Source organism: Xanthomonas sp. WHRI 1810A (assembly GCF_040202885.1).
Classification (GTDB): domain Bacteria; phylum Pseudomonadota; class Gammaproteobacteria; order Pseudomonadales; family Pseudomonadaceae; genus Aquipseudomonas.
In genome coordinates this window covers 17,954-60,170 of record NZ_JBEGED010000016.1, presented here as the reverse complement: position 1 = coordinate 60,170, position 42,217 = coordinate 17,954, and the positions used below count along the sequence as shown (strand labels likewise).

Below are 42,217 nucleotides of genomic sequence, written 5' to 3'. Positions count from 1 at the left end.
GGACCGCTTCGCGCCCCATCGCGGACAAGTCCGCTCCCACGCCTTCGGCAGAAGCAGAACGCGTTGCGCGTTTGATTTTGATTCTGGCCGGAGGCCGTGGGAGCTGGCCGGGCGGCGTTCCGTTTGCCTGCGATCTGGCGCGCAGCGGCAGTAAAACCTGTAACCCCAGTACACCTGTCACAACCAAGGCGTCTGGTTTCGGGACCGCTTCGCGCCCCATCGCTGGCAAGCCGAGCTCCCACGGCCTGCGGCCAGAATCAAAAGCGCATTCGGCAGAACCGGGTGTTTTGGCGGGCAGGCCCTTGATTCTGGCCGGAGGCCGTGGGAGCTGGCTTGCCTGCGATCTGGCGCGCAGCGGCAGTAAAACCTGTGAACGCGGTACACCTGGCGCAACCGCGTCGCATGGTTTCAGGACCGCTTCGCGCCCCATCGCGGACAAGTCCGCTCCCACGCCTTCGGCAGAAGCAGAACGCGTTGCGCGTTTGATTTTGATTCTGGCCGGAGGCCGTGGGAGCTGGCCGGGCGGCGTTCCGTTTGCCTGCGATCTGGCGCGTAGCGGCAGTAAAACCTGTAACCCCAGTACACCTGTCACAACCAAGGCGTCTGGTTTCGGGACCGCTTCGCGCCGCATCGCTGGCAAGCCGAGCTCCCACGGCCTGCGGCCAGAATCAAAAGCGCCTTCGGCAGAAGCGGTGGCTCTTGGGCTTTTGATGCCGGAAGCGGTGAACAGCATCATTGCCCCTCCTGCTTGTCGGCTTTGGCCTGTTGTTCGGATTGGCGGCGGCGCAGTTCTTCGCGGTCGTAGCCGTCGATGTAGACCTGGGCGGCTCGGCCTACGGGGGCGGCCATGGTCGGGCCGGTGGCGCGGCCCTGCATCAGGTCCGAGCGCTGCTCGACCATCTGCAACAGCGTGAGGTTGTTGGCGCAGCCGGGGGGCAGCAGCGGCACGTAATCTGCTTCGTCGGTACCGAATTGATCCTCCGGCGACGGCTTCAGGCATTCCACCGGGACCAGCTCGACCCGGCCATCGGCGCGGGTCAGGCCCTGGTAGTCCGGGGAATAGGACGCAGGCTCGAGGTGGGTCTTACAGCCGGTCAGCAGGACCAGCAACACGCCGCTCAGCAGCCGCGGCTCAGGCAGCAAACGGTTCAGGCGCAGCGATGACAATGCACGATTCATGGTGGCTCCCCCGTCAGTTCATGTAGAAGCCGAACAGGCCGCCGTTGCGCGGCCCCGCCGACGCCGTCGTGGCGCCCGCAGGCCGGGCGTCCAGCGGCGTGGCCAGGGTTCGCGCGCGCACGGGTTGCACCAGGTACGGCGTGATCAGAATCACCAGTTCGGTTTCGTTGCGCTGAAAGCGTTTGGAGCGGAACAGATTGCCGAGGATCGGCATGTCACCCAGCATCGGGACTTTCTCCACGTCCTGGCTGCTCTCGCGCTGGAACAGGCCGGCGATGGCGAAGGTCTGCCCGCTGCCGACTTCCACCCGCGTGTCGGCGCGTCGCACCCGGAACGACGGCACTTGGTAACCACCCACGCTGACGGTGCTGGAACCCATCAGGCTGCTGACTTCCGGACGCACTTGCAGGGCAATCCGGTCGTTGGGCAACACCGTGGGGCTGAACAGCAGCGAGACGCCGTACTGCTTGTATTCGATGCCCACCAGGTCGCTGTTGACCGGCACCGGCACGGCCACTTCGCCACCGGCCAGGAAGCTCGCGGTCTGGCCGGTCATGGCGGTGATGTTCGGCTCGGCGAGAATTTCAAGAATGCCGTTGCTTTGCAGCGCTTCGAGCATCGCGTCGATGTTGACGTTGCCCGACGCCAGGCCGGCGCTGACCACGTTGGACGCACCGCTGGCCGCCTCCGCCGCCAGGGACCCGCCGGTCAGCAGGCCGAATGAAAAGGTGCCGTTGTTGAACAGCGCGTTCCAGTTGACGCCGTAGCGCAGCAGCTCGGAGCGGGACACCTCCGCAAAGCGCACGCGAATGTTGACCTGGGCCGAGCCCTCGTAGGCCGCGCCATTGATGGCGGTCTTGAAGTCCTGGCCTTCGGTGCTGAGCAACGCGTTGAGGTCGGTGGCTTCACCCACGCTTTTGACCGTTCCCTTGGCCAGCACCCGATTGCCGGCGCCGCTGATCTGCGCGGTGCTGTCCGGGTTGAGGGCCTTCAACGGGCGGCTGATGGCGTGCGTGCCGCTGCTCACTGACAGGTTCAGCGCCGCAATCTGCTCGCCTTCGGCACCCAGGGCGATCAGGCTGGTTTGCCCCGGCGCCTTGCCAAAAATGTAAATCACGCCGGGCGACACCACCTGCAGATCGGCGATGCCGGGCTCGGCGACCAGCACCGAATCCACCGGCGCCTTGAAGTTCAGAATGCGCCCTTCACCCGACGCCAGATCGACGGTGGCGGTACTGCCTTTGGCGATGTTCTGGGCACACGCCAGCGCGGGCAACATCAAGGCTGCCATTGCAGCGACACAAAGCCCGACAACAGACTGCGGACGGAACAGCGGAAAACACGTCATGAGGCGCTCGCCATGGAAGTGAGGGGGACGCCGCTGGCGGTGCGGCGGTTGGTGATTTCGTTGAGGCTGACGGTGCCGACCGCCTGCAGGTTGTACTCGCCGGCCAGCTCGCGGAACGACAGCACCGCCAGCTCCAGCTCGCCGCGCATCACCAGGCGACGCAAGCCACGCCGCAGTTCCGGGTGCACCAGCAACACGGTGTGGTCTTCGTCCCGCAGGCGTTCACAGGCGTGGCGCAATTGCGTCAGCAACGCGCGACTGGTGTGCTCCGGCAACGCATCGCGGCTGTTTTCCTGCCGCCGCATGCCGGCGCGCAGTTGTTCTTCCAGCCCAGGCGTCAGCACGAAGGCGCTGATGACCCGGTTGCGGTCGGCGAACTGATGGCTGATCTGGCGGGCCAGGGACGCGCGCAGCTGCTCGGCCAGACGCGGCGCATCGGTCTCCCGCGCGCCCCACTCGACCATCGCTTCGAGCAACGCCCGTTGATTGCGGATCGACACGCCCTCGGCGATCAGCAGGCGCAGCGCCTCGGCAATCCGTTGCAGGGGCACGATGCGCAGCACTTCCTTGACCAGCTCGCCGTAGGTGCCTTCCATGCGTTCCAGAATCGTCCGGGTTTCCTGGATGCCGAGAAAATCCGCAGCGTAGCGGCGCAAGGTGCGGTCGACCACGGCGCGCAGCACTTCGTCGGGCAGCAGGAAACCGATGCCGGCATCTTGCAGGCTGTCCTGGTGATGGCGCTCGATCCACTGCGCCGGCCGACGGCTCAGCGGTGAGTCGGCTTCCAGCGCGGGGATGTCCAGCAACTGCGCGTGCACCGGGTCGTCCTTGAGCAGCAGACAGTCGGCGGGCAATTCACCTTCGCTGACCGGCACGCCTTCCAGTTCGATGACAAAGCGGTTGGCCGGCATGGCGGCATCGACATAGATATCCGGCACCGGCACCTCGATGCCCAGGTCGCCGCGGATTTCGTGGCACAGCGCTTCGATGCGCTGGCGCAGCGGGTGCTCCGGCGCCGCCTGACCCAAGGCCGAACCCAGGCTGAGCAACAGGCGGCTGTCCAAGGGTTTGGCGAGGGCGGGATGGGACTCGGCCGGGGGCGCGTCCTCCTCGACCGTTTCAGTGATCACTTCAGCGGGCAGCGCCTCGACCACCTGACTGCGGCGATACATGACCAGCGCCGACACGCCGAACACCGCCGACAACCCGATGAACACCAGCGCCGGAAAGCCCGGCAGCAACGCCACGCCCAGCAGGATCAGCGCGGTCAGGCCCAGGGCCATGTGGCTGGCGCCCAGTTGCTGCAGAATTTCGGTGCCCAGGTTGGCCTCGGTGTTGTCACTGTTGACCCGGGTGACCACCGTGCCCGCGGCCACCGAAATCAACAGCGCCGGGATCTGCGCGATCAGGCCGTCGCCCACGGTCAGCAGCGAGTAGGTGTGCACCGCATCGCCGAACGACATGCCGCGTTCCAGCATGCCGATCAGCATCCCGCCCAACAGGTTGACCGAGAGGATGACCAGCCCGGCAATGGCGTCGCCTTTGACGAACTTCATCGCCCCGTCCATGGCCCCGAACATCTGGCTTTCGCGTTCAAGGCGCGAGCGGCGTCGGCGGGCTTCGGGCTGATCGATGTCGCCGTTGCGCAGGTCGTTGTCGATGCTCATCTGTTTGCCGGGCATGGCGTCCAGGGTGAAACGCGCCGCCACTTCGGCCACCCGCTCGGCGCCCTTGGTGATCACCACGAACTGCGCCACGGTGATGATCAAAAACACCACCAGCCCCACCACTACCTGGCCGGCGATGACGAAATCACCGAAGGCCTTGACGATGTGCCCGGCGTTGCCGTCCAGCAGAATCAAGCGCGTGGTGGTGATCGACAGGGACAGGCGAAACAGCGTGCTGAGCAGAATCAGCGGCGGCAGCGCGGAGAATTCCACCGAGTGCGAGATGTAGAACGCGACGATCAGGATCAGGATGCTCAGGGAGATGTTCAGCCCGATCAAGGCGTCCACCAGCCAGGTGGGCAGCGGGATGATCATCATCACGATGGCCATCAGCATGAACGCGACAATGATCACGTCACTGCGTTTGGCAGCCACCCGCGCCAGGGCGTTGAGGCGGTTCATGATCAGCGTCATAACGCGGCTCTCCGGGCGGTCAGGTAATGTTTGAAGCACTGGCGTGCTTCGTCCTTGCGAGCCGCGCCCCACAGCGCGCGACTGCGCAGCAGCCACAGGCCCGGCGACTGGCCTTCGGCGTCCACCAGGCGGTCGATGGCACTCAGGGCTCGGTCCGGCTGGCCGCTGTCGGTGAAGGCCATCGCCAGGTTGCGCAGCAGCACCGGATCCCGAGGTGACAGGTGCATCGCAATCAGCAGCATCACCAGCCCGCGCTGGGACTGGCCGCCACGGCGATACAATTCGCCCATGCCTTTGAGCAGCTCGACTGAGTCCCTGTCTTCACGGGTGCAGGCTTCGCGGCTGTGGACTTCACGGGGCATCAGGCCTGCACCTCGGCGCGTTGTTGCTCCAGGGTGCGGCGCATGTCGATTTCCTCGTTGATCAGTTCATGGGCCAGGGCCTTGATCTCAGGCTCTGCGTCCAGGTCCGGCAGCACGTTGTTCAGCACGTATTCGAGGATTTCCAGCGAGCGGGTGCTGCCGAACAGCTCCGGACTGATGCCGTTGGCGGTGGACGCGTGCTCGACATCACCGCGCCACGAACGCCGGGCCAGCACTTCGCGCTTGCTCAGGACCGCTTCGAAACGCGCACCCTGACGCAGGGTGGCGGGCTGGACGGCGTCGACCGCCGGGGTTTTTTCAGCGGTGGCCGGTAATACCGGGCGCGGGTCGATTCTCATAGGGTGAAGGTGAACCTGTCTTCACCCCGGGCGAGGATCACCTGGTCGTTCTCGATGCGTTCCAGCGTCCAGTCATCGGCCAGCGCCGCGCCGGGGTACAGGCGCTTGCCGCTATCGTTGACGACGTAAGGGTTGGGGCCGAACCAGACCGCCTGAAAGCGCACACGGGGTTTGGCGACTTCGGCGCGGGCCACGACGTTGGGGTGCATCACCACCTGCTGGCCGAAACGGCCGTCGTAGGCCTGCTGCACGCCGACCCAGCGGCTTTTGTTCGCCGGGTCGTAGCTGCCCTGCACACCGAGCTGGCCGTCGTGTTCGTTGACGGTGATCTGGTTGAGATTCGCAGCCGCCAGCTGCTGTTCAAGCCATACCCGGGCCTGGGCGGCGCTGGTGGTGTCGGCCTGTCGGGGCGTCGGTGATTCGGTCAGCGCCTCGGCAGCCGGTGTTGTCGGGGGGAAGTCCGGCTGGCCACGAAAGGCGAAGGCGCCCACGCACAAGAACATCAGCAGCAATGCGACGATCCACTGCGGCTTGTGGCGCCAGACCTGCACGGTACGCTCGGCGCGGGCCTGGGGATCGGCGGTGACGGTCAGGGTCAGGCGCGCCTCGCCCATCCGGATGTCCAGCGGGAAACGGGCACGGTGGCCGCTGCCGACAGGGACCTTGATCTCCCGGGCATGGCGGCCGATGACGATCACCTGGCCGCCGAGGGCTTCGACCGCCACCTGTCCGCCGGCAAAACGCAGGGTCAGGTGGCGTTCGGCAATGCCGGCGTCGCTGAGCAACAAGTCAGCGTGAGCGGCACTGCCGATGATGTAGGTGGCTTTGTCCAGGGCAAGGCTGACGCCCTGATGCAGGCCATGTGTGATGGTGAGCTGTGGAATGACCTGGGCGGGCGCCGAGGCACCGGAAACCGGGGTCAGGGATATCAGGGCTGTCATATCGATTCACCCGTGTGATGTGCGCAGGCAAGGGCGAGGTAGACGCCGAATACTGTTGTTTTGGGTGCAGCGTGAAGGTGCAGCGAGGTGACAGGTATGCGGGCAGCCTTGCAGCTGCCCGCATGGCAACGTCAGTTCTGCGGACGTTGTTTGGTTGCGTCGAGCTCAGCCTTCTTGGCTGTGGTCAGCTCGGTAATCTTTGCCGACTTCTCGATCGCCATGTTGAACGTGGCTTCCATTTTTGCGATCGCTGCATCTGCGCCGCCGCCGGAGCTTGCTGGAGGGACTTCACTCATTTTGGATCTCCTTGCTTAGAGGGGGATGTCGTCAGCCGCAAAGCGGCGCATTCATGTTTCGTGCATTACAGTAACGCTGGTTTATTACAAACTAACTTCAGCGCTGCGCCACACCAATTAATAGTACGCAGATGATTTTCCTGGCGGCTGTGAAAACTTGTGAAACGTGGGATGACAACTAGCCGATAGCGTCATTTACAGTCGCGATATCATTTAGCCTGCACCCGAAAACATTGGACGAACCAGAGAAAATGCGCTGTACATCAACTAGGGATGGCTCTCAATCTTCGCCGTATTATGCGCGCCATAATTTTAACGCCAGAAAACCGCCCTCGCCCGATGAGTCGGGAAACCGCTAGAAGCCCCGTGATTGAAGGCTGGACGCTGTGAAATGTTGTGAAAGCGGTGATTTCACCCGCCCACTGGGCCGGACACTCTGATACTGTTTCTGCGCTGCCTGTAGTTCAGCGGTGTTAAAACGCTGGTATTACAGCCAATAACTAAAAATAAAAAGCGAGTCGATATAAAGGTTAAAGATGACGTCCGCCAGCCACTCGCCTGGCCAAACTAAGGTGTGCACCACGTCACACTTTCAGTACGCAGCACCACCGTCGTGCTCGATGATAAAAACCCATGAACAGGCTGTATTCAGTGGCCTTGGCCGTTTCGAGTCTTGAGCATTATCACGATCGCACTTGCACGACACATTGCTTTCTTCTCCGCTTCTGGCGGGGTCATTACTTGATCATAGTTGGGCCGCTTCCGGCGCTGTTGGCGGGACGGCTCAAACAGGAGTTCAGTCTTATGTCGACCCGCCCCCTGAGCAGCGCACCCGATCTGAAACCACTGGCACGGGGGGCCGTGGCGCCGAAGACCCTGTTCAACACGGTGCTCAAAAGCAGCGTGAAGAATGCCGAGCAGTACCGCCCCGCTACCCCGGATAAAAAGGCCCCGGCGCTCAAGGACTACGAGAGCATCGAGGAGCCGGGCACCGTCGCGGCGGACACCGTACGCTACACCACTCAGGCCGGCGAGCAGGTGCTGGTGAGCAAGTCGTCCAACCCCAAGCTGTTCAAACAGGTGGTGGATGACCGACCTGTCCTGCTAGCGATCAAACAGAGTGTCACCGAAGGCTATGAACTGGCCGCCAGTGACGCGGCATTGCCAGCGGCCTTGAGCGACTACGCGTTCATCGGTCCACCGGACGAGAAAGGTCCGGGGCTGATTCGCTACGTCACCCAGGACGGCAAGAACATGATCCTTGCCGAGCAGGACAACCCGGAACTGTTCAAGCAGATTTCCGCCGATTTCAAGGCGCTGACCGGGATCAATGCCAGTCAGGCCGACGGCTACCAATGGGTCGGCGCCGATCAGCCTCCGCCGACATTCGGCGAGTACCAGATCATCGGTCCTGCCGACGAAATGGGCCCCGGCGTGGTGCGTTACATCACTCAGGACGGCGTCAAACACGTGGTGTCCCAGCGTGACAATCCGCAGCTGTTCGACGCGGTCAACGATGCCTATGCAGGGCTGGTCGGTCTGCACGCCAGCGAAGCCGAAGGCTATCGCCGCGCGTCGGACAACGAGATCTGGCCCCCTGCCACCGGGACCACCGTCGGTGCGAAAGACGAGGTCGGCCCGGACCTGATCCGCTACAACACCGCCGCAGAAAAGGTCATTGTCGCCCGCGACGACAACCCCAGGCTGTTCGAGTACCTGACGTCACTGCGCGAGGTCATCGACGACCCGGCCAAGTCCGCCGACATCAACACCGCCGTGTCCAACGGCGCGACCCTGGCCGATCAGAACACGCCTATCCCCGAACTCAACGACTACAAAAACTTCGCCTGGAACGTCGGCCAGGAAGGCGAAACCCTGACCTATGAGAAACAGGACGGCAGCAAGGTGGTGGTCTCCCGGAACCTGACCCCGGAGCTGTTCAAAAGCGCCAGCACCGCCAACGAGACCTGGAGCCAGATCCACACCAGCGAAGCCGAGGGCTACAAACTCGCCGGCCCCAATGACTTCCTCAAGAACACCGACATCACCTTCGGCTCACCCGATGAGCTGGGCGACGGCCTGATTCGCTACGAGACCAGCGAAGGCAAGAAGATCGTGTCCAAAGACATCAGCCCGCAACTCTATGACGATGTGGTCGCCAAGTGGGAGGCCTGGACCAAGGCCGAGGTCGACACCACCCGCAGCGGGTCGAACCTGCCGCCCCAGGATGAGCTGGATGTGCTGAACCTCAACACCGGGGTGAAGGCTGATCCGGACGACGACACCTCCCCGGAACTGACGGTCAGCGAACTGGCGACCAAAGAGCTGCTGGACACCTACCGCGAGGGGGTCAAGGACGGTTCGATCCCCAAGGATGACAACCGCGCCAAACTGGTCCGCGCCCTGGAAGCCCAGGCGGCGTACCAGAACGGTCGCGGCCTGACCGGCTACGAGGAAGAACCCGGCTTCTTCGGCGGCACCTGGCGCGTGTTCGATGACAAACAGACCGAGCTGTCGTCCGCCGACATGCACGACATCATCGACGGCGGCGCCCTGCAGGAGCAGATCAGCACGCTGTTTGCCGATCCCACGGTGACGGCCGACTACAAGGGCAAGATGGACGACGCCATCAATCGGGTGCCGAACAAGGACGCGATCAAGCAGAAGCTGCTGGACCTGACCAGCAACCCGGATTACGTCACCTACCTCAAGGACCTGCAGAAACAAGGCAAGGCCCACGAGGCGCAGCAGGACCTGAGTGACACCCTGACAGCGCTGTCGCTGTTCGACCCGGATGCCGCCACCAAGGCTGCGCAGAATATCCAGGCCGATGGCCTGACCAGCGACCTCAATGACCTGATCAGCGACCCGAGCAAGATTTCCGAAGAAAACACCGAGCTGGCCACCAAGGACATGTTCGGCCTGCTTAAAAGCGTGCTCAAGGGCGAGTTGCTCGACCTGCCGCGCCGCACCCAGGAAACCATCGAGAAGTTTCTCGAAGAAGGTATGCAGGGCAAGGAGAAGTCTTCCGCCGTCTCCAAGGCCATGGCGGAACTGGGCGAGGCCTACAAAACCAACGGCAGCATTTCCGAGGCCGACATCAAGACCGCCCTGTCCAAGTCGTACGTGCCCATCGCCGAGCGCGGCAAGCTGGGCGAGGTCTTCAGCGCCTTGAACAGCAAGGGCATCCTGGGTTCCATGGGTGCCGGCGTCTCGTTGTTCTCCGGCATTTACCAGTTGGCCGGCAACGGCGGCAAGCTGGCCGAGACGCCGCTGCAACGCCTGGCCATCGCCAAGGATTTCCTGAGTTTTGCGGGCGCTGGCAGTCACTTCATTAAGCTGGGGGATGCGGTCGCCGACCTGGTGGGCAAAGGCGGCATGGTGGACTTCCTCGGCCTGGACAAGACCCTGCCGCAGATCTGGGGCAAGGACGGCGTGCAGTCACCGCTGGTGGAGGTGCGCGACCCGAAACTGTCCGAGGCGATGAAGACCAAGATCAGCAGCGCTTTGGATATCACCCCCGACATTTCCACGATTCTGGGCGATGGCCAAGGCACGTTCGCCGACGCCGAGAAAGTCCAGGGCGGCATCACTCAGCGGCTGGACGATGCGGTCCCCGGCGCCGGCGCTGCCAAGCTCGGGGCCGGCAAGTCGGCCAAGATCGCAGGCTCGGTCATCAAGGTGCTGGGCCCGGCCACCGACGTGGTGGGGGGCTTTGCCGACATCGTGCTTGGCGCGTTTACCATCAAGAGCGGCATCGAGACCGGCGACCCGCTGGCCAAGGCCGCCGGGGGCCTGCAAATCGCAGCGGGTGCGTTTGGCGCCTCGGCTGGCGTGCTGGGCGGTGCGGCGCTGATCGGCGCGGGTTCGGCGGCGGCCCTCACCGGGCCGTTCTTTCTGGTGGGCGTGGTGCTGGCGGTCATCGGCGGGATCATCGGTTACTTCGTCGACCACAACAAAAAACAGAAAGCCAGCGAGAAGGAAAACGACTGGTACCGCGACCTGGCCGCCGATGGCCTGCTGCAGAACGACTGGGCGGACAAGGTCGAATACCTGCACTACTCGATTCACGAATACGGCGAGCGCGAAGCCCCGCCGGACGACAGCCTGTTCCGCTTTCAAAGCGCCGAATGGCAGCACTTCGACCAGACCCCGCAGGATGACGGCTCATCGAGCAATCGGCTCGATGACGACCTGCACGTGGAGTACGGCGAAGACAAACGCTAGCAACGCGAGCTGGACTGCGGGCTGCGCGCGCCTTCGGGGCGCCGGCACGCCTTTTTCAATGATGCGGTCAAGTGTTTCCAGGGTGTGACCGCTGTGGCACTCATCCATACAGGAGCTTGAATATGTCTCTCGTCGTCGCCGATCTGGCGAAAACAGTCGTTGATAAAGTCACTGCCGAGGCCCAGTGGGACGGCTCGGTTCAGCGCGCCAAGGCCAAGGAAGCCGGCATCGAGTGGGAGCTACCCCAGGACGATCAACGCTCGACTCAGCAGATCATCGACGACAGCCCGCTGCTCAAGAACCTGGGCAATCAGAGTGACGTGAAAGAAAAGCTCAAGGACCGCGTCGGCGATTTCGACACCGACCGCGATGCGGCCTACCGCGCCACCCAAGTCCTGGAGCACATCGAGCAGTTGGACGAAGGCGGCAACCGCGTGGCCGGCAAAGACGTCAACAACGGCAGGGTTGACGGTTTCACCAGTCACCACGAAGCCCGGCACGGCACCGAGGCCGGTCGCCTGCAGGACTTTGGCAAGTACGGCTTCGACAACCTGGAGGGCAAGCTCAAGGACGTCAGCGAGGTGGCCGACGATCCGGTGGCCCGTGAGAAAGCCGAAGCGCTGGGCATCCAGTGGGAGCGTCCGGACAACGACGAACGCTCGGCGCAGCAGATCATCGACGACAGCCCGTTGCTGAAAAACCTCGGCAACCAGAGTGGCGTCAAAGACATGCTCAAAGAGCAGGTCGGCGATTTCGAAACAGACCCGGACGCTGCCTTTCGTGCCACCCAGGTGCTGGACCACATCGCGCGTTACGACGGCCAGGGTGAGCGGCTGGCCGGCAATGACGTCAACAACGACAGCATCGATGGCTTCACCAAAAGCGGCGAGGCCAAACACAATACAGAAGCCGGTCGCCTGCAGGACTTCGGCAAGGACGGCTTCGACAGCCTGCACGGCAAGCTGGAAAGCGCCGCGGGTGTCGGCAGCGACCCGGCGGCCCGGGAAGCCGGCGAGAAAGCCGGTATCGTCTGGGAGCTGCCCAAGGATGACGAGCGCTCGGCGCAGGACATCATCGACGCCAATCCGCTGCTCAAGAACCTGGGCAACCAGAGCGGCGTGAAAGATGCGCTCAAGGAACGCGTCGGCGACTTCGAGAAAGACCCGGACGCGGCCTTCCGTGCCATTCAGGTGCTGGACCGCGTCGTCGGCTACGCGGCCAACGGCGAGATCCCGAAAGAGTTCGCCGTGGAGGGCGATGTCGTGCTGGTCGAAGGCAACGACCCGACCAACACCCGCATCGACGGCTTCACCAAAAGCGGCGAAGCCCGCAACGGCACCGAAGCCGGCCGCCTGCAGGACTTCGGCAAGTACGGTTTCGAGGCGCTGCCCGACGCGCCGCCCATTGAGGACGTCGCCAGCTTCAAGGATTACCTCAAGGCCAAGCCCGATGCCGACGATGGCTCCAAGGAAGTCGCCCAATACGCCGCCGTGCTGGAGCAGAAGTACGACGAGATCCGTGGCAAGACCGAGGCCGACGGCGCACTGACCGAGCAAGACATCAAGGACTACATCAAGGCCACCCCGCAGCTCAGCGGCAAGGAAAAAGAGGGCCTGGAATTCTGGTCCCAGCCGGGGGCGTTCAAGATACTCGACACTGCCAGCAACCCGCTGGCCAATAACCCTGACGGCAAGATCAGCAAGACCGACATGCAAAACTGGCTGAAGAACACCGCCCCCGCCGACGCCACGACGCTGACCAGCCTGCTGTCCAGCGTGGTTTCCGGCAACGTGACCCACGACGTAGACACCAGCAAGCTGGGCGCCGATGTGTTCGAGCACCCGGAAAAGTACACTACCGAGCAAAAGGCCGCGGTGTTGCTGGACCTGCAAAACGCACAGAAACTGGTGGTCGACGGCGCCACTGCCGGGATGTGGGGCGACGACTACGGCAAGGTGGCGATTGCCAATGGTTCGGGCGCGCTGTGGGAGCCGGACAAGGTCCTGCAGGACATCACCGACCACATCACGCTGTTGCAGAACGACAAACCCACGTCCGAATTTCTCAAGACCAAGGGCGATGAGGCGACAAAGGCGCTTTTCGATGACGCGCCGGGCCTCAAGGACGCAGTGACCAAGACCTACGAAGCGCAGATCAAGTCCGGCAAGGCGCTAGACAAGGCCTGGGACGCGGCCACCAAGGACGGCAAGACCGACCAGCCCGAAGCACTGACCAATTTCTATGCCACCGCGCACACGATGCAATCGATGCTGGGCATCGACAACGCGGCCGAAATCCAGTCCGCCGTGGGCAAGTCCTCCCATAGCGAGGCATTCAAGACCTACTACAAAGACTCGCTGGCCTCGGGGGAGCGTCTGCGCGAGCTGCTCAAGACCGAAACCCCGGAAGCGGCCGCCGGTGCGTTCAGCATGGAAGTGGCGCTGTACAACGCCACGCTGGACCCGGAATTCACCGGGAAGCTGGACACACAGCTCAACGACAACTTCACCAGCATCGTCCAGCAGAACGCCTTCAAGGGCGCCACGTTCGAGGACCTGAAAGTCGCCTACGGCAAGGACGGCGGCGCGGAGCTGGATGAAGACAAGGTCCGCGCGCAGATCGAGCAAGTGCGCAAGGAATCGCCCGAACTGCTGATGAACGCCGACGGCACCATGACCACCACCGATCAGATTCTGGCCGGCGTGCGCGGTAACTGGGATGTGTTCCGTCAGGGCATCAAGGCCCTGGACAAGATGGAACTGCTCAAGGACTTCGACACCAGTGGCGAAGGCAAAGGCGCGTACAGCAGCGGCACCCTGCACATGGTCAGCGGCATTTTCCTGGGCGGCGTGACCATTGCCCGCGGCGTGCAGAGCGGCGGCAACCTGACCGAAAGGAACAAGGTCGACATCGTTACCGGCTCGGTGCAGACCGCCACCGTGCTCACCGAGGGCGGGACCAAGGCTTACACCCAGTATCTGGAAAAAGCGATCGCCACCAGCGAACAGACCCTCGATGACATGCGCACCGGCAAGCTGCCCAGCGACCTGCTCGACCAGGTCAAGGACAACGTCAAGGACGGCAAGAACGCGAAAATCATCGCCGGCAAATTCGAAGAAGGCGCCAAGGGCCTGGGCGGTCTTGCCGGGATGGCCGTCGGTGCCTACGGTATTTTCGACGGTGTGAAGGCGATCCGGCGCGGCGACAACCTGACCGGAGGCTTCGGGGTCACGGCGGGCTCACTGGGCGTGTTGGCCGGCGCGGCCTCAACGGTCGAAGGCAGCCTGGGCCTGATCGGCGCCAACCTGCCGCGGTTCATCCCGTTCATGGCCGGCGCGGCGGGCGTGCTGGGGGTGCTGGGCGCCGGCGTGGCGATCCTCGGGGCGATCATTCCGGGCCTGGTCCGGGAAGGTCAGCAGCAGGCCAAGGTGGACGACTTCGCCCAGGTCCTCGGCGGCTCCATCGAGCGTTACGGCATCGACGGCGTCAAGGACGGCACCATCAGCGACATCCCCACCAAGGACTGGCCGGGCGGCGAAGACTCGACGATTGCGTCCTGATCGAGGTCCTGCCCTGCGCTCCGCGTGGTGTCTCTGCCATGACGCGTTCGCAGGGTTTAGATTTGGATGATAACGGTGATTGCCGAAGCCCCATGTGTAGGAGCGCGCTTGCCCGCGATGGCGGTATATCAGGCGGCCAATATATGTCGGATGTACCGGCCTCTTCGCGGGCAAGCGCGTTCCTGCATGAGTGTTGGGCTCGACGCACGTCGTTAAATTCACGAAAACACCGCTTCGCTCTTTCGATCCCTATCAAGTGAAGGCACAATCCGTGTCCTTTTTCGGCTGGCATCGCTGGAGCCTCGAAATGATCAACACGCCGTACTACCTCATCGACAAAGAAAAGCTGCTGCGCAACATGGAAAAGATCGCCTACATGCGCGAGCATTCCGGCGCCAAGGCGCTGCTGGCGCTCAAGTGTTTTGCGACCTGGTCGGTGTTCGACCTGATGCAGCAATACATGGACGGCACCACGTCCTCATCGCTCTACGAGCTCAAGCTGGGCCGTCAGAAGTTCGAAGGCGAGACCCATGCCTACAGCGTCGCGTGGGCCGATGACGAGATCCCGGAGATGCTCGCCAACTGCGACAAAATCATCTTCAACTCCATCGGCCAGCTGCAACGTTACGCCGAGGCCTGCGCCGGCAAAGTGCGCGGCTTGCGGGTCAATCCGCAGGTGAGCAGTTCCGATTATCTGCTGGCCGACCCGGCCCGCCCGTTCAGCCGTCTGGGTGAATGGGACCCTGAAAAGATCGAGCAGGTCATCGAGCAGATTTCCGGCTTCATGTTCCACAACAACTGCGAGAACAGCGACTTCGGCCTGTTCGATCAGATGCTGTTGACCATCGAGGAGCGCTTCGGCCCTCTACTGCACAAGGTCGAGTGGGTCAGCCTCGGTGGCGGCATTCATTTCACCGGCGACGACTACCCGCTGGACGCCTTCTGCGCCCGCCTTAAGGCGTTCTCGGAAAAATACGGCGTGCAGGTGTATCTCGAGCCCGGCGAAGCGGCCATCACCCAGAGCGCCTCGCTGGAAGTCACCGTCCTCGACACGCTGTACAACGGCAAGCACCTGGCCGTGGTGGACAGTTCCATCGAGGCGCACATGCTGGACCTGCTGATCTATCGCCTCAATGCCCGGCTGGCCCCCAGCGAAGGCGAACACACGTACATGGTGTGCGGTAAATCCTGCCTGGCCGGCGACATCTTCGGCGAGTACCAATTTGATCGTCCGCTGGCCATCGGCGATCGGCTGTCGTTCATCGACGCAGCGGGCTACACCATGGTCAAGAAAAACTGGTTCAACGGCCTGAAAATGCCGTCCATCGTAGTGAAACAACTCGACGGTACAGTCGACGTGGTTCGTGAATTTGGGTTCAACGATTATCTGTCCAGCCTTTCGTAAGCGGGCAGAAGGAGTGAAAAAGAAATTGAAGAAGAACGTTCTTATCATTGGTGCAGGAGGTGTCGCCAAGGTGGTGGCCCACAAGTGCGCGCAGCACAACGATGAACTCGGTCGTATTGCTATCGCGTCGCGCAGCATCTCCAAGTGCCAGGCCATCATCGACAGCGTCAAACACAAGGGCAGCCTCAAGGTCCCCGCCGACATTCAGGCTTTCGCGCTGGACGCGCTGGATATCGAAGCAACCAAAGCCCTGATCCTTGAAACCGAATCGCAGATTGTCATCAACGTCGGCTCCTCGTTCATCAACATGTCGGTGCTGCGTGCCTGCATCGACACCGGCGTGGCTTACCTGGATACCGCCATCCACGAAGAGCCGGGCAAAGTCTGCGAAACCCCGCCGTGGTACGGCAACTACGAGTGGAAGCATCTCGAAGAGTGCCACCAGAAAAATGTCACCGCCATTCTCGGCATCGGCTTCGACCCGGGTGTCGTCAACGCGTATGCGGCGCTCGCCAAGCAAGACTATTTCGACCAGATCGACTCGATCGACATCCTCGACGTGAATGCCGGCTCCCACGGCAAATATTTCGCGACCAATTTCGACCCGGAAATCAATTTCCGCGAATTCACCGGACAAGTGTGGAGCTGGCAGAACAGCCAGTGGACCAGCAACACCATGTTCGAAGTCAAACGCACCGATGACTTGCCGGTGGTCGGTACGCACAACCTGTACCTCACCGGTCACGATGAAGTGCACTCGCTGTCCAAGAACCTCGACGTGCCCAACGTGCGCTTCTGGATGAGCTTCGGCGAGCACTACATCAATGTATTCACTGTGCTGAACAACCTGGGCCTGCTGTCCGAGCAGCCGATCAATACCGCTGAAGGCCTTGAAGTGGTGCCGCTGAAAGTGGTCAAGGCCGTGCTGCCCGATCCTGCCTCGCTGGCGCCGGGCTATACCGGCAAGACCTGCATTGGCGATCTGGTCAAGGGCCGCAAAGACGGTGTGCCTCGCGAGATGTTCATCTACAACGTTGCCGACCACGAACAGGCCTTCGCCGAAACCGACAGCCAGGGTATTTCCTACACCGCAGGCGTGCCGCCGGTGGCCGCTGCCCTGCTGGTCGCCCGTGGCGAATGGGATGTCCAGCGCATGGTCAACGTCGAGGAACTGCCGGCCGAGCCGTTCCTCCGTGCCCTCGACTTGATGGGCCTGCCGACCCGCATCAAAGACGAGCGCGGCGATCGTCCCTGGCAGTAAACCCCTGAACAACGGGTGCGCTCAAACGCGGGCGCATCCGTCATTTGCCTCCTCTGATCAGCCCCCTCCTCCCCCGCAAAACACCACGTCCTCCGTGCCGTTTCAAGGCTACCCAGTTGTGGGCCGAATGATTCTCCGTGGGAGCGGACCTGTCCGCGAATCGGTATTTCAGTCACTCGATATTCAGCGAATGCACCGCCCTCTTCGCGGACAGGTCCGCTCCCACGTTGAGTCGCGGCTTGCCCAATCATCTGCGCCGAACGCAGACCGTGTAGGAGCTGCCGAAGGCTGCGATGCGGTGTCTCAGACAGATTGCATCGCAGCCTTCGGCGGCTCGGCAGCGCCTACTGGGGTGTGTTCTGAGTTCACTCTCGAAAGGAACGAAAGTCAAAATACTGCCCACCTCCCGGACGGAAGACCTCGGGGCCGCCGAGGTCTTGCGTCCAGCGTCGCAACACGCCACCGCTTAGCTCGCCGCCTTGACCACCAGCCGGCGATGACAGTCCAGGGGCTCGATTTTTTTGCCGTTGCGGGAGCGGACTTCCAGCAACTGCACCGGTTGGCCCGCATCGTTATCGAGCAGTACCGAGTGGGATTCACCCTCGTTGAACATGTAGCGTTCGCCCCACTGTCGCAGGCCCACGACGATGGGAAAGATCGACCGCCCTTTCTCGGTCAGCACGTATTCCTTGTAGGCGCTGCCATCGGAGGCTGGCCGCACCTCGAACAACCCCAGCGCCACCAACGCCCGCAACCGCGACGCCAGGATGTTTTTAGCCAGACCCAGGCTTTTCTGAAATTCGCTGAAGCGGCGCATGTCGTCGAACGCATCGCGAATGATCATCAACGACCATCGATCACCGATGGCTTCCAGCGTCCGTGCCACCGGACATTCACTGGACTCTAGAGATGCCTGCTTAGCCATTGAAACGAACCCTTGCTCAAAAAACGACCCTGGATAGGGGGTAGAGGTGTGCCCGGTATGCGTCGGGCCGTCATCAATGACATACCACGTGTCCTGGGTTGGAGCGATGAAACAGTAGAAGGGAAATGACGTGGCCCCTCCGTTGGTAAGGAAAGCAACAAGCGACGTTCATCACTTGATGCCAAAAAAGTGGTTGCAGATTAAAACCAGCCTTGCTAAAACACAATCATCTGGTTTTTTTTAGCAACCTCTTTTTGCCACGGACTGGGCCCATGACTGCTGATGTATCGCAAACCCCGAAGGCCGGATCGGACGTCCCGCGACTGATCAGTGCATCAGAGCAAGCCTTGCTGCTGCGGGCCGGCTCGCACCGACGCGCAACACCGGCGCAGTACCTGACGCGTCAGGTGACGCTGTTGTTCGCGGTGACCTGCGGGCTGGCGGTGGCCAATATTTATTTTGCCCAGCCGCTGCTGGACGCCATGGCCGGGAGTCTGTCGGTGGCTCCCGGCACCATTGGGGTGGTGGTCACGGCGACCCAGATCGGCTACGCCCTGGGCCTGTTGTTCATCGTTCCGCTGGGTGATCTGCTCAACCGGCGGCTGCTGATCATCGGGCAGATGTTGCTGTCCGCGCTGGCGCTGGTGGTGGCCTGCTTCGCTCAGGGGTTCGGCGTTTTTCTGGCTGCCATGATGGCGGTCGGACTGCTGGCGGTGGTGGTGCAGGTCCTGGTGGCCTACACCGCCGCCCTGGCCACCCCGGCCCAGCGGGGTCAGGCGGTCGGCACGGTCACCAGCGGCATTGTGCTGGGCATCCTGCTGGCGCGTTTTGTCTCGGGGGTCCTCGCGGACCTGGCGGGATGGCGAGCGGTGTACGGGGTGTCAGCCTTGCTGATGGTGCTGATGGCCGGGTTGCTGATCAGGTCCATGCCCCGACAGACGGCGCCCCAGATCAACACCTCCTACCGACAACTGATCGCTTCGGTGTTCCAGCTCTTTCTCACCGAGCGGCAATTGCGGGTCCGCGGGGTGCTCGCGCTGCTGGTGTTCGCCGCCTTCAGCGTGCTCTGGACTTCAATGGTCCTGCCCCTCAGCGCCCCGCCCTATTCACTGTCCCACACCCAGATCGGGCTGTTCGGCCTGGCCGGCATCGCTGGCGCCCTCGCCGCCTCCAGGGCCGGGCGCTGGGCAGACCAGGGGCTGGGGCAGACCGTCACCGGCGTGGCCCTGACACTGCTGACCCTGTCCTGGGTGGCGACCGGTTTTGCGCAATCGTCGCTGTTGGCGCTGGTGCTGGGTATCGTGGTGCTGGACTTCGCGGTCCAGGCCGTTCACGTCACCAACCAGAGCATGATCCTGGCGGCCCGACCGGACGCCCAAAGCCGCTTGATAGGTGCCTATATGATTTTCTACTCGTTCGGCAGTGCCGTGGGTGCAATCGCTGCCACGCAAGTCTTCGCGTTCTGGGGCTGGTTCGCGGTCTGCGCGCTGGGTGCGTTTTTCAGCGGGCTTGCGCTGATCGTCTGGGGTTTGACACGCAAGAGCGAGCAGGTCGACCCCAGCCTGTAAGCCCAAACGTGAGGGCGATTAAAGGACATTAATTCCATGTTTAAGGATAAACAGGACTACCCATGGCCTTGCATGTTTTGACCGTCGCCCCGCACAACGTGGCGTTTGTATTACCCACCCACACGCCGTTGACGGACATCGACTATGAAACCGGCGGTAAGGGCCTTATTCCCTTTGGCTGTCGCATGGGCGCGTGCGGCGCCTGCGTTATTAAAGTGATAACGGGTGAGACGGGCTTGAGCCCGCGAGCAGAAGCTGAAGCGGAGTTTCTGACCCTGTTGGGTTACGACAGTCCTGAATACAGGCTGGCCTGCCAATGTCGGGTGCAAGGACCGGTCACCGTACAACCTGTTGGTTGAACCTGTCAGTGCGCCTTGAACGTTCCATCACTCAAAGGAAAAGGCCTTATGCGACCGTAACTCACTGCATACATACCTGGAAGCACACTATTGCCCTATGGAAGGAAAAGAGTGATGTCGAACCGAGTAAAGAATGTTGGATATGGTCATCGAACCCCTTACTTGAACGCGGCAGCGGCATCAGCGCTGCGTTCGCACATTGATGGGTTGATCGATCAACAAGTGGCGGACTGGTACAAGACGGTCCCTCAAGCGGCCCATCTCGAGGGCCAGCACGTCGACGCGGATTATTACAACCGGCACCTGATCGAAACCGCCTGGCGCATCCGCATGCTGCGGGTTTCAGAGGCCAAGGCCCTGGCTGAAATCGCCAAGCTCAGCCCGGAGGCCGCGCAGCTCTGGGCCAATTACCAACAGGAAGAAATGCTCCACGATGAATTGTTCATACAGGACTTGCTTAAAGTGGGCATTTCCCGTGAACAGTTTCTGGCGACTGAACCTTACTTGTCGACCAAGTTGTTGAGCGGGTTCTTTTCTTATCTGCTGGATCATGAAGGGCCGTTGGGCGTCGTCGCTTATTCCTATCTGGTGGAGTATGTAAACGTCAAACTGGAGCCCAACAAGATCGAGGCACTGAAAGCCTCGGTGGGTGAAAACAAACTGTCCGGCCAGATTTCACACGCTCACACCGATATCAACGATGACCATCCTGGAGAAGTCTGGGCGGCACTGCGCTTGCTGATAAATGACGAGACGGACATCGATTCATTAAAACGCTATTTGCAAGAACATCAACGAATACTCGCGCTGTATTTCACCGAGCTTTACGAAGACACCCTTGCTCACAAACTGACTGAAGCAGCATAAAAGGAGGCAGGCGATGAATGTCTATACGGGCGGCGTATTGGTATTAAGTCACTGTGGTTTCTCTTTTCTGGAAGACATCATTCAGGAACTCGAAAGCCGGGCACTCAAGTGCTTCGTGTTGTCTTCGTTGCCGTTGCCTGAACATCTCCCGCAACGTCTGGACCACATTCGCAACTCGGTGCACCGGTTAAAAGCCACGCCCTCCCATGTCCTGCAGCAAGCGGACGTCGACGGGTTTATCGCTGACCTGCGTGAACAGGGTGAAACCGTGGAGTGCTGCCTGTCGGTGTGGGAAGGCTATCGCCACCTGATGGCCCACGCCAATCAGCGCCTGGGGATTCACGACCTGTCGGTCGATGACGTGTTGCGCATCAGGGACAAGCTGGCGGTGCGCAACCAGGTGGCCGACGCCGGGCTTTCCACGGTGCGTGCGGTCAAACTGACGCCGCTCACGCTGGAACGGCTCAAGCGTCAGGAGCGCCATTTTTTCATCAAGCCGATTCACGGGATCGCCTCCTACGCCGCCTTCCCGTTGCGCCCCGAGACCACCTGGGCGTCGCTTCAGGCCATCCGCGAGGGCGCGCAACACGACACGGTGTATGCCTCGGCTTTCAACGGTGAACTGACGTTCATGGCTGAAGACTACGTGCGTGGCCAGGAATACAGCTTTGAAACGCTGATCGTCGACGGCCAGGCGTTTGTGGTGGCCGTGCACGAAAAATGTGAAGTCACGCAAGCCGACGACACCGTGCTGGAAGACTGCTGCGCCAGCCCTCCCATCAGCTTGAGCCAGGCACAAACCGCTGCGGGTATTCAGTGGGTTCAGGCGCTGGCCGCCAGTCTCGGCATGACCTGGGGCTGCTTTCATATCGAAGCGCGCTTCGATGGCCAACGCTGGGACCTGATCGAGGTCAACCCGCGGGTGGGTGGCAGCCTGATTTCCCACAGTGTACGCGCGATGACACACACCAGCCTGCTCGGTCTGTGGCTGGACCTGCTGATCAGCGCCCGCATCGGCGACCCGTCCGCCTGGCACACCTACGCAGCGTATCTGCGGGGGCTGGCCTATGACCGGCAGGGCGTTAGCCCCAGCGATACCGGTACGTTTTTCCGGGTGTACTTCGCCCACAGCGGGGTGCTGGAAACGGTGGCGCTGCGACCTTTGGCGGTGCCGCCGGTGGTCGCTCACGTTCTGCTGCACGCCGGCGACGTCGTTGCACCGCAGGCCCGGGAAGTGTTTCTCGGGCAGGTGCTCTGGGCGTTCAACAGGGCCGAAGCGCCTGTCAAAATCCCGCTGCTGCGCGCGCTGTCCGTAGAGGCGATCGACATCCGCTACGTCGGCGCAACACCCGCCGCCGAGCATGCCGGCCACCACGTCCATCCTTACCGCCAAGGCGTCAGCGCCCCTTTGCGCCCCACCGCCTGACAGGGAGGAAAAACGACATGACGTTAACCACGCCCGTGCTGCTGATCATTGATTACAACCTGAGCCGCATTGCCGACGTGCTGCATCTGCGCGATCACGCGCGACAGCGATGGAATGCCCACACTTACCTGATCCGGGCCAACCCGCAGCCACTGGATTTTACCCTGGCGGACCGGGTGTTCGATGCGGACCCGCTGGACCCTGAATTCGTCGACAAGGCCCTCTGGTCGATGGGCACGGCAGCCGATGGGATTACCGCCGGCCTGGTGTTTTCCGACAACGCCGTGTCCAGTGGCGCGGCCCTGCTAGAGCGCCTGGGCCTCAAGGTCGACGATGCCCGGCTGGCCCTGGGCGCGTTCAACAAATACACCTATCGCCTGAGCGAGGAGGTTCACCGCACCCGGCTTGAGTCACTGAGGGTCATGGTCCCCGACTTCGTCGCGGTCCGTGGCCTCGACGACCTCCGGGCCTTCGCCGCCCGTCACCCCGAAGGGTTTGTGGTCAAGCCCATGTGCGAGGGCAACAACCGGGGCGTCGTCCTCGTCACCCGTGGCGGCGACCCGGTCGCAGCGTTTGACGAAGTGCGGCCTTACGTGTCGGCCGGGGTCATTGCTGAGCAGATCATCCCGTTGCGTCGGGAATTCTCGTACGACGGACTGGGTCAGTTGGCCTTCATCACCGAAAAGGTCAGCGCCAAGGGCCGCTACCCGGTGGAGCTGGCCCAGGTGTTACCCGCGCAACTTTCTGCGCTGGAGCGCGAGACCGTGTTGCGCGCCGGCCAGCAGGTCAATCGCCTGATCGGGCAGCGGGACGGGCCCTTTCACAATGAAATCAAGTTAAGCGATGACGGCACACGCGCCGGTGTCGTCGAGCCCAACCGGCGACCGGGCGGGATGAAGATCTGGGACCTGGCGCACTGGGTGTATGGCGTGCATTTGTATCAAACCTGGGTGGATTCAGTGTTCGGGGGGCCGGTGCCTGACCGGATGCCCGTGCCGCGATGCAGTGCCGCCACCGTGATGCTCGGCGTGTCCGGTGACCGTTATTTCGAAACCGGACACGACGACCGCGACCGCCCGCTGTTCGAACAGGCCCTGGCGGCAACCGCCCGGGCTCATGGGCTGGCCCCGCAGGCGCTGATCGCCCACGACGTCACCTGGCTGCCGGTCGGCGGACGCACGCTGCACGCGACGCCACGGGACAACAGTGATTTTGTCGCGCAGGCCTGCATCACCCTGCACACGCCAGAGGTCGACATCCGCGAGGTCGTCAGCACTTTGCAACGGCACTGGCTGGCGGCGTTCGAGCGCATTGCCGAGAGGCCGACACGCCAACGCCTGGCGTCCTGACCGGGCACGTGCGCCCACGCTGTGAATGGAGAGTTACATCAAATGGACATTCTGATCCTGCATCGCATCCCTTACGACCGCATTCAATACCACCGGGGCATTGACCACGCCGCGCATCGGGTGACTTACATCGGCAAAGCAGAGGCACTGGCTAACCTGCCCCACGACCTGCCCTGCACCCGGGTGGCGCGCGCCGGGCTCCAGTCGACTTATGAGGAAGTGTGCGCGTGGCTGGCACAGCAGTCGTCGGTCTTTGATCGCATTGTGTCGATGTCCGAATACGAGCTGCTCGATGCGGCTCGCCTGAGGCAGCGCTTCAACGTGCCCGGCGCTTCGGTTGAACAGGTCGCGCTGGTGCGCAACAAGGTACTGATGAAGGGCGCGGTGTCCCGTGCCGGGCTGAGGGTGCCTGACTTCCTGCCGCTCCAGACGTTTCTGGACGACCATCGCAGCGCCCGCTGGAGGGGCAAGACGGTGCTCAAGCCCCACAGCGGCGCCTCGAGCGTGGATATCAGCGTGTTCGACACGCCGGCGCACGCGTGGCACGTCATCCGCCAGCAGATCAAAAATGGCAGCCTCGCCAACTCGCAGGATTACCAGGTCGAGGCCTTCATCCACGGGCCCATTCACCATTACGACGGGCTGGTGCGAAACGGGCGGATCCTCGCCCTGACCAGCAGCCGCTACATCGGCACGTGCCTGGCGTACATGGACCGGGCCCGCCCCCTGGGTTCCTATCAGCTCACGACCACGGCATGCACGCACGCCTGGGTCAGCCGGGTGCTGGACGCGGTCGCGCTGCGCGAGGGCAGCTTCCATCTGGAGGCCATCATTGATAACGGCCAGCCGGTGTTCCTGGAGGTCGGCAATCGCGTCGGCGGCGCCGATGTGGTGACAACTTTCGAGCTGGCCACCGGCCTGCACCTGCCCTCGCTGGAACTGCGCATTCATGTGGGCGAGCTCGACGACGAGCGCTTCCCCCAGACCGTGGCGAGCCCATCCTCCTTTGGCTGGTTCGTGTTTCCCGGCCATGGGCAGGCACACGCCCTTTATGCGGGCCTGAGCGGCGCGCGCCCGTTTCGTGACAGCCCCAACATCATCCAGTGGCACGAGCTGCCCAAGGGTGCCCCGTTGCCCGGGCACGTCACCTACTCCGCCCATGAAGCGCCCTTGACCGGGATCATCGAGACCGCCTCCCCGGCCCTGACCCGGCAATGGATCGAGGCCTTGTTCGACAGCGTCTCGCTGCGCACTCACGCCCCCACCACTCAGTCCGTTGCCTGAGCCATTTTTTCAAGGAGAAACACTATGTCAGTGGCCGGCCGTCAATCGTTATTCACACCGACGTCAGCAGCAGACGCCCTCAGCAATGGCGCCCTGAATAACCTCGGTCTCGCGGCGCCTCAGGCAGGGAACGACACCCTGGACGCTCAAGACTGGGCGTGCGTTCGGGCGCAGTTCAACCTGTCGCCGGACGTCATCCACCTGTCCAACTTCTTCCTGGCCTCCAGCCCGCTGCCCGTGCGCCAGGCCCTTTCCCGCCATCGCCAGGCGTTTGAGCAAAACCCCTATTCCTATCTGGAAGACAACATGTTCGGCCAGGCCGATGCCGCCGCCTGGCGCAAGGTGTGCGAGGCCGCCGCTCAGTACATCGGCGGCCAACCCCAGGAAGTGGCGCTGACCACCAGCACCACCCAGGGACTGGCAATGATTTACAACGGCCTGACCCTCAAGGCGGACGACGAAATCCTGACCACCACCCACGAGTGGTACACCCACGACGAAGCCATGCGCCTGGCGGTCCTGAAAGGGGGCGGCAGTATTCGGCGCATCGACCTGTATACGCAGCGCGCCGAGGCGACTGCAGATCGGATGGTGGAACAGCTCAGGGCAGCTATCAGGCTCGAGACCCGGATCGTCGCCATGACCTGGGTGCATTCCGGGACCGGGGTGCGACTGCCGATCAGGGCCATGGCCGACGTGATTGCCCAGGCCAACCAACAGCGAAGCGAGCAGGATCGAATCCTGCTGGTGGTGGACGGCGTGCACGGCTTTGGCTGCGTGGACGAAGATGTCGCTTCGCTGGGCTGCGACTTTTTCAGTGCCGGCACCCATAAATGGATTCTGGGGCCCCACGGCACAGGGCTGGTGTGGGCCAGCGAAGAAAACTGGACACGCATCATCCCCACCATCCCGACCATCATGTCCGGGGAAACCATGGAAGCCTGGCGCCAGGTCCGCGCACCCCATGGACCGACCCAGGCCGCCTGGGTCAGCCCCGGCGGTTTCCTGGCCTTTGAGAACCAGTGGGCGACCCTTGAAGCGTTCCAATTCATCGAAAAAATCGGCCGCACCCGCATCGCCCACCGCGTGGCCGAGCTCAACGGCCAGCTGAAGGAAGGGCTGGCGCGCATGCCCCACGTGACCCTGCACACCCCGCTCGAAGCGGAACTGTCCGCCGGCATCGTCTGCTGCGACATCAAGGGCCGCACACCCGTGGAGGTGGTGAAGGCACTCAAGCGCCAAAACATCATCATCAACGCGACCCCGTACCGGCACTCCACGGCGCGGTTTTCCGCAGGCATCGTCAACAGCCCGGCGGACATCGACACAACCCTGGAGGCGGTCCGGGCACTGGGCTAAGGTAGAACGGGTGCGCTTGAGCAAACGCACCCGCAACCGCCACTTGTCCGGTCAGAGGATGGAGACGTCATGTACACGTTATATGGAGCGGCGCGCTCCGGTTCCGCCGCCATCGAAATGGCCCTGAAATGCTGTGGGGCCGATTACCAATTGATGTCCATCAGTTCCTGGGGCGATGAACCCGATAAAGCGCAACTCAACCGGGTCAATCCGCTGGGGCAAGTCCCCGTCCTCGAGCGTCCTGACGGCACCGTACTTAGCGAAAGCGCGGCCATCCTCATCGCCCTCGGGCTTGAGTATCCGGCCTCCGGGCTGCTGTCCGCCGACCCTGCGACGCGCGCTCAACAATTGCGCGCCCTGGTGTTCATCACGGCTAATTGCTACGCCGCCATCGGGATCATTGATTACCCGGAACGCTGGCTGCCCACCGACGAAAAAGCGCCCGCAGACGCGCTGATCCAGGGCGCCACCCGCCGTCTGCACGGCTATTGGGACACATTCTGCGATGTCTTCATGGCGACACCCGCCTGGCGTCCCGACACACCCGGCGCTGTGGAAATCCTCGCCTGCGTGGTCAGCCACTGGTCCGGCGCGCGCGACCACCTGCAGACCTCGCGCCCGGAGGTTCACGCTGCCCTTCTTGCCCTGGACCAGCACCCCCGCCTCCAACCCGTTCGCCAGCGACATTGGCCTGATGAGTGACATGAGCAGCTGCCCGAAAGCCTGAACGAATTGAACCCGGACGGGCCATAACACCGTGGGCGCAGACGCCGCGCGGTGTACGCCTGCGTGTACGGCAGGTGCCTGAGCCGATTTTTGATCTGACGGAGGATTCATGAAGTACGTAAAGCTGGGCAGTACCGGGCTGGACATCTCCAGGCTGTGCCTGGGGTGCATGACCTTTGGCGAACCGGATGCCGGGACGCACCCCTGGACCCTGGACGAAGCGGCAAGCCGGCCGATCATCAAACGGGCGGTGGAGCACGGCATCAATTTTTTTGACACCGCCAACAGTTACTCCGCCGGCACCTCGGAAACCATCGTCGGCAAGCTGCTGAAGGAATTCACCCGTCGGGACGAAACCGTGATCGCCACCAAGGTGTTCTACCCGGCGAACATGTGGAAAGGCTCGACCAAGCCCAATGAAAAAGGCCTCTCGCGCAAAGCCATTCTGGCCAGCATCGACGCCAGCCTGACCCGCCTCGGCACCGATTACGTCGACCTGTTCCAGATCCATCGCTGGGATTACGACACCCCGATCGAAGAAACCATGGAGGCCCTCCACGACGTGGTCAAGGCCGGTAAGGCCCGATACATCGGCGCTTCATCCATGTACGCCTGGCAATTCGCCAAGGCGCAGCACGTGGCGGTGGTCAACGGCTGGAGCAGGTTCGTCTCCATGCAGAATTACCTGAACCTGCTGTACCGGGAAGAGCAACGGGAGATGATTCCGCTGTGCCTGGATCAAGGTGTGGGGCTGATGCCCTGGAGCCCGATGGCCCGCGGCCGGCTGACCCGGCCCCATGGCCAGCAGACCGCACGCACCAAAACCGACATCTCCGGGCAGTCGTTTTATGAGGCGACTGAAGTGGAAGACGGCCGGGTGATCGATGTGGTCGAGCACGTAGCCGGGGAACGCGGCGTGCCCATGGCGCAGGTCGCCCTGGCCTGGGTATTGGCTCAGCGCGGCGTGTCAGCCCCCATCGTCGGCGCCTCGAAAGCGGCTCAGCTGGACGATGCCATCGGGGCGATGGAACTAGTGCTCAGCGAAGACGAGATCAAGCGGCTGGAAGCGCCGTATGTACCGCATGGGTTGACCGGTTTTTCCTGAGTAAACCGCTTCGCCAACAAGTTGGCGCCTACAGAGTCGGCGGAATGGATTGAGGGGTTGATCGCTCCCACGCTCCGCGTGGTAGCGCCTTGAATGACGCTCCGCGTCAGGGATGCATCCCCACGCGGGGCGTGGGGACGATCACCGATCTCATTCAAGCGCCTACAGGTGTTTATCTGGCGGTCGGGTAACACGCCATGACCGCCGCCACGGCTTCACGCGCCTGCTCGAGCACCTTCTCGAGGGGTTCGGTGGAATCGATGTCGACGATGGGCGCCCCATTGAAGGACAGCTTGGGCACGATGCCGATCTTTTTTTCCAGCGACGTGTATTTGTGATCAGGCTTGCGGGCGAAGGCGGTTTCGACGTCGACGTTGAGCCGCAGCACCACGTCCGGGCGCACCGACGTCATCTTCTTGTACAGCCAGAATTCCACGCGCATCAGCGCCTTGGCGCCAAAGTCCGACAGGTAGCGATTGGTCAGATGAGGGCCGTCCATTTCCCCCGGCTCGACGATCTGCGGGTAACGGTCGGCGACAATCGAATGGCCCATGGCGCGGTACACCGACATCCGGGTAAAACGCACTACACGCCGCATGGAGGCAAGAAACATCACCAGGGCGACCGGGCCGGAGATGCCCTTCTGCCGGGCCGACGCGCCGACCTTGGTGATCCGGCTGTCGACTTTCTGGCCGAACGCATGTTTGCGCATGGCCCGACGCAAATTACCGGTCTGTTTGCCCAAGTGGCACAACGTGGTAGGCCCATAGCTCGACATGAACGTCAGCACTTCTTCGCTGACCGTCGATTTCCCGCTGCCGTCCGATCCGACGATGGCAATGATCGGGGCCTTGCGCCCCGTTATCCTGCTGAACTCCATAAATCCTGATAAACCTCGTTAAGTCAGTGCCAGCGCCCGTATCCGGGCCGATATCTCGGGTGGAAAAGTAATCAACTCGTGCTCATAGCCGAGCTTGTCCTGCAGTTTTTTCACCACAAGGTCATCGTGCATGCGCCCCATCAGGCCATTGATGGTGGCCAGAAACAGGGACATCGCATCGTATTCGGGCGAGGGACACAGCGCGCGGCGGGTGTCGCTCAGCGCCATGCGGCGACTGATGATCTTGCGCAGATCGTGAAATTGCCGGGCGGTCAGCACGGCGTCTTCGCCAGCGATGTCGATCAACTGCCGGTTCTCCGACGCGATGTAGCGCTGGAAACTGTCAAGGGTCGAAAGTCTGGCTTCAAGCAGGGTGTCGTGCAACCGGGAAAAGAAATTATTGCGCAGGCGGACGCACAGTTTGATGCCCAGCCATAGGGTGCGTCGTCGTTGCCCGTTCTTGAACGCGTCCTGAAAGCGCCCCATCAGCCGAGTGATGTAGTCCAGGCGCTCAGGATAGGTGTGTTGCTCGCTGTAGTTGGCGCAGGCGAACCGCACTTTCTTGAAGCGCGCGCGGATGTCCTTGTAGCGGGCAGCCTCTTCGGCGGTCGCCGACCCTCTGGCCGCAATGCGCGCGACCAGCCGGCGTGTCGCCGGGATGTCCACCTCCCTCGACAACAGCTGCCAGGCCAGGCGGTAACCGTCGGCCAGCTCCGCAGCGGTTATTTCCGGTAAGTGGCCCTCCGGACAAGGCGCCTGCAGATTGACGACGTCGTCGTCCAGAATGTTCTTCATCAGCACCGCACGCTGAGCGGCGGTCGTGAGTGGGCGTTCAAGGGAAAATTCAGAACTCGACATTCAGCACCTAAATAAGTAATCCGGCATTGCCGCAGCCTCCAGGGGCAAAACGGATGACACAGGGCGCATAGCCGCAGGTACAGCCGGGGATCATACCGCACCGCCGGGTCATTCGACGCAACGGTGTCGACGCCCGCCTCATCGCCTGCTTCGCCTGAACACGACGCATGACAGCAGACACCGGCACCCGACGTCTCCATCCGTCCGTCAGTTTTCCGCCGTTTCCCGTCAGGCGCTACAGGCGTGTAGGAAAACTGTCACCTGAAGGTTCTAGCTTTGAAACATCCAGAAACCATGAGGTGCACATGGAACATTCCCTTCCCGCCCATCCCGCTGTCGTTCGTCCCCGCCTCGATCACCGGATGGGCCCGCTCACCCTGCTGCTGTTCGGCGTTTTGCTGGTGGGCGGACTGATATTCAGCGCGTGGGGCATCTTCCGTGACGTTGACCAGGCCGGGGCGGTGGTCACCACTTGGTTGCCGTACGGGTTATTGGCGGTGGCTCTGGTGATTGCCCTGGGTTTTGAATTCGTCAACGGTTTCCATGACACCGCCAACGCGGTCGCCACGGTGATCTACACCCACTCGCTGCCGGCCAACGTCGCGGTGGTGTGGTCGGGGCTGTGCAATTTCACCGGCGTGCTGCTTTCCAGCGGCGCGGTGGCGTTCAGCGTGGTCGCGCTGCTGCCGGTGGACATGATCCTGCAGGTCGGTTCCAGCAACGGTTTCGTGATGATTTTCGCGCTGCTGATTGCGGCGATCATCTGGAACCTGGGCACCTGGTGGATGGGCCTGCCCGCCTCCTCGTCCCACACCCTGATCGGCTCGATCCTGGGCGTCGGCATTGCCAGCGCCTGGCTCGACGGTCGCTCCGGCACCCAGGGCGTGGACTGGTCGCAAGTCACCAAAGTCGGCTACGCCCTGCTGCTCTCCCCGCTGGTGGGCTTCGTCTGCGCCGCCGGCCTGTTGCTGCTGTTGCGCCTGCTGGTCAAGCAAAAGGAGCTGTATCAGGAACCGGTGGGCAACAAGCCGCCACCGCCCTGGATTCGCGGCCTGTTGATCCTGACCTGCAGCGGCGTGTCGTTTGCCCACGGCTCCAATGACGGCCAGAAAGGCATGGGCCTGATCATGCTGATTCTGGTCGGCACCTTGCCCATGGCCTACGCCCTCAACCGCGCGGTACCGGTCACCCAGACCACCCAGTTTGTCGCTGTGGCTCAAGTGACCCACGACGGTCTGGCGAAAGCCGCACCCGGCGCCTTGCCTGCCGATCCCCGCGCCGTGCTGCTGGCATACGTGCGCACCCGCGAAGCGCCGCAAGATCTGGTGCCCGCGTTGACCGGCGTGGTGGACCTGATCGCCAAGGAAGTCGGCAGCTACGGCACCTTGAACAATGTGCCGTCCCAGGCCATGCACAACGTGCGCAACGACATGTTTCTCAGCTCCGAAACCATTCGCCTGATGAATCAGCAGAAGCTGATCGACCTGCCCCAGGCCACCCGCGACAACCTCAACGCGTTCAAGCAGCAGATCGACGAAGCCACGCGTTTCATTCCGTTCTGGGTCAAGGTGGCGGTGGCGATTGCCCTGGGCCTCGGCACCTTGGTGGGCTGGCGACGGATTGTGATCACCGTCGGTGAAAAGATCGGCAAAAGCCACCTGACTTACGCGCAAGGGGCCAGCGCTGAAATGGTGACCATGGCCACCATCGGCGCCGCTGATGCGTTCGGTTTGCCGGTCTCCACCACCCACGTCCTGTCATCGGGGGTGGCCGGGGCCATGGCCGCCAACGGCAGCGGCATCCAGATGGCGACGGTTCGCAATCTGCTGCTGGCCTGGGTGTTCACGCTGCCGGCGGCGATGCTCCTGTCGGCCGGGCTGTACACGCTGTTTCACGCCCTGTTCTGAGTGCGCACCATGAAGCCGCTGCCCGCCGCCCTGCCACCCGCCGCCGCACACGCCGACCAGCGCGCGTTGCAGGCGGCGCTGAAAACGCTGTTGTTCCTGCGCCGCAAAATGCACGCCGCCGCCGGGTGCGCCGAGACCGCCCACGTCGACGAAGACTACCGCGCCAGCGCGGTCAACCTGCTGAGCTACCTGGCCCTGCGACGCCACGACATCCGGCTGTTGCAGACGCAACTGGCGGGGCTGGGATTGTCGTCGCTGGGCCGTTGCGAGCGCGATGTCATGGGCTCGGTGGACCGGGTGATCGAGGTGCTGCAACGCCTGACGACCGACAACGAGGACAGCCACTTCGCGCCCCTGGAACCTAATCCGTCGATCAACACATCGGCCTTGCAGGACCACGGCCTGGCGCTGTTCGGCGAGCATCCATGGGACCGGGCCGTGAGGATCATGGTCACCATGCCCGCCGAGGCCGCCGACGACTATCAGCAGGTGGAGCGCATGCTGGCCGCCGGCATGAGTTGCCAGCGCATCAATTGCGCCCATGACGGCCCAGACACCTGGCTGCGAATGATTGAACACCTGCGCAGCGCCAGCCAGACCCTTGGCAAACCCTGCCAGGTCGTGATGGACCTGGCCGGGCCGAAGTTGCGGACTGGCCCGTTGGCATCGCGCGCGCCGGTGCTGAAAATACGCCCGCTGCGCGATGCGTTGGGCAAGGTGCAAGCGCCCGGCGTCGCCTGCCTCACTGCCGGTGAAACACTGGGCGAGGACTGCGTGCAGGTGTCGCGCAAATGGCTCAGTCATCTGCACATCGGCGACGTCATCGCATTCAGGGATGCCCGCGAGGCCAAGCGCCGGATGCAGGTCACGGACATCGACGACGCCGGTTGCCGGGTGGCGCTGAACAAGGCCGCGTACCTGGTGCCCGGCACCGTCCTGAAGATCGAGGGCGCGCCGGGGCGCAAGGCGTCCGGCAAGGTGATCGCAGTGCCAGCCCGGCCCTGTTCGATCAAACTGTACGAAGGCGACACGCTGATCCTCGAACACGGCGAGGGAGAAGGCCAGCCCGCGCGCCTCGATCAGACGGGTACCTTGATCGCCCCGGCGCGCATCAGTTGTGATTCGCCTGCCGTGTTCAAGGCGGCGGCGGGCGACCCGATCTGGTTCGATGACGGAAAGATCGGTGGCGTAGTCCTGTCCAGCGCCGGCGACACCCTCGAGATCAGGATCGAGCACGCCCCCGACGGGGTGAAACTCAAGGCCGACAAAGGCATTAATCTGCCGGCCACCGACCTGAAACTCGACGCGCTGTCCGAAGATGACCTGCTTGCCCTGGCGTTCGCCGCGCAGCATGCGGACATCGTTGAGCTGTCGTTCGTCAATCAGGCGGATGACGTGCGCTCATTGCTGGCGCACCTGGAACGGCTGGACGCGCGGCACCTGGGTGTGGTCCTGAAAATCGAGACCCGGGCCGGCTTCGAAAACCTCCCCGAATTGCTGCTCGCCGGCATGGCCATTCCGCGCCTGGGGGTGATGATTGCCCGCGGCGACCTGGCCGTGGAATCCGGCTTTGAACGCACGGCTGAGATCCAGGAAGAAATCCTGTGCCTGTGCGAAGCGGCGCACGTGCCGGTGATCTGGGCCACGCAGGTGCTGGAAACCCTGGCCAAGACCGGCGCGCCGACCCGGGCGGAAATCACCGACGCGGCCATGGGGGTTCGCGCCGAGTGCGTGATGCTCAACAAAGGCCCGCACATTCTCAAGGCCATTGCGACCCTGGACGATCTGCTCAGACGGATGCAACCGCACCACGACAAGAAGCGCGACATGATGCGCAAGCTGCGCGTGGCGTCATCGTCCGGCCGTTCAGGATAAATCGGCCGGGGTCTGCTACGCTGCCCCCGCTTGATGGCGGTCCATGGGTCAGCCTCTGCCAGCCCATGGTCGATTCAGGCATGAACGCTCGCACAGCCGCGGGCGGTTCTGGTATTTACCGCTGTGAACAGACGATCCCCAACCCTTTGATGGAGGAATTGCTCGTGACAATCAAAATCGAAAAGGCAGTGTGCGGCCCCGACTGGCTCGTCAGACTGGATAACTACCCCGTCACCTTTCGCAGCATGGCCGAGGCCATGGAATTCGCCGACACCCTCAAATCCCGAATAGAGGCCCCGCACCCGCTGCCCGTGGTTGCCTGAATCTACCCAGCCTGATCTCGCCTACCTGTCCGCTCCCACGGGATCAGCGTTCAGTCGCAGCTTTTGCGGCAACGCCGACCACATGTAGGAGCGAACATGTTCGCGAAGCGATGTGCCGGGCGATGAATGACGTAGACAGTCAAGCCCCCTTCGCAAACAAGTTCGCTCCTACAGGTGGGTGCCTGGCCTGGGCATCAGACGAACGCAGAACCCGTTGTTCATCGCGCCCACGCTCCCTCCCACGCTGGTTCTCGGACGCCAACCAAGGCTGATCACCCTACCCCGCGCTCTGCACCAATCATCCACACCCCGGAACTCCTCGTCGGCGGCAGGCTCTTTTGCTTACACCAGCGAGGGATGAGCCATGGCCGACGCTTTGGACGAATACAACCGAAAGCGCGACTTCGATGCCACGCCGGAGCCGTCCGGCGCCAGCCAGACAAAACCCAGGCGCTCGTCCAAGAAAACCCGGGCCGCCCACGCCCTGCAGTTCTGCATCCAGAAGCACGACGCCAGCCGGCTGCATTACGATTTCCGCCTGGAGCTGGACGGCACCCTGAAAAGCTGGGCCGTGCCCAAGGGGCCGTCCCTGGACCCCAAGGCCAAACGCCTGGCGGTTCATGTCGAAGATCACCCCATTGACTACGCCACCTTCGAAGGCAGCATCCCCGAAGGGCACTACGGCGCGGGCGAGGTCATCGTCTGGGACCGTGGGGTCTGGGTGCCGCTCACCGACCCGGCCGAGGCCTACGCCAAGGGCCGGCTGAAATTCGAGCTCAAGGGCGAAAAGCTCGGCGGCGTCTGGAACCTGGTCAAGACCCACATCGCCGGCAAGCAGGAACAGTGGTTCCTGATCAAGCACCAGGATGAATTCGCCCGTCCGGAAACCGAGTACGACGTGGTCAAGACAGAACCCCACAGCGTGCTCAGCGAGCGCTCCATCGTCGCCAAAAAACGGGGTGGCAAATCTGCTTCGCCCAAGCCGGTGGAAAAAGTCCCCGCCCCCCGCAGCAAACCCGGCAAGGCCGTACTGGACGGCGCGCAATCGGCCGATCTGCCGGAGAGCATCAAGCCGGAGCTGGCGACGCTGGTGGAATCGGCCCCCGAGGGCGACTGGCGCTACGAAATCAAGTTTGACGGCTATCGGGTCATGGCCCGGATCGACCACGGCAAGGTGCAGCTGTTCACCCGCAACGGTCACGACTGGACCCACAAGCTGCCGCGTCAGGCCGAAGCCCTGGCCAGCCTCGGTCTGGAATCAGGCTGGCTCGACGGCGAGGTGGTGGTGGCCAACGACGACGGTGTCCCGGATTTTCAGGCGCTGCAAAACGCGTTTGAAGCCAACCGCAGCGGCCACATCGTTTACTACCTGTTCGACATTCCCTTCCTCAACGGCATGGACCTGCGGGACGTCCCCGTGGAACAGCGGCGTGCCGCGCTGGCCAAGGTGCTGGAACGCAGCGAAGACGAGGTGCTGCGCTTCTCCGAGGACCTCGGTGAAGAACCCGATGCCCTGCTCAACAGCGCCTGCCAGATGAAAATGGAGGGGCTGATCGGCAAGCGTGTCGGCAGCACGTACGTGTCCCGACGCAGCAACGACTGGATCAAACTCAAGTGCAAACGCCGTCAGGAATTCGTGGTCGTGGGCTACACCGAACCCAAGGGCGCGCGCAGTAAATTCGGCGCGTTGTTGCTGGGGCTGCATGACGCCGACAGCGGCGAACTGCGGTTTGCCGGCAAGGTCGGCACCGGGTTCAACGAAGCCACGCTCAAGACCATTTACGATCAGTTGCTGCCACTGGAGATCAAGAGCAGCGCCGTGGTCAATCCGCCCACCGGCTTTGAAGCCAAGGGCGTGCACTGGCTCAAACCGGTGCTGCTGGCCGAGATTGCGTTTGCCGAGATCACCAAGGACGGCTCTGTACGTCACGCGGTCTTCCATGGCATGCGCACCGACAAGCCGGCCAAGGCCATCACCGAGGAGCGCCCGGCATCGGCGTCTGAGGCCGGGAAGCCTGCCGCCACGAAAAAGCCCGCGAAGGCCAAACCGCCAGCGGATAAAGCCGAGGTCGTCAAACCTCGCCCGAGCAAAAACACCGCCGCCGCCACTCCGGGCAAGATTCGGCTGACCCACCCCGAACGCGTGATCGATCCGGTGAGCGGCGCCACCAAGCGCGACATCGCTGATTACTACATCAGCGTGTCCGACTGGTTACTGCCGCAACTGGCGAATCGGCCGGTGGCGCTAGTGCGGGCACCGGAGGGTATCGCCGGGCAGCTGTTTTTTCAGAAGAACGCCGAAGGCCTGGCCATCCCCGGCATCGAGACCATGGGCAAGGCATACACCGGCCACCCGGTGATGCTGATCAATAACGTCGAGGCGCTGATCGGCGCGGTGCAGATGAGCACCATCGAGCTGCACAGCTGGAACGCCGTCTCCAAAGACCTGGAGCGGCCGGACCGCTTCATCCTCGACCTCGACCCGGATCCCGCCCTGCCATGGAAAAGCATGGTCGAAGCCACCCAATTGACGCTGACCGTGCTCGATGAACTGGGCCTCACCACCTTCCTCAAGACCAGCGGCGGCAAGGGCATTCACCTGGTGGTGCCGCTGACGCCGAAGGATGACTGGGACGCGGTCAAGAATTTCAGCCACGCCATCGTCAAGCACATCGCCAAGCTGCTGCCTGATCGCTTCTCGGCGGTGTCGGGGCCGAAGAACCGAGTCGGGCGCATCTTCGTCGACTACCTGCGCAACGGCCTGGGCGCCACCACCATTTGCGCGTACGCCGCGCGCACCCGGGAAGGCCTGCCGGTGTCGGTGCCGATCTTTCGTGAAGAGCTGCTGGAGATCAAAGGCGCCAACGTCTGGAACATCCACAACCTGCACGAACGACTGGCCCAGCTGGACAGCGACCCGTGGGCCGACCTGGGCAAGACACGGCAAACCATCACGGCGGACATGCGCAGGCGTGTCGGGCTCAAATAGATACTTCAATGGAGAAAGACCGGGCGCCTGCCTCAGGCGCCTGATTCTCACGGAGCTGACAGCATGGCGGGAGGGAGCGTGCTCGCGATCCTCAGCGTCGCTTCGACACCTGACGCCCCAGCTCAAACCCCAGCGACAGCGCGATCAACAAGGTCGAGCCCAGCGCCAGTTTGAAGCTGAAGCGCTGTCGCTCGGTGATCACCGACACCGCTTCGACCTCCTCTTCCGCCAACCCTGCGGTCTCGGCTTTGGACTGTTCGCTGCGGCGCTCCGGATCGTCCGGTTTCATCGGCGCCGACAGCGGGTATTCCGGGGTGTCATCCAGCACAGGCCCCTGCTCAGCGTCGGTCTGCCCTGTCGTCAGCTCAGTGTCGGGCGTGGCCGGGGCGGGTTGATCCGGTTGCTGCGGGTCGTTCTGCGCATTTCTGTCGTCTGCAACGGTGGTCATGGCATGTGCCCTCTGGCGTATGAGTGCGTTGGACTGAAACCGGGCCGGGGTGGTGCCTGCCACATGACGAATGGTGGGCCGTGGCGCGCGCCCCCAGGGCGGCCAGCTCACCTTTTCAGCCAGCGATGAGCGAGCACCAGCGCCCGGGCACGGGCTTCGGCAAAGGTCAGCCAGTTGCCACTCTCTTCGCCAATCTTGTTCAACGCCACGCCACTGGTCTGCCAGATCGTGATTCCGATGGGCGCCATGCTCAACGGGCTGCCCCAAATGAAATCGATTTTCGCGACCTCCCCGTTCGGATGGGTGAAGCTGATGGGATAGGGACGTTCAACATTCGATTGCATGGTTTCTTCCTGATCCAGCGGAATGCCAGACACAAGAGATAGCTCACAATCCGGGGTTCGCCATGGGGCTGCGGTGGCCGGGCCGCCGTTCACTGGCGCGAGGCGTGATCGGACTGGGCATCGTTCTGCACGTCGGTTGACCGGCGCCCGTGGGGCGTGTCGGCTGCCAGCCGGCTGGCGTGGTCGCGCAGCTGGCGTTCGCGCTCCTGCAGTGTGAGCACCATGCGCGTCGCCTTCTCGGCATGACGGTGGTAAGCCGTGTGGGCGAGATCGGCCGCGATTTCCATCAGCTGCAGCTCCAGCGCCCTTAGCTCGTTGGCGACGTCAGCCAGGTCCTGACCCAGAGTGTTTCTACGCTTGCGCTTCCACATGAATGTCCCGTCGCCCTCCGCTGAATGGATCACAAAGGTGGCCTGTCCCGTGATCGAACGGTCAGCGCACCTTTGCCCTGCAGGGAGATACGGCTGAGATCGACAAATGGATGCAGCTGCGTGCAATCGTGGGCAAAAAAAACCGACGCGCCGGGGTCAGGCGCGTTTGGCGGTGCGCCGGGACAGCCAGTCCGTCACGGCGACGGGGTCCATGGGCCTGGCGATCAGGAACCCCTGCACTTCGTGACAGCCCCAGGTTTTCACCAGTTGAAAGCTTTCCTGGGTTTCGACGCCTTCGGCCACGACCCGGTAGCCCAACGAAGTGCCCAGATGAATCAGGGTGCGCACCAGGCACTGGGTCTTTTCGCTGTGCGCCAGGTTGTCGATCAGCGATTGATCCAGCTTGACCACCCGGGCCGGCAGTTGCTGCAGGTGGGACCAGTTGCTGTAGCCGGTGCCGAAATCATCGATGGCGATCTCCACCCCGCTGTCGCACAAACGGTCCAGGTGCTTGACGACGGTGTCGAAGGCGACGATACGCGCGCTTTCGGTGACTTCGACTTCAAGCAAGTGGGGGTCCACGTCCGCCTTTTTCGTCAGCGCAATGAGCGCATCGGTGAAGTGCGGCGACTCCAGGTCGTTGACCGTGGCATTGATCGACACCTTGAAGCGCAGCCCCGCACGTTGCCACTGCGCCGCCTGGGTGATGGCGGTGCGCAACACCCACAGGCTGAGCTGGCCCATGAGCGCGGTTTTCTCCGCCAGCGGAATGAATTCCGCCGGGGACACCGCGCCCAGCGTCGGATGTTCCCAGCGCAGCAGCGCTTCCACCGACGTGCATTCGCCGGTGGTCATGTGGATCCGGGGCTGGTAGACCAGCCGCAGTTGATCGTTGCTCTGCATGGCGGTGATCAACGAACGCAGCAGCGTAAAGGTGCGCTGTTGCTGGGTGTCCAGCGTGCGCTCGTAGTGTCCCCAGCCGGGCAGCTTGCCTCGCGCATCGTCGGCGGCACTGATCGCCAGGCGCAGGGACTGCCGGGACGACAGACCCGCCTGCTCCACCCCCAGCAGACCGATGCCCACGGTCATCAACAACGGAATGTCCTGACACACCACCGGTGTCTTGAAGTCATTGACGATGGCCTGGCACTGCGCTTCGCCGGTGTGGGCCGGCAGCAGCAGGCCGAAGCGGGTCGGGCCGATCTTGTACAACCGGCACGTGCCAGGCATCAGCGCCAGCAGGCGGTCCTTGATAGCCACCATCAGGCTGCTGGAAAAGTCGTAGCCCAGGGTCTTGACCACGTCATTGAAAAAGCCCGGCGAGAGGATGTCGATCGCCGCGATGAAGTGATCAGGCGCGTCCAGCCGGGCCGCCACGATGTCTTCTTCAAAGCGCAGGCGGTTGTGAAGCCCGGTGTTGACGTCCACGTAGTTCCGGGAGCGCAACGCCATGATCCGGGTCATCACCAGACCCGTCAGCTGGGTGAGCATCAACCGGTCTTCGGCGCTCATCGGCGGTCTGGGCACGGTATCGATAAGGCACAGGGTGCCCAGGCCCAGGCCGTCGTATGTGGTCAGCGGCTCGCCGGCGTAGTACCGGATATTGGGCATGCCGGTGACCAGCGGGTTGTCCCGGAAGCGGGGATCGAGGGTGGCGTCCGGCACCTCGAGAAACTCATGGGTGTGCAGGGTGTAGGCGCAGAACGACTCAGCGCGTGGGGTGTGGTCGGCGCGCAGGCCGACTTTGGCGATAAACCATTGCCGGTGCTGGTCAACGATGGAAATGAGCACGATGGGCGCCCGAAAGTATGCGACGCAGATCGCGATGATCTGGTCGAATGCCTCGTCGCGCTCATGATCGAGCAGGCACAGCTCTTCGATTCGTTGACACCGTTGTGCTTCGATCGATAGCGGGTCTTCAGGGTGTTCCATCGTATTACTCAAGGGCTGCCGTTTACGGGTGCATGAATCAATAGGCCACTTCGAGCGTCGGGTAACGGACTTTTGACTCGACATGAAGTGATAGCGTTGCGCCACTTTGCCGATCATACACGGCAAATGCAGGGCCATTCCATGGATAAAGCGCGCCCGGCCCCTGACGCCGATCAATGGACATTCAGCGCCGCGATGACGCCGGCTCGCAAGGCCGCGCCCTCCCCGACTGCCCTTTGCGGCCTACGACAACTGATTGGCGAACCTGCCCACGGCGTCCACCACCCGGCGCGCCCCGTCCTGAATCTCGACGATGACCTCACCGGCCTGGGTGGCCAGGTGCAAGCCCTGTTCCGCCTGCTGTTTGCTGTTGGCCATCTCGCCGACCGTTTCGTTGACCAACTTCTGGTTCTGCAGGACCACGGCGGCGATTTCCTCGGTGGCGGTACTGGTACGCCCCGCCAGCTGGCGGACTTCATCGGCCACCACGGCGAACCCGCGCCCTTGCTCGCCGGCCCGGGCCGCTTCGATGGCGGCGTTCAGCGCCAGCAGGTTGGTTTGCTGGGCGATGCTGCTGATGGTCTGAATGATGGAGCTGATCAACAGGGACTGTTTGCCCAACGCCTCGACACCACCGGACGCGGCCTGCATGTCGTTGGCGATCTTTTGCATGGTCAATACGGTGTCGTTGACCACCACCGCGCCCCGCTGGGCGCTGACATCGGTCTGTTGGGATATCTGGAAGGCCGTCTCTGCCGCCGTGCCGACTTCCTGTTCGCGCCTTACCTGGTCGGAGACCACGGTCGCGAACTTGACCACCTTGTGCAGGTTGCCTTCGGTGTCGTAGACCGGGTTGTAGGTGGCCTCCAGCCAGACCGTCTGGCCGTGGGCATCGACCCGTTCGAAGCGACCGGCGACAAACTCGCCCCGGTTCAGCGTCGCCCAGAATTCCTTGTACTTGGGCGAGTTCGTCTCCTCGGGGTGGCAGAAAATCCGGTGATGGCTGCCCTTGGCCTGGCTGAGGCTGTAACCCATGGCTTTGAGGAACTGGTCGTTGGCGGTCAGCACATGCCCTTTCAGGTCGAATTCAATGACCGCCGTCGAACGCAGCAGCGCCTCGATGAATGACGAATTCTCGGAAGCTTTCTCCAGCCGCTCGGTGATGTCGGTGGCAAAACAGACGACGTGGCTCAGAGCCCCCGTGGCGTCTTTGACCGGTTGGCAATGCGCGCGTATCCAGACCAGTGAACCGTCGGCGTGCAGATAACGGTATTCATCCGTGATGGAACGACCCGTCGCCACTGCCGTACGAAAATCCTGGAAGCACTTCAGCTTGGTCACGTAGGGCGGCACGATCTCAGACATGGGCCGTCCCTGCAGTTGAGCCGGTGTCTGGCCCAGTGCCGATGCAAAGTTGTCGTTGCAGGAGATGACAGTGAACGTAGGGTCGATGCTCAGCGTAAGCATCTCGCGCTCCACGCCATCGCGCAGCTGCCGCAGCTCCAGCAATTCAGCGGCTTGTGCATCCAGCTGCATTTTGAGTTTTCTGTTAAACATCGGCGATAGCCTCCTTTCTGGTCATGTAGGAGGTATCGGCTACTGCTGTAGCATTTTGAAAAAAATCCGACGGGCGTCACACAATCCCTTTTCAAACCGGATGGGCTACACCCCGTGCGGACCGCGGGCTGCGCAGATTCTGGTGCAATGGCGTGCAAGTGAGTGCAAGGGTTCATGACGGCTGCGCCGCCAATCGCGGGACAAGCCACGCTCCCACGGCCTTCGGCCAGAATCAAAAGCCGCCACGGGCCGCTTCGGCCAGCATCAAAGCTCGGGCGCACACGGATTCGCTTCTGCCGAAGGCGTGGGAGCTGGCTTGCCTGCGATCTGGCGCGAAGCGGCAGTAAACCGTGCAAACTCGGTATGTCTGATACACCTCGGTCGCCTGGTTTCATGACGGCTGCGCCGCCAATCGCGGGACAAGCCACGCTCCCACGGCCTCCGGCCAGAATCAAAAGCCGACGGGCCGCTTCGGCCAGAATCAAAAGCCGCCACGGACCGCATCGGCCTGCATCAAACGACCGGCGCACACCGAACCGCTTCTGCCGAAGGCGTGGGAGCTGGCTGGCCTGCGATCTGGCGCGAAGCGGCAGCAAACCGTGCAAACGCGGTATGTCTGATACACCTCGGTCGCCTGGTTTCATGACGGCTGCGCCGCCAATCGCGGGACAAGCCACGCTCCCACG

General features: G+C 62.7%; 33 protein-coding genes. 17 read left to right on the top strand and 16 right to left on the bottom strand.

Translation table 11 applies throughout. The features are described from left to right. The 8 genes from ABQX22_RS21215 to ABQX22_RS21180 all read right to left on the bottom strand — a co-directional run. A partial coding sequence (locus tag ABQX22_RS21215; RefSeq protein ID WP_349801825.1) for a hypothetical protein occupies positions 1-736 on the bottom strand: 736 nt, incomplete at its 3' end. Continuing rightward, on the bottom strand, positions 733-1,179 hold the full coding sequence (locus tag ABQX22_RS21210) for a hypothetical protein (protein ID WP_349801824.1): 447 nt from the start codon (positions 1,177-1,179) through the stop codon (positions 733-735). The genes ABQX22_RS21215 and ABQX22_RS21210, both read right to left, overlap by 4 nt. 13 nt (positions 1,180-1,192) lie before the next feature. Continuing rightward, the gene (locus ABQX22_RS21205) at positions 1,193-2,470 is read right to left on the bottom strand and encodes a type II and III secretion system protein family protein (protein WP_349801823.1); all 1,278 of its coding nucleotides are present in this window, start codon (positions 2,468-2,470) and stop codon (positions 1,193-1,195) included. Positions 2,471-2,523: 53 nt separating this feature from the next. Next, positions 2,524-4,668: a type III secretion system export apparatus subunit SctV gene (gene sctV / locus ABQX22_RS21200; RefSeq protein ID WP_349801822.1), complete on the bottom strand. Its 2,145-nt coding sequence runs from the start codon at positions 4,666-4,668 to the stop codon at positions 2,524-2,526. Beyond that, a complete protein-coding gene (locus ABQX22_RS21195) occupies positions 4,665-5,030 on the bottom strand; it encodes a tetratricopeptide repeat protein (RefSeq protein ID WP_349801821.1) in 366 nt (121 codons plus the stop codon). The genes sctV and ABQX22_RS21195 overlap by 4 nt, the downstream gene beginning before the upstream one ends. Continuing rightward, entirely contained in the window at positions 5,030-5,389 is a 360-nt protein-coding gene (locus ABQX22_RS21190; RefSeq protein WP_349801820.1) for a hypothetical protein, read from the bottom strand. Before ABQX22_RS21190 ends, ABQX22_RS21195 begins: the two co-directional genes overlap by 1 nt. Next, positions 5,386-6,330 carry a SctD/MshK family protein gene (locus ABQX22_RS21185; RefSeq protein ID WP_349801819.1) on the bottom strand — a complete coding sequence of 315 codons (945 nt, stop codon included), beginning with the start codon at positions 6,328-6,330 and terminating at the stop codon, positions 5,386-5,388. The genes ABQX22_RS21190 and ABQX22_RS21185 overlap by 4 nt, the downstream gene beginning before the upstream one ends. Before the next feature lie 131 nt (positions 6,331-6,461). After that, positions 6,462-6,626 carry a hypothetical protein gene (locus ABQX22_RS21180; RefSeq protein ID WP_162835389.1) on the bottom strand — a complete coding sequence of 55 codons (165 nt, stop codon included), beginning with the start codon at positions 6,624-6,626 and terminating at the stop codon, positions 6,462-6,464. An 804-nt stretch (positions 6,627-7,430) separates the two neighbouring features. On the opposite strand from ABQX22_RS21180, the gene ABQX22_RS21175 reads away from it, so the two are divergent. From ABQX22_RS21175 to ABQX22_RS21160, 4 genes are all read left to right on the top strand, one after another. Then, positions 7,431-10,853 carry a hypothetical protein gene (locus ABQX22_RS21175; RefSeq protein ID WP_349801817.1) on the top strand — a complete coding sequence of 1,141 codons (3,423 nt, stop codon included), beginning with the start codon at positions 7,431-7,433 and terminating at the stop codon, positions 10,851-10,853. Positions 10,854-10,975: 122 nt separating this feature from the next. Next, on the top strand, positions 10,976-14,413 hold the full coding sequence (locus tag ABQX22_RS21170; protein ID WP_349801816.1) for a type III effector HrpK domain-containing protein: 3,438 nt from the start codon (positions 10,976-10,978) through the stop codon (positions 14,411-14,413). A gap of 307 nt (positions 14,414-14,720) precedes the next feature. Then, positions 14,721-15,818, top strand: coding sequence for a carboxynorspermidine decarboxylase (locus ABQX22_RS21165; RefSeq protein ID WP_349801815.1), 1,098 nt, complete (start codon positions 14,721-14,723; stop codon positions 15,816-15,818). A gap of 25 nt (positions 15,819-15,843) precedes the next feature. Next, complete coding sequence (locus ABQX22_RS21160; RefSeq protein WP_349801814.1) at positions 15,844-17,079, top strand: saccharopine dehydrogenase family protein; 1,236 nt, start codon at positions 15,844-15,846, stop codon at positions 17,077-17,079. Positions 17,080-17,545: 466 nt separating this feature from the next. On the opposite strand, the gene ABQX22_RS21155 is transcribed toward ABQX22_RS21160, so the two are convergent. Continuing rightward, positions 17,546-18,004: a winged helix-turn-helix transcriptional regulator gene (locus ABQX22_RS21155; protein ID WP_349801813.1), complete on the bottom strand. Its 459-nt coding sequence runs from the start codon at positions 18,002-18,004 to the stop codon at positions 17,546-17,548. Positions 18,005-18,276: 272 nt separating this feature from the next. Between ABQX22_RS21155 and ABQX22_RS21150 the strand changes: the two genes are divergently transcribed. From ABQX22_RS21150 to ABQX22_RS21110, 9 genes are all read left to right on the top strand, one after another. Then, entirely contained in the window at positions 18,277-19,572 is a 1,296-nt protein-coding gene (locus tag ABQX22_RS21150; protein WP_349801812.1) for an MFS transporter, read from the top strand. 62 nt (positions 19,573-19,634) lie between these two features. Beyond that, positions 19,635-19,931, top strand: a complete 297-nt coding sequence (locus ABQX22_RS21145; protein ID WP_349801811.1) for a 2Fe-2S iron-sulfur cluster-binding protein — start codon at positions 19,635-19,637, stop codon at positions 19,929-19,931. A 90-nt stretch (positions 19,932-20,021) separates the two neighbouring features. Continuing rightward, entirely contained in the window at positions 20,022-20,798 is a 777-nt protein-coding gene (locus ABQX22_RS21140) for a hypothetical protein (protein WP_349801810.1), read from the top strand. A gap of 13 nt (positions 20,799-20,811) precedes the next feature. Continuing rightward, a complete protein-coding gene (locus ABQX22_RS21135; protein ID WP_349801809.1) occupies positions 20,812-22,224 on the top strand; it encodes an ATP-grasp domain-containing protein in 1,413 nt (470 codons plus the stop codon). Positions 22,225-22,241: 17 nt separating this feature from the next. Continuing rightward, positions 22,242-23,573 carry an ATP-grasp domain-containing protein gene (locus ABQX22_RS21130; protein ID WP_349801808.1) on the top strand — a complete coding sequence of 444 codons (1,332 nt, stop codon included), beginning with the start codon at positions 22,242-22,244 and terminating at the stop codon, positions 23,571-23,573. 42 nt (positions 23,574-23,615) lie between these two features. After that, positions 23,616-24,857 (top strand): ATP-grasp domain-containing protein, encoded by a 1,242-nt coding sequence (locus ABQX22_RS21125; RefSeq protein ID WP_349801807.1) that lies wholly within the window; start codon positions 23,616-23,618, stop codon positions 24,855-24,857. A 24-nt stretch (positions 24,858-24,881) separates the two neighbouring features. Continuing rightward, positions 24,882-26,216 (top strand): aminotransferase class V-fold PLP-dependent enzyme, encoded by a 1,335-nt coding sequence (locus tag ABQX22_RS21120; RefSeq protein WP_349801806.1) that lies wholly within the window; start codon positions 24,882-24,884, stop codon positions 26,214-26,216. A 69-nt stretch (positions 26,217-26,285) separates the two neighbouring features. After that, positions 26,286-26,918 (top strand): glutathione S-transferase family protein, encoded by a 633-nt coding sequence (locus ABQX22_RS21115; protein WP_349801805.1) that lies wholly within the window; start codon positions 26,286-26,288, stop codon positions 26,916-26,918. 133 nt (positions 26,919-27,051) lie between these two features. Continuing rightward, on the top strand, positions 27,052-28,047 hold the full coding sequence (locus tag ABQX22_RS21110; RefSeq protein WP_349801804.1) for an aldo/keto reductase: 996 nt from the start codon (positions 27,052-27,054) through the stop codon (positions 28,045-28,047). A 172-nt stretch (positions 28,048-28,219) separates the two neighbouring features. Here ABQX22_RS21110 and ABQX22_RS21105 read toward each other — a convergent pair whose 3' ends face one another. Both ABQX22_RS21105 and ABQX22_RS21100 read right to left on the bottom strand, forming a co-directional pair. Next, positions 28,220-28,927 (bottom strand): hypothetical protein, encoded by a 708-nt coding sequence (locus ABQX22_RS21105; RefSeq protein WP_349801803.1) that lies wholly within the window; start codon positions 28,925-28,927, stop codon positions 28,220-28,222. Between the two features lie 18 nt (positions 28,928-28,945). After that, a complete protein-coding gene (locus tag ABQX22_RS21100; RefSeq protein ID WP_349801802.1) occupies positions 28,946-29,785 on the bottom strand; it encodes a hypothetical protein in 840 nt (279 codons plus the stop codon). 305 nt (positions 29,786-30,090) lie between these two features. Here ABQX22_RS21100 and ABQX22_RS21095 point away from each other — a divergent pair, with 305 nt between their 5' ends. The 4 genes from ABQX22_RS21095 (at position 30,091) to ligD (ending at position 36,879) form a co-directional block, all read left to right on the top strand. Then, positions 30,091-31,692: an inorganic phosphate transporter gene (locus tag ABQX22_RS21095; RefSeq protein WP_349801801.1), complete on the top strand. Its 1,602-nt coding sequence runs from the start codon at positions 30,091-30,093 to the stop codon at positions 31,690-31,692. A gap of 9 nt (positions 31,693-31,701) precedes the next feature. After that, positions 31,702-33,567 (top strand): pyruvate kinase, encoded by a 1,866-nt coding sequence (locus ABQX22_RS21090; protein WP_349801800.1) that lies wholly within the window; start codon positions 31,702-31,704, stop codon positions 33,565-33,567. Between the two features lie 164 nt (positions 33,568-33,731). Then, positions 33,732-33,890 (top strand): hypothetical protein, encoded by a 159-nt coding sequence (locus ABQX22_RS21085; RefSeq protein ID WP_349801799.1) that lies wholly within the window; start codon positions 33,732-33,734, stop codon positions 33,888-33,890. Between the two features lie 364 nt (positions 33,891-34,254). Further along, positions 34,255-36,879, top strand: a complete 2,625-nt coding sequence (gene ligD / locus ABQX22_RS21080; RefSeq protein ID WP_349801798.1) for a DNA ligase D — start codon at positions 34,255-34,257, stop codon at positions 36,877-36,879. Between the two features lie 91 nt (positions 36,880-36,970). Here ligD and ABQX22_RS21075 read toward each other — a convergent pair whose 3' ends face one another. The 5 genes from ABQX22_RS21075 to ABQX22_RS21055 all read right to left on the bottom strand — a co-directional run bounded on the left by ABQX22_RS21075 (position 36,971) and on the right by ABQX22_RS21055 (position 41,531). Next, positions 36,971-37,327, bottom strand: a complete 357-nt coding sequence (locus tag ABQX22_RS21075) for a hypothetical protein (RefSeq protein WP_349801797.1) — start codon at positions 37,325-37,327, stop codon at positions 36,971-36,973. A 107-nt stretch (positions 37,328-37,434) separates the two neighbouring features. After that, positions 37,435-37,671, bottom strand: a complete 237-nt coding sequence (locus ABQX22_RS21070) for a hypothetical protein (RefSeq protein ID WP_349801796.1) — start codon at positions 37,669-37,671, stop codon at positions 37,435-37,437. 89 nt (positions 37,672-37,760) lie between these two features. Next, positions 37,761-38,075, bottom strand: a complete 315-nt coding sequence (locus ABQX22_RS21065) for a hypothetical protein (protein WP_349801795.1) — start codon at positions 38,073-38,075, stop codon at positions 37,761-37,763. A gap of 123 nt (positions 38,076-38,198) precedes the next feature. Next, positions 38,199-39,974, bottom strand: a complete 1,776-nt coding sequence (locus ABQX22_RS21060) for a putative bifunctional diguanylate cyclase/phosphodiesterase (RefSeq protein ID WP_349801794.1) — start codon at positions 39,972-39,974, stop codon at positions 38,199-38,201. Between the two features lie 243 nt (positions 39,975-40,217). After that, on the bottom strand, positions 40,218-41,531 hold the full coding sequence (locus tag ABQX22_RS21055; protein WP_349801793.1) for a methyl-accepting chemotaxis protein: 1,314 nt from the start codon (positions 41,529-41,531) through the stop codon (positions 40,218-40,220). Positions 41,532-42,217: the final 686 nt, after the last annotated feature.

Coding starts and splice junctions, on each gene's coding strand:
- ABQX22_RS21210 (WP_349801824.1), bottom strand. CDS start 1,179: ATGAATCGTGCATTGTCATCGCTGCGCCTGAACCGTTTGCTGCCTGAG.
- ABQX22_RS21205 (WP_349801823.1), bottom strand. CDS start 2,470: ATGGCAGCCTTGATGTTGCCCGCGCTGGCGTGTGCCCAGAACATCGCC.
- sctV (WP_349801822.1), bottom strand. CDS start 4,668: ATGACGCTGATCATGAACCGCCTCAACGCCCTGGCGCGGGTGGCTGCC.
- ABQX22_RS21195 (WP_349801821.1), bottom strand. CDS start 5,030: ATGCCCCGTGAAGTCCACAGCCGCGAAGCCTGCACCCGTGAAGACAGG.
- ABQX22_RS21190 (WP_349801820.1), bottom strand. CDS start 5,389: ATGAGAATCGACCCGCGCCCGGTATTACCGGCCACCGCTGAAAAAACC.
- ABQX22_RS21185 (WP_349801819.1), bottom strand. CDS start 6,330: ATGACAGCCCTGATATCCCTGACCCCGGTTTCCGGTGCCTCGGCGCCC.
- ABQX22_RS21180 (WP_162835389.1), bottom strand. CDS start 6,626: ATGAGTGAAGTCCCTCCAGCAAGCTCCGGCGGCGGCGCAGATGCAGCG.
- ABQX22_RS21175 (WP_349801817.1), top strand. CDS start 7,431: ATGTCGACCCGCCCCCTGAGCAGCGCACCCGATCTGAAACCACTGGCA.
- ABQX22_RS21170 (WP_349801816.1), top strand. CDS start 10,976: ATGTCTCTCGTCGTCGCCGATCTGGCGAAAACAGTCGTTGATAAAGTC.
- ABQX22_RS21165 (WP_349801815.1), top strand. CDS start 14,721: ATGATCAACACGCCGTACTACCTCATCGACAAAGAAAAGCTGCTGCGC.
- ABQX22_RS21155 (WP_349801813.1), bottom strand. CDS start 18,004: ATGGCTAAGCAGGCATCTCTAGAGTCCAGTGAATGTCCGGTGGCACGG.
- ABQX22_RS21150 (WP_349801812.1), top strand. CDS start 18,277: ATGACTGCTGATGTATCGCAAACCCCGAAGGCCGGATCGGACGTCCCG.
- ABQX22_RS21145 (WP_349801811.1), top strand. CDS start 19,635: ATGGCCTTGCATGTTTTGACCGTCGCCCCGCACAACGTGGCGTTTGTA.
- ABQX22_RS21135 (WP_349801809.1), top strand. CDS start 20,812: ATGAATGTCTATACGGGCGGCGTATTGGTATTAAGTCACTGTGGTTTC.
- ABQX22_RS21130 (WP_349801808.1), top strand. CDS start 22,242: ATGACGTTAACCACGCCCGTGCTGCTGATCATTGATTACAACCTGAGC.
- ABQX22_RS21125 (WP_349801807.1), top strand. CDS start 23,616: ATGGACATTCTGATCCTGCATCGCATCCCTTACGACCGCATTCAATAC.
- ABQX22_RS21120 (WP_349801806.1), top strand. CDS start 24,882: ATGTCAGTGGCCGGCCGTCAATCGTTATTCACACCGACGTCAGCAGCA.
- ABQX22_RS21115 (WP_349801805.1), top strand. CDS start 26,286: ATGTACACGTTATATGGAGCGGCGCGCTCCGGTTCCGCCGCCATCGAA.
- ABQX22_RS21110 (WP_349801804.1), top strand. CDS start 27,052: ATGAAGTACGTAAAGCTGGGCAGTACCGGGCTGGACATCTCCAGGCTG.
- ABQX22_RS21105 (WP_349801803.1), bottom strand. CDS start 28,927: ATGGAGTTCAGCAGGATAACGGGGCGCAAGGCCCCGATCATTGCCATC.
- ABQX22_RS21100 (WP_349801802.1), bottom strand. CDS start 29,785: ATGTCGAGTTCTGAATTTTCCCTTGAACGCCCACTCACGACCGCCGCT.
- ABQX22_RS21095 (WP_349801801.1), top strand. CDS start 30,091: ATGGAACATTCCCTTCCCGCCCATCCCGCTGTCGTTCGTCCCCGCCTC.
- ABQX22_RS21090 (WP_349801800.1), top strand. CDS start 31,702: ATGAAGCCGCTGCCCGCCGCCCTGCCACCCGCCGCCGCACACGCCGAC.
- ligD (WP_349801798.1), top strand. CDS start 34,255: ATGGCCGACGCTTTGGACGAATACAACCGAAAGCGCGACTTCGATGCC.
- ABQX22_RS21075 (WP_349801797.1), bottom strand. CDS start 37,327: ATGACCACCGTTGCAGACGACAGAAATGCGCAGAACGACCCGCAGCAA.
- ABQX22_RS21070 (WP_349801796.1), bottom strand. CDS start 37,671: ATGCAATCGAATGTTGAACGTCCCTATCCCATCAGCTTCACCCATCCG.
- ABQX22_RS21060 (WP_349801794.1), bottom strand. CDS start 39,974: ATGGAACACCCTGAAGACCCGCTATCGATCGAAGCACAACGGTGTCAA.
- ABQX22_RS21055 (WP_349801793.1), bottom strand. CDS start 41,531: ATGTTTAACAGAAAACTCAAAATGCAGCTGGATGCACAAGCCGCTGAA.